General features: G+C 74.1%; 39 protein-coding genes, 6 tRNA genes and 1 riboswitch (1 of these 46 running past the window's edge). Of the genes, 28 read left to right on the top strand and 17 right to left on the bottom strand.

Features of this window, described 5'->3' with window-relative positions; all coding sequences use genetic code 11:
* On the top strand, nucleotides 1-61 hold the 3' end of the coding sequence (bldC, locus tag ABTY40_RS26750) for a developmental transcriptional regulator BldC (RefSeq protein WP_003949541.1). The gene continues 146 nt to the left of window position 1, outside the view; only the last 61 of its 207 coding nucleotides appear in the window; the start codon falls outside the window, past its left edge; it ends in the stop codon at nucleotides 59-61.
* Between the two features lie 569 nt (nucleotides 62-630).
* Here bldC and ABTY40_RS26745 read toward each other — a convergent pair.
* Nucleotides 631-704 (bottom strand) — tRNA-Asp (locus ABTY40_RS26745).
* 90 nt (nucleotides 705-794) lie between these two features.
* A complete protein-coding gene (hrpA, locus tag ABTY40_RS26740; protein ID WP_352061861.1) occupies nucleotides 795-4,775 on the bottom strand; it encodes an ATP-dependent RNA helicase HrpA in 3,981 nt (1,326 codons plus the stop codon).
* Nucleotides 4,776-4,899: 124 nt separating this feature from the next.
* On the opposite strand from hrpA, the gene ABTY40_RS26735 reads away from it, so the two are divergent.
* From ABTY40_RS26735 to ABTY40_RS26725, 3 genes are all read left to right on the top strand, one after another.
* Nucleotides 4,900-5,403 carry a hypothetical protein gene (locus ABTY40_RS26735; protein WP_352061860.1) on the top strand — a complete coding sequence of 168 codons (504 nt, stop codon included), beginning with the start codon at nucleotides 4,900-4,902 and terminating at the stop codon, nucleotides 5,401-5,403.
* Nucleotides 5,404-5,472: 69 nt separating this feature from the next.
* A complete protein-coding gene (locus ABTY40_RS26730; protein ID WP_352061859.1) occupies nucleotides 5,473-6,207 on the top strand; it encodes a DsbA family protein in 735 nt (244 codons plus the stop codon).
* Nucleotides 6,204-7,043 carry a cytochrome c biogenesis CcdA family protein gene (locus tag ABTY40_RS26725; protein WP_352061858.1) on the top strand — a complete coding sequence of 280 codons (840 nt, stop codon included), beginning with the start codon at nucleotides 6,204-6,206 and terminating at the stop codon, nucleotides 7,041-7,043. The genes ABTY40_RS26730 and ABTY40_RS26725 overlap by 4 nt, the downstream gene beginning before the upstream one ends.
* A 95-nt stretch (nucleotides 7,044-7,138) precedes the next feature.
* Here ABTY40_RS26725 and ABTY40_RS26720 read toward each other — a convergent pair.
* The 3 genes from ABTY40_RS26720 to ABTY40_RS26710 all read right to left on the bottom strand — a co-directional run bounded on the left by ABTY40_RS26720 (nucleotide 7,139) and on the right by ABTY40_RS26710 (nucleotide 7,424).
* Nucleotides 7,139-7,215: transfer RNA gene (locus ABTY40_RS26720), tRNA-Phe, on the bottom strand.
* 22 nt (nucleotides 7,216-7,237) lie between these two features.
* A tRNA-Asp gene (locus ABTY40_RS26715) sits at nucleotides 7,238-7,311 on the bottom strand.
* 40 nt (nucleotides 7,312-7,351) lie between these two features.
* Nucleotides 7,352-7,424 (bottom strand) — tRNA-Glu (locus ABTY40_RS26710).
* 128 nt (nucleotides 7,425-7,552) lie between these two features.
* Here ABTY40_RS26710 and ABTY40_RS26705 point away from each other — a divergent pair.
* The 6 genes from ABTY40_RS26705 (at nucleotide 7,553) to ABTY40_RS26680 (ending at nucleotide 18,426) form a co-directional block, all read left to right on the top strand.
* On the top strand, nucleotides 7,553-7,903 hold the full coding sequence (locus ABTY40_RS26705; RefSeq protein ID WP_309050248.1) for a metallopeptidase family protein: 351 nt from the start codon (nucleotides 7,553-7,555) through the stop codon (nucleotides 7,901-7,903).
* A gap of 280 nt (nucleotides 7,904-8,183) precedes the next feature.
* A complete protein-coding gene (locus tag ABTY40_RS26700; RefSeq protein WP_352061857.1) occupies nucleotides 8,184-8,837 on the top strand; it encodes a hypothetical protein in 654 nt (217 codons plus the stop codon).
* 202 nt (nucleotides 8,838-9,039) lie between these two features.
* Nucleotides 9,040-11,322, top strand: a complete 2,283-nt coding sequence (locus tag ABTY40_RS26695; RefSeq protein WP_352061856.1) for a DEAD/DEAH box helicase — start codon at nucleotides 9,040-9,042, stop codon at nucleotides 11,320-11,322.
* A 256-nt stretch (nucleotides 11,323-11,578) separates the two neighbouring features.
* Nucleotides 11,579-14,851 (top strand): FG-GAP-like repeat-containing protein, encoded by a 3,273-nt coding sequence (locus ABTY40_RS26690; RefSeq protein ID WP_352061855.1) that lies wholly within the window; start codon nucleotides 11,579-11,581, stop codon nucleotides 14,849-14,851.
* 280 nt (nucleotides 14,852-15,131) lie between these two features.
* A complete protein-coding gene (locus tag ABTY40_RS26685; protein WP_352061854.1) occupies nucleotides 15,132-18,227 on the top strand; it encodes an FG-GAP-like repeat-containing protein in 3,096 nt (1,031 codons plus the stop codon).
* 126 nt (nucleotides 18,228-18,353) lie between these two features.
* A tRNA-Lys gene (locus ABTY40_RS26680) sits at nucleotides 18,354-18,426 on the top strand.
* Between the two features lie 429 nt (nucleotides 18,427-18,855).
* Here ABTY40_RS26680 and ABTY40_RS26675 read toward each other — a convergent pair.
* The 4 genes from ABTY40_RS26675 to ABTY40_RS26660 are packed head-to-tail and all read right to left on the bottom strand — an operon-like array spanning nucleotide 18,856 to nucleotide 21,965.
* Nucleotides 18,856-19,467: a hypothetical protein gene (locus ABTY40_RS26675; protein WP_352061853.1), complete on the bottom strand. Its 612-nt coding sequence runs from the start codon at nucleotides 19,465-19,467 to the stop codon at nucleotides 18,856-18,858.
* Nucleotides 19,464-20,762 carry a hypothetical protein gene (locus ABTY40_RS26670; RefSeq protein WP_352061852.1) on the bottom strand — a complete coding sequence of 433 codons (1,299 nt, stop codon included), beginning with the start codon at nucleotides 20,760-20,762 and terminating at the stop codon, nucleotides 19,464-19,466. The genes ABTY40_RS26675 and ABTY40_RS26670 overlap by 4 nt, the downstream gene beginning before the upstream one ends.
* Nucleotides 20,759-21,556 carry an ATP-binding cassette domain-containing protein gene (locus ABTY40_RS26665; RefSeq protein WP_352061851.1) on the bottom strand — a complete coding sequence of 266 codons (798 nt, stop codon included), beginning with the start codon at nucleotides 21,554-21,556 and terminating at the stop codon, nucleotides 20,759-20,761. The genes ABTY40_RS26670 and ABTY40_RS26665 overlap by 4 nt, the downstream gene beginning before the upstream one ends.
* Nucleotides 21,557-21,566: 10 nt before the next feature.
* Nucleotides 21,567-21,965, bottom strand: coding sequence for a hypothetical protein (locus ABTY40_RS26660; RefSeq protein WP_352061850.1), 399 nt, complete (start codon nucleotides 21,963-21,965; stop codon nucleotides 21,567-21,569).
* A gap of 990 nt (nucleotides 21,966-22,955) precedes the next feature.
* Between ABTY40_RS26660 and ABTY40_RS26655 the strand changes: the two genes are divergently transcribed.
* From ABTY40_RS26655 to ABTY40_RS26645, 3 genes are all read left to right on the top strand, one after another.
* A complete protein-coding gene (locus ABTY40_RS26655; protein WP_352061849.1) occupies nucleotides 22,956-23,900 on the top strand; it encodes a hypothetical protein in 945 nt (314 codons plus the stop codon).
* A gap of 122 nt (nucleotides 23,901-24,022) precedes the next feature.
* Nucleotides 24,023-25,390, top strand: coding sequence for a diacylglycerol/lipid kinase family protein (locus ABTY40_RS26650; RefSeq protein ID WP_352061848.1), 1,368 nt, complete (start codon nucleotides 24,023-24,025; stop codon nucleotides 25,388-25,390).
* Entirely contained in the window at nucleotides 25,387-26,103 is a 717-nt protein-coding gene (locus ABTY40_RS26645) for a phosphatase PAP2 family protein (protein ID WP_352061847.1), read from the top strand. The genes ABTY40_RS26650 and ABTY40_RS26645 overlap by 4 nt, the downstream gene beginning before the upstream one ends.
* 83 nt (nucleotides 26,104-26,186) lie before the next feature.
* Here ABTY40_RS26645 and ABTY40_RS26640 read toward each other — a convergent pair whose 3' ends face one another.
* Nucleotides 26,187-27,125 carry a sigma-70 family RNA polymerase sigma factor gene (locus ABTY40_RS26640; RefSeq protein ID WP_352061846.1) on the bottom strand — a complete coding sequence of 313 codons (939 nt, stop codon included), beginning with the start codon at nucleotides 27,123-27,125 and terminating at the stop codon, nucleotides 26,187-26,189.
* A 216-nt stretch (nucleotides 27,126-27,341) separates the two neighbouring features.
* Here ABTY40_RS26640 and ABTY40_RS26635 point away from each other — a divergent pair, with 216 nt between their 5' ends.
* The 9 genes from ABTY40_RS26635 (at nucleotide 27,342) to ABTY40_RS26595 (ending at nucleotide 35,950) form a co-directional block, all read left to right on the top strand.
* A complete protein-coding gene (locus ABTY40_RS26635; protein WP_352061845.1) occupies nucleotides 27,342-27,824 on the top strand; it encodes a rhodanese-like domain-containing protein in 483 nt (160 codons plus the stop codon).
* 53 nt (nucleotides 27,825-27,877) lie between these two features.
* A tRNA-Met gene (locus ABTY40_RS26630) sits at nucleotides 27,878-27,951 on the top strand.
* A 123-nt stretch (nucleotides 27,952-28,074) separates the two neighbouring features.
* Nucleotides 28,075-28,815 carry a MerR family transcriptional regulator gene (locus tag ABTY40_RS26625; protein ID WP_352061844.1) on the top strand — a complete coding sequence of 247 codons (741 nt, stop codon included), beginning with the start codon at nucleotides 28,075-28,077 and terminating at the stop codon, nucleotides 28,813-28,815.
* 114 nt (nucleotides 28,816-28,929) lie between these two features.
* Nucleotides 28,930-29,436, top strand: a complete 507-nt coding sequence (locus ABTY40_RS26620; RefSeq protein ID WP_352061843.1) for a hypothetical protein — start codon at nucleotides 28,930-28,932, stop codon at nucleotides 29,434-29,436.
* Nucleotides 29,437-29,554: 118 nt separating this feature from the next.
* Nucleotides 29,555-30,724 carry a PLP-dependent cysteine synthase family protein gene (locus tag ABTY40_RS26615; RefSeq protein WP_352061842.1) on the top strand — a complete coding sequence of 390 codons (1,170 nt, stop codon included), beginning with the start codon at nucleotides 29,555-29,557 and terminating at the stop codon, nucleotides 30,722-30,724.
* On the top strand, nucleotides 30,721-32,025 hold the full coding sequence (locus ABTY40_RS26610; protein ID WP_352061841.1) for an MFS transporter: 1,305 nt from the start codon (nucleotides 30,721-30,723) through the stop codon (nucleotides 32,023-32,025). Before ABTY40_RS26615 ends, ABTY40_RS26610 begins: the two co-directional genes overlap by 4 nt.
* A 172-nt stretch (nucleotides 32,026-32,197) precedes the next feature.
* Entirely contained in the window at nucleotides 32,198-33,394 is a 1,197-nt protein-coding gene (locus tag ABTY40_RS26605) for a PP2C family protein-serine/threonine phosphatase (protein WP_502990683.1), read from the top strand.
* 201 nt (nucleotides 33,395-33,595) lie between these two features.
* Nucleotides 33,596-33,743: riboswitch (cyclic di-AMP (ydaO/yuaA leader) on the top strand.
* Nucleotides 33,744-33,754: 11 nt separating this feature from the next.
* Entirely contained in the window at nucleotides 33,755-34,903 is a 1,149-nt protein-coding gene (locus ABTY40_RS26600; RefSeq protein WP_352061840.1) for a M23 family metallopeptidase, read from the top strand.
* 99 nt (nucleotides 34,904-35,002) lie between these two features.
* Nucleotides 35,003-35,950: an aldo/keto reductase gene (locus ABTY40_RS26595; protein ID WP_352061839.1), complete on the top strand. Its 948-nt coding sequence runs from the start codon at nucleotides 35,003-35,005 to the stop codon at nucleotides 35,948-35,950.
* Nucleotides 35,951-35,981: 31 nt separating this feature from the next.
* On the opposite strand, the gene ABTY40_RS26590 is transcribed toward ABTY40_RS26595, so the two are convergent.
* The 4 genes from ABTY40_RS26590 to ABTY40_RS26575 all read right to left on the bottom strand — a co-directional run bounded on the left by ABTY40_RS26590 (nucleotide 35,982) and on the right by ABTY40_RS26575 (nucleotide 41,106).
* Nucleotides 35,982-37,337 (bottom strand): PrsW family intramembrane metalloprotease, encoded by a 1,356-nt coding sequence (locus ABTY40_RS26590; RefSeq protein ID WP_352061838.1) that lies wholly within the window; start codon nucleotides 37,335-37,337, stop codon nucleotides 35,982-35,984.
* A 170-nt stretch (nucleotides 37,338-37,507) separates the two neighbouring features.
* Entirely contained in the window at nucleotides 37,508-38,248 is a 741-nt protein-coding gene (gene trmB, locus ABTY40_RS26585) for a tRNA (guanosine(46)-N7)-methyltransferase TrmB (protein WP_352061884.1), read from the bottom strand.
* A 140-nt stretch (nucleotides 38,249-38,388) separates the two neighbouring features.
* The gene (gene lhgD / locus ABTY40_RS26580) at nucleotides 38,389-39,573 is read right to left on the bottom strand and encodes an L-2-hydroxyglutarate dehydrogenase (RefSeq protein WP_352061837.1); all 1,185 of its coding nucleotides are present in this window, start codon (nucleotides 39,571-39,573) and stop codon (nucleotides 38,389-38,391) included.
* A gap of 75 nt (nucleotides 39,574-39,648) precedes the next feature.
* Nucleotides 39,649-41,106 carry an NsdA family TPR-like regulatory protein gene (locus ABTY40_RS26575; RefSeq protein ID WP_352061836.1) on the bottom strand — a complete coding sequence of 486 codons (1,458 nt, stop codon included), beginning with the start codon at nucleotides 41,104-41,106 and terminating at the stop codon, nucleotides 39,649-39,651.
* Between the two features lie 539 nt (nucleotides 41,107-41,645).
* On the opposite strand from ABTY40_RS26575, the gene ABTY40_RS26570 reads away from it, so the two are divergent.
* From ABTY40_RS26570 to ABTY40_RS26560, 3 genes are all read left to right on the top strand, one after another.
* Nucleotides 41,646-43,910, top strand: coding sequence for an asparagine synthase-related protein (locus ABTY40_RS26570; RefSeq protein WP_502990685.1), 2,265 nt, complete (start codon nucleotides 41,646-41,648; stop codon nucleotides 43,908-43,910).
* A 110-nt stretch (nucleotides 43,911-44,020) separates the two neighbouring features.
* Nucleotides 44,021-44,629, top strand: coding sequence for a Uma2 family endonuclease (locus tag ABTY40_RS26565; RefSeq protein ID WP_352061834.1), 609 nt, complete (start codon nucleotides 44,021-44,023; stop codon nucleotides 44,627-44,629).
* Between the two features lie 67 nt (nucleotides 44,630-44,696).
* The gene (locus ABTY40_RS26560) at nucleotides 44,697-48,419 is read left to right on the top strand and encodes an AfsR/SARP family transcriptional regulator (RefSeq protein ID WP_352061833.1); all 3,723 of its coding nucleotides are present in this window, start codon (nucleotides 44,697-44,699) and stop codon (nucleotides 48,417-48,419) included.
* Here ABTY40_RS26560 and ABTY40_RS26555 read toward each other — a convergent pair.
* Complete coding sequence (locus ABTY40_RS26555) at nucleotides 48,406-50,679, bottom strand: sigma-70 family RNA polymerase sigma factor (protein WP_502990682.1); 2,274 nt, start codon at nucleotides 50,677-50,679, stop codon at nucleotides 48,406-48,408. The genes ABTY40_RS26560 and ABTY40_RS26555 overlap by 14 nt on opposite strands.
* A 227-nt stretch (nucleotides 50,680-50,906) precedes the next feature.
* Nucleotides 50,907-51,725 (bottom strand): TetR/AcrR family transcriptional regulator, encoded by an 819-nt coding sequence (locus ABTY40_RS26550; protein WP_352061883.1) that lies wholly within the window; start codon nucleotides 51,723-51,725, stop codon nucleotides 50,907-50,909.
* Between the two features lie 350 nt (nucleotides 51,726-52,075).
* Between ABTY40_RS26550 and ABTY40_RS26545 the strand changes: the two genes are divergently transcribed.
* Nucleotides 52,076-53,440 carry an NAD(P)/FAD-dependent oxidoreductase gene (locus tag ABTY40_RS26545; protein ID WP_352061831.1) on the top strand — a complete coding sequence of 455 codons (1,365 nt, stop codon included), beginning with the start codon at nucleotides 52,076-52,078 and terminating at the stop codon, nucleotides 53,438-53,440.
* A gap of 106 nt (nucleotides 53,441-53,546) precedes the next feature.
* Entirely contained in the window at nucleotides 53,547-55,196 is a 1,650-nt protein-coding gene (locus tag ABTY40_RS26540) for an ATP-binding SpoIIE family protein phosphatase (protein ID WP_352061830.1), read from the top strand.
* 187 nt (nucleotides 55,197-55,383) lie between these two features.
* On the opposite strand, the gene ABTY40_RS26535 is transcribed toward ABTY40_RS26540, so the two are convergent.
* Nucleotides 55,384-56,652 carry an MFS transporter gene (locus ABTY40_RS26535; RefSeq protein WP_352061829.1) on the bottom strand — a complete coding sequence of 423 codons (1,269 nt, stop codon included), beginning with the start codon at nucleotides 56,650-56,652 and terminating at the stop codon, nucleotides 55,384-55,386.
* A 154-nt stretch (nucleotides 56,653-56,806) separates the two neighbouring features.
* On the opposite strand from ABTY40_RS26535, the gene ABTY40_RS26530 reads away from it, so the two are divergent.
* A complete protein-coding gene (locus tag ABTY40_RS26530) occupies nucleotides 56,807-57,352 on the top strand; it encodes a MarR family winged helix-turn-helix transcriptional regulator (protein ID WP_345289735.1) in 546 nt (181 codons plus the stop codon).
* Nucleotides 57,353-57,671 lie beyond the last annotated feature (319 nt).

Genomic DNA, 57,671 nt, shown 5'->3' with positions numbered 1-57,671 from the left:
CCGCGAGGCCGAGGTTCGCGCGCTGCTGGCGGGCATTCCGCAGCAGCGCAGCGAGGCCTGAGGTTCGCGCAGCACTTGTAACACCCCGCAGTACCCCGTAACACCGGGCCCGGCCGGATCCCCCAATCCGGTCTCCCACCCCTAGCTCTGCCGGCGGTCACCTGCCCCAACAGGTCTCCGTCACCGATCGCGCTGGACTCCGCCGGGTCCGGCGCGATCTTTTTTGTGCCCCGTGCCGCGCGTCGCCCGCCCGTGCAATTGCACATATTAAATCCGGCCGGTGTAGGGAGGGTGTAAGTGAAGCGGTTTCTGAAACACTTTCAGTGACACCCGTCACAGGGGCCAACTCTTGCCAAGGGACAGCCTCCCACTCCTTGGACCGCCCCCAACCCGCCGTTGGTCACCGGCTGATGGGACTTTCGTCCCCGGCCGCCCCAAGCCCTCGGGGCTCCTCGCGGGACCGGGGCGGCGGCGCCCGGTCCAGGCCGGGCCGCACCGCCGTGCTCGTCCACGTACCCCCGCACCGCCCGCGTACGCTCGCGCCCGGCCGGTCCACCCGCGCACCGGTCCACCGGCACACCCGCGCACAACGAAAAGGCCCGCATCGTGTGATGCGGGCCTTTTCCGAGGCGATCCTGACGGGACTTGAACCCGCGACCTCCACCTTGACAGGGTGGCGAGCTAACCAACTGCTCCACAGGACCTCGTTGCGAGAACGACTGTACAGCAGTTCCGGGGGTCTGGTCGAACCGGGTGCCGGGGGCCGGCTTCCGGCACCCGGCCGGCCGGACCGGTCACGGGGCCGCGGCGTCGATCGCCTTCACGATGCGCTTGTCCGAGACGGGGTGGGCCGTCCCCAGTGCGTGGGCGAAGTAGCTCACCCGCAGCTCCTCGATCATCCAGCGGATGTCGGTCACCTCCGCCGGCACCGGGCGGCCCGGCGGGAGCTGTTCGAGCAGCCAGGCGTACTCGTCCAGCATCTCGTGGACCTTCTCCATCCGGGTGGTGTCCCGCTGGACCCCGGTCGGCATCTGCTGCAGCCGCCGGTCGACCGCCACCAGATAGCGCATGAGGTCCGGCAGCCGCTTCAGACCGGTACGGGTCACGAAGCCGGGCGGCATGAGCCAGGACAGCTGGTCCCGGACGTCCTTCAGGTTCGCGAGCAGCGCCGGGCTGTTCGTCGCCTTCAGGCGCCGCTCACAGGCCTGCCAGGCCGCGAGCACCTGCTGGACCTGGCCCACCGTGCGGACGGTCAGCTCCACGAGGTCGGCGCGGACCTTGTCGTACAGCTTCCGGAAGGACTCCTCGTCCCACGCCGGGCCGCCGTGGTCCGCGATCAGCCGGTCGGCCGCCGCCGTCGCGCAGTCCTCGAAGAGGGCCTGGATCGAGCCGTGCGGATTCGCCGACAGGGCCAGCTTCTGCTGGTTGGTCAGCTTGTCCGAAGCGAACTTCGCCGGATTCACCGGGATGTTCAGCATGATCAGCTTCCGGGTGCCCCGCCACATCGCCTGCGCCTGCTCGGCCTCCGTGTCGAAGAGGCGCACGGCCACGGAGTCGCCCTCGTCGACGAGCGCCGGGTACGCCTTGACCGGCTGGCCGGCCCGCCGGGTCTCGAAGACCTTGGTGAGGGTGCCGATCGTCCACTCCCGCAGCCCCGAGCGTTCCAGCGAGGGCCCCGAGCCGTCCGGGCCCGCCGTGGCCGCCGCGGCAGCCTTGGAGAGCGCCTGACGGGCCTTGGGGCGCAGCCGCAGCTTCAGCGCCTCCACGTCCTTGTCCTCGGCCAGCTTCCGGCGCCGCTCGTCGACGATCCGGAAGGTGATCTTGAGGTGGTCGGGGACCTTCGCCCAGTCGAAGTCCTCGGGGGTGAGCGGCACCCCGACCATCCGCTGGAGCTCACGGGCGAGCGCCGTCGTCAGCGGCTCCTGCACCGGGACGGTGGAATCCAGGAAGCGGGTCGCGAAGTTGGGCGCGGGCACGTAGTGGCGGCGGATCGGCTTCGGCAGCGAACGGATCAGCTCCGTGACGACCTCCTCGCGCAGCCCCGGAATCTGCCAGTCGAAGCCCTCGTCGGTGACCTGGTTGAGCACCTGGAGCGGGATGTGGACGGTCACGCCGTCCGCGTCCGCGCCCGGCTCGAACTGGTACGTCACCCGGAACTTCAGCGGCCCCTGCCGCCAGGAGTCCGGGTAGTCGTCCTTGGTGACCGCCCGCGCCTTCTCGTTGATGAGCATCTCGCGCTCGAAGTCGAGGAACTCCGGCTCCTCGCGGCGCTTGTGCTTCCACCACGAGTCGAAGTGCGCGCCCGAGACGACGTGTTCGGGCACCCGCTTGTCGTAGAAGTCGAAGAGGGTCTCGTCGTCGACGAGGATGTCCCGTCGCCGGGCCCGGTGTTCGAGCTCCTCGACCTCGGTCAGCAGCTTGCGGTTGTCCGCGAAGAACTTGTGGTGCGTGCGCCAGTCGCCCTCGACCAGCGCGTTGCGGATGAACAGCTCGCGGGAGACCTCCGGGTCGATCCGCCCGTAGTTCACCTTGCGGTCGGCGACGATCGGCACGCCGTACAGCGTCACCTTCTCGTACGCCATCACGGCCGCCTGGTCCTTCTCCCAGTGCGGCTCGCTGTACGTCCGCTTCACCAGGTGCTGGGCGAGCGGCTCGATCCACTCGGGCTCGATCCGCGCGTTGACCCGCGCCCACAGGCGGGAGGTCTCCACCAGCTCGGCGGACATGACGAAGCGCGGCGGCTTTTTGAAGAGGGCGGAGCCGGGGAAGATCGCGAACTTGGCGTTGCGGGCGCCCAGGTACTCGTTCCGGGTGCCCTCGCGCTTGGCGTCCCGGCCCTCCTTGCTCTCCTTCACGTCCTTGAGGCCGATGTGGGAGAGCAGACCGGCGAGCAGGGAGACGTGCACGGACTGTTCCGGCGCGTCAGTGTCCGCCGAGGGCTCCCCCAGGTGGATGCCCATCTGCTTGGCGACCGTGCGGAGCTGGGCGTAGATGTCCTGCCACTCGCGGATCCGCAGGAAGTTCAGATACTCCTGCTTGCACATGCGGCGGAAGGACGACGAGCCGCGTTCCTTCTGCTGCTCGCGGATGTACCGCCACAGGTTGAGGAAGGCGAGGAAGTCGCTGGTCTCGTCCTTGAAACGGGCGTGCTGCTGGTCGGCCTGGGCCTGCTTCTCGGCCGGCCGCTCGCGCGGGTCCTGGATGGAGAGCGCCGCCGCGATCACCATGACCTCGCGGACGCAGCCGTTCCGCTCCGCCTCCAGCACCATGCGGGCCAGACGCGGGTCGACGGGCAGCTGGGCGAGCTTCCGGCCGAGCGGGGTGAGCCGCTTCTTCGGGTCCTTCTCGGCCGGGTCGATCGCGCCGAGCTCCTGCAGGAGCTGCACGCCGTCCCGGATGTTGCGGTGGTCCGGCGGATCGATGAAGGGGAACTTCTCGATGTCGCCGAGGCCCGCCGCGGTCATCTGGAGGATGACGGAGGCCAGGTTCGTCCGGAGGATCTCGGCGTCCGTGAACTCCGGCCGGGAGAGGAAGTCGTCCTCCGAGTAGAGCCGGACGCAGATGCCGTCGGAGGTACGGCCGCAGCGGCCCTTGCGCTGGTTGGCGCTGGCCTGGCTGACCGGTTCGATCGGCAGGCGCTGCACCTTGGTCCGGTGCGAGTAGCGCGAGATGCGGGCCGTGCCCGGGTCGATCACGTACTTGATGCCGGGGACGGTGAGGGAGGTCTCGGCCACGTTGGTCGCGAGGACGATCCGCCGGCCGGTGTGGGCCTGGAAGACCCGGTGCTGCTCGGCGTGGGAGAGCCGGGCGTAGAGCGGCAGGACCTCGGTGTTCCGCAGGTTCTTCTTGATGAGGGCGTCGGCGGTGTCGCGGATCTCCCGCTCGCCGGAGAGGAAGACCAGGATGTCGCCCGGGCCCTCGGACTGGAGCTCGTCGACGGCGTCGCAGATCGCGGTGATCTGGTCCCGGTCCGCGTCCTCCGAGTCGTCCTCCAGGAGGGGCCGGTAGCGGACCTCCACCGGATAGGTACGGCCGGAGACCTCGACGATCGGGGCGTTGCCGAAGTGGCGGGAGAAACGCTCCGGGTCGATGGTCGCGGAGGTGATCACGACCTTCAGGTCCGGGCGCTTCGGCAGCAGCTGGGCCAGGTAGCCCAGGAGGAAGTCGATGTTGAGGGAGCGCTCGTGGGCCTCGTCGATGATGATCGTGTCGTAGGCGCGCAGCTCGCGGTCCGTCTGGATCTCGGCGAGCAGGATGCCGTCCGTCATCAGCTTGACGAAGGTCTCGTCGGGGTTCACCTGGTCGGTGAAGCGGACCTTCCAGCCGACGGCCCCGCCGAGCGGGGTCCTCAGCTCCTCGGCGACGCGCTCGGCGACCGTGCGGGCGGCGATCCGGCGCGGCTGCGTGTGGCCGATCATGCCCCGCACGCCCCGGCCGAGCTCCAGGCAGATCTTCGGGATCTGCGTGGTCTTGCCGGAGCCCGTCTCACCGGCGACGATCACGACCTGGTGGTCGCGTATCGCCTCCAGGATCTCGTCCTTCTTCTGGGAGACGGGCAGCTGTTCGGGATAGGTGACGGCGGGCACGAGGGCGGCGCGCGCGTCGACGCGCTCCTTGGCCTTGCCGGCCTCGGCGGCGATCTCGTCCAGGACGGCCGCGCGGGCCTCGGGCTTGCGGATGCGGCGGGCGCCTTCGAGACGGCGGCCGAGCCGGTGGGCGTCCCGCAGCGAGACCCCGGCCAGGACGGACTGGAGGGCGGCGAAGGAAGTAGACATACGGAATCCAGGATCGCACCTGCGGCCGAGAACCGGCGAACCGATTTCCGGGCCGCGTCCGGGGGCGTGTCCCGTACGCCTGCGTAATATTTCGGGCACACCGACCGGATCCGAGGGGTTTCGCATGTTCCGCACCGCCGTCCGCGCGCACCCCGCGTGCGCCGCCCCGGCGGTTCGGCGGCGGTCCCCGCTCGTGACACTCCTGCTCGGCCTGGTGCTGGGACTCCTGGTCTGCGCGGCCCCGGTGCCGTACGCGGTTCCCGGGACGGGGGCGGCCGTGGTGGCGTACGAGGATCCCGGGACGGCGGCGACCGCGGTGGAGTACGCGGTTGCCGGGCCGGAGATCTCCGCCCGGGCGCACGGGTCCGGCGAGGTGAGCGTTCCGGCCGCGGGCGGCCCCGTGCCGGGCTGCGGGCACCGGGACCCCGCCGAGGCCGGGGCCGGGGGCCCCGCCGTACCGCCACGGGCCCAGGGCTTCGCCGAACTGCTTCCCGCGCTCACCGCCGACCGCACCCCCGCCGCGGCAGCCTGGGGCACCGACCCGGAGGCGGGGCACCCTGCACCGGGCCGCGAGCCGCCGGAGCTCGTACCGCCGTCACCGGTGGAGCTGTCGGTCCTGAGGGTCTAGGGGGCCGGGCCCGCAGGCCCGCCCTCCCGCCTCCCTTCCCCTTTCTTCCTCCCTCAGGAGCGCTTCCGCATGTCCAGGTCCAAGACGATCACGATCGTGTCCGGGGTGGCCGTCGCCGCCGTGCTCGCCGGTTTCGCCTCGTACACCGCCACCAAGCCCGCCTCCCCCGGCGCCGCCGGCACCTCCTCGGTGGCCGAGGTGTCGGCCGGCCCGTCCGAGGGCGTCTATCCGGAGCTGGAGGCGTACGCCCGGCGCGACGCGTCCGACGGCCTCGCCCTCGGCCGGGCCGACGCGCCGGTCGTCCTCATCGAGTACGCCGACTTCAAGTGCGGCTACTGCGGCAAGTTCGCCCGCGACACCGAACCGGTCCTGGTGGAGAAGTACGTCCGCGACGGCACCCTGCGCATCGAGTGGCGCAACTTCCCGATCTTCGGCGAGGAGTCCGAGGCGGTGGCCCGCGCCGCCTGGGCGGCCGGGCGGCAGGGCCGGTTCTGGCAGTTCCACAAGGCCGCGTACGCCGAGGACGCCAAGCGGAAGGGCTTCGGCAAGGAGCGGCTGACCGCCCTCGCCGAGGAGGCGGGCGTCCCGGACCTGAACCGGTTCGCGCGGGACAGCGAGGGCGCGGAGGCCCGCGCGGCCGTGAAGAAGGACCAGGAGCAGGGCTACAGCCTCGGCGCCACCTCCACCCCGTCCTTCCTGATCAACGGCCGGCCGATCGCCGGCGCCCAGCCCCTCGAGACCTTCACCGAGGCCATCGAGGCGGCGGCGGCCGCGAAGGCGGCCTCGGCGAAGGGCCGGGGATGACCTCCGGCATCGGCTACTTCGCGGCCTTCCTCGGTGGTCTGCTCGCCCTGCTCAGCCCGTGCAGCGCCCTGCTCCTGCCCGCGTTCTTCGCGTACTCGGTCGAGACCCGGGCGAAGCTGGTCGCCCGCACCGGCATCCTCTACGCCGGTCTGGCCACCACCCTCGTCCCGCTCGGCGCGGCCGGATCCCTCGCGGGCCGGTTCTTCTACGGCCACCGGGACCTGCTGGTCGCGGCCGGCGGCTGGCTGATCATCGGGCTCGGCGTCCTCCAGATGCTCGGGCTCGGCTTCGCCTCCCGCCGGATCGCGGAGGCGAGCGGCCGGATCCGCCCGACCAGCGCCCTCTCGGCCTACGCCCTGGGCCTCGTCTACGGCCTCGCCGGCTTCTGCGCCGGCCCGATCCTCGGCAGCGTCCTGACGGTGGCGGCGCTGAGCGGCAGCCCCGTGTACGGCGGGCTTCTCCTGGCCGTGTACGCGCTGGGCATGGCGGTGCCGCTGTTCGTGCTGGCGCTGCTCTGGGAGCGGTACGACCTGGGGCGGCGGCGCTGGCTGCGCGGCCGCCCGGTCCGCCTCGGACCGCGCACGGTCCACTCGGCCTCGCTGCTCTCGGGACTGTTCTTCGTCGCCCTGGGGACGATGTTCCTGGTCTTCGACGGGACGACCGCCCTGCCGGGGCTGCTCTCGGTCGACGACTCGTTCGCGGTCGAGCGGCGGGTGGCGGAGCTGGGCCGGTCGGTGCCGGACTGGGCGCTGCTCCTGGCGGTGGTGGCCGTGGTGGCGGTGGTGCTCGCGGTGCGGGGCCGGCGCGGCGCCGGGGCGGAGCGCGAGGAGGCGTGAGCCGTACGGGGAGGGGCGCCCCTCCCCGTACGGGACCCCCGGCCAGGCGACCGGGGAACGAGAAAGGCCCCGCTCTCTCGAACGGGGCCTTCCGGTGGTGGCTGGGGCCGGGGTCGAACCGGCGACCTATCGCTTTTCAGGCGATCGCTCGTACCAACTGAGCTACCCAGCCACGAGGCCATTGCTGACCTCAGCGATCCTGACGGGACTTGAACCCGCGACCTCCACCTTGACAGGGTGGCGAGCTAACCAACTGCTCCACAGGACCTTGCTGTCTGTGCGAGACAAGTCTCGCACAGGGTGATGCGTGCCCCCAACGGGATTCGAACCCGTGCTACCGCCTTGAAAGGGCGGCGTCCTGGGCCACTAGACGATGAGGGCTAACGGCCCCACCTGGGCGCTTCTCAGCGCGTCGGGGACGTGAGAAGCATATGGGATGGCGGCCGGTATCGCCAAAACGGTTTCCCGGGGCCCGTGGGAACGGCCTCCTTCCGGGGGAGAATGAGCCCGTGCTGGAGATGACGCGCGAGGAGTTCGAGGAGCTTGTCGCCGAGGCCCTGGACCGGATTCCGCCGGAACTGACCCGGCTGATGGACAACGTGGCGGTGTTCGTCGAGGACGAGCCCCCGGCGGACGACCCCGAACTGCTCGGGCTCTACGAGGGGACGCCGCTGACCGAGCGGGGCGAGTGGTACGCCGGGGTGCTGCCGGACCGGATCACGATCTACCGGGGGCCGACGCTGCGGATGTGCGCGTCGCGCGAGGACGTGGTCGCCGAGACCGAGATCACGGTCGTCCACGAGATCGCCCACCACTTCGGCATCGACGACGAGCGGCTGCACGCGCTGGGCTACGGCTGACGGGGCCGGGCCGGCGGCCCCGGGGGCGTAACGGTTCGGCTCGCGGCCCGGGAGGCGTACCGGCGGCCGGGGGCGACAGGGGGCGGGCCCGCGCGTGCGGGGCGCGTTCCGGGCGCGTTCGGGGCGTGTCCCTTGCGGCGCCGGGGGAGTTGGGCAGGGCAACGCGTTCCGTTCCTGCCCGTTGTGTCCTGGAGGTCCCCCCGTGCGCACTTTGCCCACCCGTGTGAGATGGGCCGCCACCGCGTTGGCGGTCGCCGCCTGCGCCGGCCTGAGCGGCTGTATGAGTGTCGGTGAGGACGGGGCCAAGCCGTCGCCCGGTGCCTCCGGCTCCGAGCGGGGCGCGGCGGCCGAGGCCGAGGGCGGCGCGGGGGGCGCGGCCGGTGAGGACGGCGCCTGGGCGGGGCCGACCTCGCGGAGCGGACCCGACGCCGCGGGTGAGGTGACCGAGTCCCCGGTGCCCGGCGGTTCCGCCTCCGCCTCGGCCCCCGCGAAGCCCTCGCCCGGCGTGAGGAATCCCACGGACCGGACCCCGGTGCCGGGCGGCCCGGTGAAGCCCCTGCCCTCGGCGGGCGCCGGGCACGGCGGCCAGGACGGTGGCTCGGGCGGCTCCGGTGGCGGGACCGGCGGCAGCGGCGGGAGCGGAGGCACCGGAAGCGGTGGCGGTACGGGCGGGGGCGGCGGGGCCGGGAGCGGTGGCGGGACCGGCGGTACGGGCGGCGGGGCCACTCCGAGCCCGGAGCCGCCGGAGCCGACCCCCGAGCCGACGCCGGAGCCCACTCCCGAGCCGACCCCGGAGCCGACGCCCGAGCCGACCACCAACCCCAGCGACCCGCCGGCGCCGGGTCCGGACACCCAGATGGGTGCCATGTGGGCGGCGCGGGAGACCGGTGAACCGTCCGAGCCGACGGCATCACCGCAGGTCGGGCCGGTGTGACGCGCACCGGTTTGCCATGGGTGGGGGAGGGTGCGTATGGTGGTAGATCGTTTGATCCCATTTGCCCCCGGCGCCACTATCGATGAGCGCCGCGACTGGCGCGTACTCTCCCTTGCCGTGACTGACCGCATCGAGGCGGTCGTAGTGCGAAACACGGAGTTGACGGGCGCGTGCCGAGACTCCGGAAGGTTTCGCATTTCGCATGTCCATTTTCAGTTCTGACCACGCCGTCATGCCCGAGAACGACGAGATCGTCTCCGACGCGGCCGAGGCCGCCGAGACCGTCGACGTCGTCGAGGCCCTCGACGCCGCAGAGGCCGACCTGGCCGCCGACACCGCCGAGGCGGACGACGCCGACGAGGCCGACGCGACCCCCCAGATCACCTTCGGTGACCTGGGTCTGCCCGAGGGCGTCGTGCGCAAGCTCGCGCAGAACGGCGTGACCACCCCCTTCCCGATCCAGGCCGCGACCATCCCGGACGCCCTGGCCGGCAAGGACATCCTCGGCCGGGGCCGTACAGGCTCCGGCAAGACCCTCTCCTTCGGTCTGCCGCTGCTCGCCACCCTGGCCGGCGGCCACACCGACAAGAAGAAGCCCCGCGGCGTCATCCTCACCCCGACCCGTGAGCTGGCCATGCAGGTCGCCGACGCGCTCCAGCCGTACGGCGACGTCCTCGGCCTGAAGATGAAGGTCGTCTGCGGCGGCACGTCCATGGGCAACCAGATCTACGCCCTGGAGCGCGGTGTCGACGTCCTCGTCGCCACCCCGGGCCGTCTGCGCGACATCATCAACCGCGGCGCCTGCTCGCTGGAGGCCGTCCAGGTCGCCGTCCTCGACGAGGCCGACCAGATGGCCGACCTGGGCTTCCTGCCCGAGGTCACCGAGCTCCTCGACCAGGTCCCGGCCGGCGGCCAGCGCCTGCTCTTCTCCGCGACCATGGAGAACGAGATCGCGACCCTGGTCAAGCGCTACCTGACCGACCCGGTCGTCCACGAGGTCGACAGCGCCCAGGGCAACGTCACGACCATGACCCACCACGTCCTGGTCGTGAAGCCCAAGGACAAGGCGCCGGTCACCGCCGCGATCGCCGCCCGCAAGGGCCGCACCATCATCTTCGTCCGCACCCAGCTGGGCGCCGACCGCATCGCCGAGCAGCTGCGCGAGGCGGGCGTCAAGGCGGACGCGCTGCACGGCGGCATGACCCAGGGCGCGCGTACCCGCACGCTCGCCGACTTCAAGGACGGTTACGTCAACGCGCTCGTCGCCACCGACGTCGCCGCCCGCGGCATCCACGTCGACGGCATCGACCTGGTCCTGAACGTGGACCCGGCCGGCGACCACAAGGACTACCTGCACCGCTCGGGCCGTACCGCCCGCGCCGGCAAGTCCGGCGTGGTCGTGTCGCTGGCGCTGCCGCACCAGCGCCGCCAGATCTTCCGCCTGATGGAGGACGCGGGCGTCGACGCCTCGCGCCACATCGTCGGCGGGGCCGGCGCCTTCGACCCCGAGGTCGCCGAGATCACCGGCGCCCGTTCGCTGACCGAGGTCCAGGCCGACTCCGCGAACAACGCCGCCAAGCAGGCCGAGCGCGAGGTCGTGGACCTGACCAAGCAGCTGGAGCGCCTCCAGCGCCGGGCCGTCGAGCTGCGCGAGGAGGCCGACCGTCTGGTCGCCCGCGCCGCCCGCGAGCGCGGCGAGGACCCGGAGACCGCCATCGCCGAGGTGACCGAGGCCGCCGAGGCCGAGGTCGCGGCCGCCGCCGTGGCGGCGGAGCGCGAGGAGCGCCGGGACGAGCGCCGCGAGGAGCGTCCGCCCTTCCGCGACCGTGACGACCGGGGCGGCTACGAGCGCCGGGACCGTGACGACCGCGGTGGTTTCCGTCGGGACAACGACCGTCCCTCGGGTGGTTTCCGTCGGGACAACGACCGTCCGTCCGGTGGTTTCCGTCGGGACAACGACCGTCCCTCGGGTGGTTTCCGTCGGGACAACGACCGTCCCTCGGGTGGTTTCCGTCGGGACAACGACCGTCCCTCCGGTGGTTTCCGCCGCGACAACGACCGTCCCTCCGGCGGCTTCCGCCGCGACGACCGCCCCTCCGGCGGCTTCAACCGGGACGACCGTCGTGACGACCGCGGTGGCTTCCGCCGTGACGACCGCCCCTCCGGTGGTTTCCGCCGCGACAACGACCGTCCGTCGTTCCGCGACCGTGACGACCGTCCGTCCGGTGGCTTCCGCCGCGACGACCGCCGGGACAACGACCGTCCCTCGGGCGGCTTCCGCCGTGACGACCGCCCCTCCGGCGGCCACCGTGGCAGCGACCGTCCGTTCAACCGTGACCGCCGCGACGACCGCCCCGCGGGTGGCTTCCGCCGCGACGACCGCCCCTCGGGCCGCCGCGACGACCACCGCCCCTCCGGCTCCGGTTCCGGCTCCTTCGGCGCCGGCCGCCGCGACGACAAGCCGCGCTGGAAGCGCAACGGCTGATCCGGCCGGTCCGCGGGACACCGCGCGTCCCCGTGAGCGGGTGACGATCTGACGGGAAGGGCCCGTACGACACTTCGGTGGCGTACGGGCCCTTCGTCGTGCACGGGTTCGGAACACCCTCGCCGCGCCGGTCCCGGTGTTGGTAGGGTCACCCCGCTCAGGGGGGACGACCGAGACAGGGTTCTCCCGTCCGCGTGCCGCCGCAGAGGTGCTGCCGCGCCCTCCCTGACCCCATGTTTTCCGGGAGGGACCTTCCTTGATCCGTCAGGGCAACGACCGCGCGCGCGGTTCGGGCCGGCGCACCCGCGCAGGCCTCGTCCTCGCGCTCGCGACGATCACGGCGGCGACGTCCGCCGGGATCACGGCGCCGCCCGCGGTCGCCGACACGGCGCCGCAGACCACCGTGCTGCCGGCCGCGCCGCGCTTCTCGCCGCGCGCCACCTCGATCCTCACCGCCGGTGAGACCGGCTACCTGCTGGCGCAGGAGGGCGACGTCCGCCTCCAGTGGATCGACTACGCCACCGGGACCGCGACGCCGCTCGCGGTCACCCTGCCGGAGGCGCCGCGCTACGACTACGAGACCGGCTACTGGGACTACCGGCAGAAGCTGCCCATCGGGGGCGGCGGTCACTGGGGCAGGGGCTCCGACACGGTCGCCGTGTACTCCGCCACCCCGGCCCCGCGCGTGACCCTGCAGAAGGGCGCGGGCGCGGTCTTCGCGGAGATCGCGCTCCCGGAGGGCCAGACGTACCTGGGCACCTTCGGCGACACCGTGGTGACCCGGACCGGCGCGGCGGACGCGCCCACCGGCTTCCACCTGCTGCGGTCCGAGGGAGGGAAGGTGACGGACACGCCCGTCACCGGCCTGCCGGAGGGGACCGTGCCCACCGGTGTGGAGGACGGTGACGCGACCTCGCTCGTCCTCAGGTACCGGAACTCCGCAGGAGGCCCGGAGAGCTGGGCGCTCACCGACCTGGCGGACGGGGTGGCCGAGCCGCTCGTCGGACCGCAGGACGGCTCCGCGGACGTGGACGGCTTCCGCCTCGGCGCCGGAACGATCCTGCGGCTGCGCACCGGGCGGGACAAGGTCGACGTCCTGGACCGCACCGCGCCGGGGACCCTGATCCGCACGGTGGAGTCCGGCTTCCTCTCGAGCGACGTGACCTTCGCCGCCGTGGGCACGACCGTCCGCGCCGTCGACCGGCAGAACCCCGGGGACGACGAGTACCGGGGCACGCCCCTGTGGATCCTCCCGGGGGAGGACGAGGACGACCGGAAGCCCCCCGTCCTGGAACTGGCCGGGCAGCAGATCGTCGTGGCACCCGACGGGACCGCGCTGGTCGCCGGGACCGCGGCAGCCGAACCGCGGGGCGACGTCGACTGGGCCGTGCACCGGCTCGTACCGGCCTCCGGCGGGAGCGTGGAGACGCGCCGGCTCACCACCGTCGAGCCCATGCCCGCGAAGATCTACGGACTCTCCCTGGGCAGCGGCATCCTCACCCGGGGCGAGAACAGCACCTACTTCCAGCCGGCCGACTACTACGGCGTCTACCGCTCCACCTGGCTGTCCGCCAACGGGCAGCCTCAGCCGCTGCGGACCACCGTGGACGGGCTGCTGCAGGGCGAGGACGGCGACTGCTCCTCCTACACCGGCCGCTGCGTCGTGATGTGGGCGAGCGGCGACGGCTTCCACGGGCGGCGGAACGACTCGTACGACGATGCCACCGTGCTGTACGAGAACGGCAGGAGCACGGCCGGGGGGCCGAGCGTCACCAGCGGCATGTACAGCGGTGAACTGGTGGACCTCTCCGGCCGGTTCGGTTTGGTCGCCTCCGCCACCACAGTCCTGCGGGAGGAACCGTACGTCGTCGAGTTCCCGAAGTCGGGTGCCGGAACCGTCCGCGAGCGGCGCACCGACCTCACCGCCGCCCTGTGGGGCTCCACCCTCTGGAGCGTCGCCAAGGACAGCCCGAAGGTCACCTCGAAGTCGCTGGTGTCCGGCGCGGCGGGACCGTCCTTCACCACCCCCAACGAGTGCGCTCCGGCCACCCTCCAGGCCGCCGGCCGCTGGGTCTACTGGTCCTGCGACCAGGACGGCTGGACCCCGGGGACCGGTTCGGGCGTCTACGACCGGCAGACCGGGCGGACCATGACCCTGCCGGGCCGCAACATCCGCAACGTGCTGCTCGGGGACGGCTACGTCGTGCGGCAGGACCCGGAGGCGGGTCTGCGCCTGTACGACCTGCACGCCGGGCTTCCCGCCTCCGGCTCCGCCGCCGACGTGCCCCAGCGGACGCTGGCCACCGCGGCCGACCTCGGCCCGGACGCCCACGCCCGGCGGGACTGGACCGTCGACCGCTTCGGCGGCCACGTCGCGTACGCCGGCACCGACGAGCGGATCCGCGTCGTCACCACCGGGGTCCCCGCGCCGCCCGTCACCGTGATCGACTCCGCCGTCACCGGCGCCGCGCTGAACCTGGCCGCCTCCGACACCGGCTGGTCCGGCCGCTGGTGGACCTCCAAGCCCACGGGCGCCTGGAAGGTCACCGTGAAGGAGAACGCCACCGGCACGGTCGTCCACACGGCTTCCGGGCCCGAGGCTCGCGGCCGGATCGAAGCCGCCTGGACCGGGCGGAACGCCTCCGGCCAGGCCGCGCGGAACGGCGGCTACACCTGGACCCTCACCGCCCGGCCCGCCGACGGCATCGGCGCCGACCTCTCCCTGACCGGCGCGCTGACGGTGACCGGCGGCGCTCCCGCCGCCCGGCCCGCCTGGCACGACCTCACCGGCGACGGCAAGGGCGACCTGCTCGGCCTCACCCCGGGCGGCACGCTGACCGTGCGGCCGGGCACGGGCACCGGGACCGTGGGCACGGGACCGTCGGCGAGCGGCTGGGCCTCCTCCTCCCTGCTCGTCCCCTTCGGGGACCTGACCGGTGACGGGTGCGGCGACCTGCTGGTGCGGAACGCCTCCGGGGCCCTGACCCGCTACGACGGCGGCTGCGGCACCGCGTTCGCGCCCGGCGGCAAGCGGGCGGCCCTGGGCGGCGGCTGGCAGATCTACCACCACCTCTCCGCCCCCGGCGACCTGACGGGCGACGGGCGGACGGACCTGCTGGCGCGCACCCCCGCCGGTGAGCTGTGGATGTACGCCGACAACGGCGCCGGCGCGTTCAAGCCGAGGGTCCGGGTGGGCACCGGCTGGCAGATCTACGACACGGTCGTCGCGGCCGGCGACCTGAACGGCGACAGGACGGGCGACGTGCTCGCCCGGGACGGCGCCGGCGCCCTGTGGCGGTACTACGGGACGGGCCGCGGCACCTTCGGCCCGCGGGTCAGGATCGGCACCGGCTGGCAGACCTACAACACGGTCGTGGGCGTCGGGGACCTCAACGCCGACGGCAAGGCCGACCTGGTCGCCCGGGACGGCTCCGGCGCGCTGTGGCGGTACAACGGCACCGGCGCGGGCACCCTGTCCGCGCGGGTCAGGATCGGCACCGGCTGGCAGATGTACGCGCGGCTGGCCTGACCGGCGCTCCGCCGGACCGAGGCGCCTGACGCAGCGCGGCACTTGCGGATCGGGCGCCTCCTGGATCGAGGCGCCTGCCCGCCGGCGCGTCCCCAGGGTCCGTACGACACCTCGGTGGCGTACGGGCCCTGCCCGTCGAGCCGCCCTCGTACGCGGGTTCGACGGCGGCGGGATACGCTCACGTTCTCGACGGGAGCGCGGGCGCCGGCCAGGGGGCCCGGCGGAATACCGCCCCGCCCCGCCTTCTCGCACATCAGGTTTCCCGGGGAGGGACCCCTCTTTGACTCGTCACCCCCGCGCGCGGCGACCCCGCGCGCGCATCGCCGTCCTCGCCGCCGCGCTTCTGGCCTCGGGGATCGGCGCCGCGCCGTCCGTGAGCGCCTCGCCGATCGTGGGCATCGACCAGCTGGACATCGATCCCGACTGGCGGGCCGTACCGCGCGGCGAGGTCGTCACCGCCGTCTCCGCGGGCGGCTACGCCCACGCCACGGAGGACGGCGACCCTTTCAACGGCGACCGGCTCGTGTGGACGGACTTCGCGACCGGCACGAGCGTCCCGCTGGGCTACGAAGCCCACCCGCGCTTCGCCGAGGCCGGGATCGGCGGCCGCTACGTGTACGTCGAGCCCGCCCTCGGCGAGCACGCCGTCCGCGACCTGGGGACCGGCGCCCAGCGACCGTTCACCCCGCCGTCCGACGCGAGTTACGTGGGACTCCTCGGTGACTCCCTGCTCTTCCAGCGGAACACCGGCTTCTCTCTGCTGAGGGCCGCCGACCTCACCGGCCCTCAGACGCCGGTGACGGGCTGGCCCGCCGACGCCGATCTGAGCACGGCGCAGCTCGTGGCGGGCGACGACACCGTCGCCGTGATCCGTTACGCGCGCCAGGGGAGCGCTTACGACTTCACCGGGCTCGGCCTCGTCGAGCTCGCCACCGGCCGGGTGACCGCGATCGAGGACGCCTCCACCACGTACAGCAGTGACTCCACCGGCCCGGTGGTCCTCGGCCCCGACCGGATCGCCTGGGTGGACCGGTCGCGGACCGTGCACGTACGGGACCGCGCCCTTCCGACCGCCGCCGCCGAGCAGACCTTCGCCCTCCCCGCCGACCTGGACGCCACGGGCCGGATCGGCCTCGTCGGCGACTGGGTCCTCGCTCTCACGAAGCCCGGGGGCGCGGACCCGGTCCTGCGGCGGAAGCTCGTCGCCGTCCACCCGGACGGCCGGACGCTGACCCTCCTGGAGAAGGCCCAGGCCGAGCTCAACCAGGTCACGGGCCAGGACACGGCCGCCGCGGCCGTCGTCGGCGGCACCGGTCCGGCGGACTGGGCCCTCCAGAAGGTGGTGCGGGGCAAGGACGGCACGCCGATCCTGGAGAAGCTCGCCGCCCCCGTCGAGCCGGTCGCCGCCACGGTCGAGTCGATCGCGCTCGGTGCCGGCCGCCTCTCCTCGCTGGAGTGGGGCGGCTCGCGGGGCTCCGGCTTCTTCGAGCGGACGCTGCCGGTCGGTCCTCTCCACACCGGGCAGTCGAAGCCGGTCCCCCTGGGCGCGGAGCAGAAGCGCCTGGAGCGCAACAACCCGCTCTTCGCCAGCGGTGACGGCCGCACCGTCCACCTCGCGCACGAGGACTTCAAGCCCCTGGAGGTCGTCGCCCGGACCGCTTCCGGCCGGGTGACGCGGGCGCTCACCGGCGAGAACCACGGGCAGCTCGCCGACGTCTTCGGCCGGTGGGCGGTCTTCCAGGGCGGCAGCGGCCAGACGCTCGTCCTGAACCTGGACGCGCCGGCCGGCACCTCGCCCGTCGTCCGCAAGCAGGCGAGGACGGCGGCGGCCGTCTGGGGCGACACCCTCTTCACGGGTACGGCGGTCAACGGCGAGGTGGCCCGGACCGACCTGGCGACGGGCAAGGCGACCGGAACGTTCTCGACGGGGGCCGGCTGCCCGGCGACCGAGTTCCAGGTCTCGGCGGGCCGCTGGCTCTACTGGGCCTGCGGACAGACCGGTGCGCACGGCGTCCACGACCTGCGGACCGGTGCGCGGCTCGCGCTCGGACAGGGTGTGACCGGCGGCGGGCTCCTCGGCGACGGCTTCTACGTGTCCCGTGACGCCGCCTCGTACCTCCGGGTCACCGACTTCCACACCGGTACGGCCCGGACGCGGACGCTCGTCGACGCCTCGCCGGTCGCCGGCCCGCGCCGCGAGACGTGGACCGTCGACCGGTTCGGCGGGGCCGTCGCGTACCGCGGGGCGGACCAGCGCGTCCACGCCGTGTGGACCGGCGTGCCCGCCTCGGACCTCACCGCCGCCGCGGCGAGCGCCCCCGCGTCCGCGCGCTCGAAGGACGGCTGGAAAGCGTCCTGGACGCTCTCCAAGCCCGCCTCGATGTGGCGCCTGAACATCCGCGACCCGCACACCGGGACGGTCGTCCGCAGCTACGGCGGCGGCGAGACCCGGGGCCGGATCGACATCGCCTGGGACGGACGTACGGCCGCGGGCAAGACCGCCCCGAACGGCCCGTACGTCTGGGACCTGACCGCCAACACCGCCGACGGGCAGGGCCGGGACCTCGCCCTCTCCGGCGGCCTCACCGTCACCGGCGGCACCCCCGGCCGGCGCGATCTGGCCGGAAACGACCGGCAGGGCGACCTGCTGGTGATGGACACGGCCGGGCTCGTCTCGATGTACCGGGGCAACGCGTACGGCGGCCTGTCGTCCCGCATCGCCGGTACGGGCGCGAAGTTCCCCACCACCTCGGTCCTCGTGCCGTTCGGCGACGTGAACGCCGACGGCTGCGCCGACGTCCTCGCCCGCGTCGGGGACCAGCTGCGGTCCTACCGACCGGGCTGCGGGCAGGTCGTCTCCGCCTCCTCCCCGTACACCGCGCTCGGCTCCGGCTGGGGCGGCTTCGACGTCCTGACCTCGCCCGGCGACCTCAACGGCGACGGCTTCACCGACCTGATCGCCCGCCAGGCCTCCAACGGCGACCTGTACTTGTACGGGGGCACCGCGGACCACCGCCTGAAGCCGCGCGTGCGGATCGGCACCGGCTGGAAGCTCTACACCAAGCTGATCGGCGCCGGCGACCTCAACCGCGACGGCCGCGACGACCTGCTCGGCGTCGACACCGCGGGCGTCCTCTGGCGCTACTACGGCACCGCGACCGGCGGCCTCTCCCCGCGCGTCAAGCTCGGCGGCGGCTGGAACGGCTACTCGGCCCTGGTCGGCCTCGGCGACCTCTCCGGCGACGGCGTCACCGACCTCGTGGCCCGCGACACCGCCGGCCGCCTCTACAGCTACGAGGGCACCGGCTCCGGCGCCTTCGGCGGCCGCGTCCTCATCGGCACCGGCGGCTGGAACGGCTTCAAGGGCCTCTTCTGACCCCAGCCCCACCACCCGCCCCGCCCCGCCCCGCACCCCCGCGTCGCGGCGCGGGGCGGGGTGTGTCGGATACTCGATCTGTTCCGCGTACCTCTCGGGCTATGCTGCATGGGCGTGCTTGTCCACGGGCCGTTAGCTCAATTGGCAGAGCAGTGGACTTTTAATCCATTGGTTGTGGGTTCGAGTCCCACACGGCCTACCGAGAGCGGGGGAGGGGAAGCCCCCTGACCTGCGGTGGAGCGCCCCGACCGGTTTCGACCGGGCGGGGCGCTTCGTCGTTCCGGGGCCCGTGCGTGAGCGGACGGACCCGTCGGAGACGGACTGAGGTACAGGCGCCGGCCCCCCGGCGACAGGCGGGAGGCGACATCCGCCCACAGTGGCATGTCGAACTCCTCGTCGATCAGGTCCTCCTCGTCCCAGCCGGAGCCGGCCAGCCACTCGGCCAGACTGCCCGCGTCGACGAACCGGGCGCCAGTGAGTCCTGACGGCGACCCCGAGACGGCTCCAGCGACTCCCCGGCGTGCACGTCGATGCACCCCTCAGCCTCCACCTTCCCGAGTTCGAATCTCGTATCCTCCGCCGGCCCGAAGGGCCGGACCGCGAGAGCCGTCCGGCCCTTCGGCTGCTCCTAGGACTCCGCCCGGTCTTCGGGGCTGGGCGGCGGTGCGGGCAGGAGGAGGGCGGCCAGCCAGAAGAGGGACGCGAGGGTCAGGGCGCCGGGAGACGTCCCCGGGTGGATGGACCAGGCCCACCATTCCGGGGTGTTGTCCGCACTCACGCCGAGCAGGAGGGTCGGGCCGAAGGTGGCCAGGGGCAGGAGCCAGGCCAGGCCGCTGCCGAAGAAGCGGGCGCTGATCACCGCGAGTCCCAGGTAGCCGGCCGCGTTGCGGACCGAGACCGCGAAGACCTCGACGGGCAGGCCGAACGCCAGGGGCAGGGCCGACAGGACGGTGGCGAACAGGGTGAGTGCGACGAGTTGAAGGCGCCGGTAGAGGGACACGGGACGGGCCGACACGTGCTCCAAGTCGGCCATGGGGGTGTGGAGCGTGGTCCCCAGGACGACCGCGTACGCGACGGGAACGACCGCCGCCACGGGTACGGCGTAGTCGACCAGGTGGCGGAAGTCGGGGACGTCCACCCGCTCCCGGGTGAACACGGCCGTGGCTACGGCCACCACCGCCGCCGCGACGGCCGCCCACGGCAGGTTGCGGCTGCGGGCGTGCGCGAGAGCGGGGTTCACCGGGGCAGGGGTGGGACGGGGCGGCACGCGCCGATCTCGCGGGCGGCAGCGGTGAGCCACCGGTCCTGAGCGGCGGCAGGCGCCTTGAGGACCCCTTCGAGTGCGCTGGAGAACTCCTCGCCGTAATAGGGGGCGGCGAACTTGGCGCGCGAAGAGACCACAGCCTGGAACAGGAACGTGTCGGGGTACCCGCCGGCCGCCTTGAGAAGGTGGGGTTGGCACCCACTGGGCGGCTGGGGCAGGGACGCGTCGAGCATCGCCCCGGTGAGGGAGCGGGAGTCCATGACCGGCCGGTAGACCGGCAGCTCCGCGCTGTCGGGGCCCTCGGGCCGCAGGCCGGTCTCGTAGAAGCTGCGGTTGAACCCGGAGAGGGAGCCGAGCGCGCCGTCCACGGTCCGGACCGCCGCCCGGGCCTGCGGGAGCAGATGGCTGTCGGCCGGCCACAGGCACGCCTTCGTACGCCCCTGGGTGACACAGAGGGGTTCGGCGGGCTGCTCGGCACGGACGGCCCAGAACGGATCGGGTACCGGAGCCCGGAAGGTCAGCAGGGCGCCTCCGGCCACCGCCGCGACGATGGCCGGCACGATCAGGAGCGGGCCGGGAGAAGGCACCGCACGGCGCACGAGAGCGGGCACGGCCGGCAGAGCGAGGGCTGCGGCCGCGCACCACGCGGTCGCGATCAGCAGTCTGGTGGTGTGCGGCTGGAACGTGGCGTCCCAGTGCTCGTCTATTGCCGGGAACAGGGCGGCGAGCGGGAGCTCCGGGACCAAGGCGAAGAGCACGAACACCAGGTACCAGAGCACCCCCATGGCCGGAGCCGTGATCCGGGACGGGATCAGGGTGCCGGCGGCCACGCCCGCCGCGATCTGGAGTGCGGTCATCGCCAAGGCCAGCACCAGCGGGGTCCACACGGGTTCGGTTACGTCGCTGATACCGGCCGTGCGCTGGAAGGCCACGACAGTCATCAGGGCGTAGACCGCCAGCGACCAGATCCAGGCCGCACCCCACAGGAGCAGGGCCTGTGACCAGCCTCCGCGTGGCGTGGTGTCGGACCATGCGCTCGTGCGAGTGCGCCGGGCACGGCCGGCGGTCCACGCGGCCGCTGCGCTCATCAAGGAGCCCATGACGATCACGCCGAAGACCTGGACCTTGATGCTGGTCTGGCTCCACCAGCCGACCCAGTCGCTCGTGGCGGCATCCGCCGAGACGAGGTACCAGACCCCGGCCACTGCCGAGAGAAGGGCTACCTTGCCCGCCTCGCCGCGCCGCATCTCGTGAAGCAGCACGCGGATCATGTCCGTACCCCGTTCGCCTGCACCACGGCCAGGTAGCCGGATTCCACCGCGGGGCCGTCAGGTGCGCTGCCGTCGTGGTCGGGGTTCTGGGCGCACAGCTCGGCGGCGGTACCGGTAAAACGCATCCGGCCCTCCAGGAGCACGTGCACACGGTCGCAGACGTGGGCCACATCCTCGGCCAGGTGAGTACTCATCACCACCGCCGAGCGTTCCCCGAGGTCACGGATAAGGGACCTGAACCCCACCCTCTGCGCGGGGTCCAGACCGACCGTCGGCTCGTCCAGGAGCACCAGGGCCGGGCGGTTCACCACGGCCTGCGCGATTCCGGCCCGACGGAGCATGCCGCCGGACAACGCGCCCATGCGCCGGTCCGCGTACTTCTCGAGCTCCACCAGGCGCAGGGCCTCGCGCACACGCTCCTGCCGTTGTCCACCCGGCACCTTGCGCAGCCAGGCCGCGTACTCCACGAACTCCCGTACCGTGAAGCGCGGGTAATAGCCGAAGGACTGCGGCAGCACGCCGATGCGTTCCCGGACCTTGCACAGTCCGGCCCGGCCGCGTACAGGCTCGCCGAGCAGAGACACCGTCCCCTCGTGCGGTCGCCTGGCAGTGCTCAGCAAGGAGAGCAGGGTGGTCTTGCCCGCGCCGTTGGGGCCGAGCAGGGCGGTGGTACCGGAGCGGAACTCCGCGCGCACGCCGTCGAGGGCGACCACGGTCTTGTAACGGACCGTGGCGCCCTCGACGACCGCGACCGGCGTGGCGCCGGTCGCGGTGATGTCACTGTCGACAGACACAGTTTCCCGATTAGTTCTCTGCGGCCACGTAGCCGTAGGCACGGCTGCCCGAAACACCGGCCCACGTGGCCTTCGTGTAGTACTTGCCACCCGTGGTGGTGCCCCCGTAGGAACCGCACCCGTAGGCCGAAGAGTAGCCGCGGGAGGTGGAAGCGATCTGCGGGTCGGGCATGAGCGACTTGTCCTGGTACACGTAGCCGCTGAACGTCTTCAGGTCGGACGTGGGGACGTCGCCACACGCCCTGGCGTGACCGGAGCTCGGGCCGTTCCAGCGCTCGCCGTCTTCCTTCGACCCGGAGGTCGCAATCGAAAACGTCAGCCGACTGCCGCTGATCTCACCGGCAACGGCGATACCGGCCGGAAGAGCCAGAGCAGCGGCGATTCCGACGACTGCTATGCGCTTACGCATGAGCATCTTGGTGTTCCCCCTCGTTTGATCTTCGCAAACGTGAGGGACCGTAACCCGAGCCCGATCACCAACAACGTGACGCTGTTCACATTGCGCACGAGATGACCGAAAGTCGTAAGCGCAGCGCCTCCTGACCAGGGCAGACGGCTTCCGCAACGATCGATTGACGCAAAGAGGTCATCGGGGCATCCACGGACCCCGGTCTCAGTTCGGGAGAACACGGATAGCCCCGCCATTCGAGGTCCCATCGTCCCTCGGGTCCCCGCAGGCGGCTCGTGGGTGCCCAGCGGGCTCGTTCGGTGGAGCGGTCGAGCGGATCGATGAACCAGCCCCCCAGATCGAAGGAGTCGTCCGGATCCCGCAGGGACGTGCGCACCCACATGCCGGCCAGGAGCCGTTTCATGGACGGGCTGATCTCGGGTACGGCGGCGAGCTTGTCGTACTCGTCAGCAGTGAGCGACTCCTCACGTCAAGTCGCCGGCGCAGATTCGGCAGGCGTCGAGCGCGACCCCGACCTGCGGAAAGAGTGCCTCGCTCGGAGACGTACATCTGGGCACCGCTGGGAGGTGCCGCAGGCACCACAGGTGGTAGCCCAGACGCTCCTCGGCCCGCATCCCAGGGATGTGCGGGTCGGTCGAGCTGCCGACGAGGCGGAGGGCGACGGTGTCGCAGGCGGCGACGATCAGTACGAGGTGATCGAATCGGGGGGAAATGACAGGGCCGTACGCGCCGATCTGCCCGACCCGCCAGCGCAGTCGAGGTGCGGTCAGCGTTCCGTGGTTGAAGCAGGCAAGAGCCAACAGAGCTCGTAGTTCGGTCTGTTCGGGGAGCAGTGGTCCAGACCCAGCCCGCCGGAGCGATCGATTCCCGGGAGAGCGGTGGCCAGCGGTGGGTCGCGTCCGTGTTCGCACATGGGAGCCGGCTCAGGAGAGTCGCGGAGCGGGCGCGCCGGCCACCCACCCCGGCGGGACGGCCCGTCTCGTCACGGGCGTGTCGATCGCGCGCATCGTCTTCATGCAGGCCATGGCGTGGCAGGGGCTGTTCGGCACGCAGACCGCCGAGGCGCGTCGGACCCTCGACCGCGTCGGCCGGAGCCTCGTCACCGTCGGCATCCGCGGGGAGGCATCCGCCTCCGCCGTGGCCGCCTTCCTCGCCGGCGCGCCCGGCACGCGAGCCGTCCTGCTGACCCCGCCCGGCGACCGGGGCATCACCTCGACCCTGCACGGCGACTGCGCCGCCCTGACCGCTCTGCGCCTGCCCTGTCCCGCCCCTGAGGCGCGCCTCGACGACCCGCCGGCGGACCCGAAGCTGCGCGAGCTGCTCCGGTGGACCCCCCGCCCCGACACGGCGCTCGTCATCCGCCGGACCGACCCCCGGGCGCTGGCGGAACGCGCCGCCTCCGACGACGGCGGCGCGACCCTCGCCGTCCTGCGGCCCGACGGTGAACCCCTCTCCGTACCCGCCCTCAAGCGGTGGTCGCACCAGGTGTTCCCGCGCGGCGCGGTCGTCCGCGCGCCGGGGGAGGACCAGCTCACCGCGGGCGTCCCCAACCGTGACCAGGGCCGCTGGAGCGCCCTGTTCGGCATGGCCGGCATCACGGTGCTCGCCCTCACCACGGGCCTCGCCGCCCTGGCGGAGTTCCTGCGCCAGGGCCGCGCCCTCGCCCCCCTTTCCGTCCTCACCGGTGGGCTGCGTGTCTTCCGTACGAGCGCGGCCTGGTCGGTCCTCGCGCCGCTCGCCGTCGCCGGGGCCGTGGGGACCGCCGTCGCCGCCGCGCTCGCGGCTCCGGTGGCCGCGCACGGCGAGTCCTCCGTCACCGGTGAGCTGATCGCGGCGACCATCGGCGTGGTATTCGTGGTCGGTGCGTTCCTGTGGGTCTGGGCCTCCCGTGTCGCCGTCCGGCAGGCCCGGAGGTGGCGTCCCGGCGGGGAGTGACGCCCACGCGCTCCAGGTACGTCCGGGGGGCCGCACGGACGGCCACGGGTGAGGGCCGGGAGCGGTCCCCTCCGCATGGTGGTGCGGGGGCGTGGGCGAACCTGGAGGGTGGAGGTGGGCGGGTGAGTACGGTGACGGCGAGCGGTCCCGGTGATCCGGCGGGGACGGCCCGGAGGCTGGCCCGGTGCGCGCTGGCGGCCGCGGGCGGTGCCGTGGTGGTGCTGCTGACGGCGCTGGGCAGCGGGGGGTTCCTGATACTGCTGAGCGGGCTGGCGGGGCTCGCCGCCGCGGCCGTCGGGCTGTGGTGGTTCGTCGCGCACCGCGGCCTCCTGCGGCTGCTGGGGGCGGTGCTCGCGGTCGGCTCGCCCGCCGCCGTCCTCGCCCTGTACGTCCTCGGCGGCGTGTGGGTGGTCGCCCTCGCCTCCCTCGCCCTGTGGGCCGTGGCCCTCGGCTGCGCCCGGTCCGCGCTGCGCCGGCCCGGCGAGGGGCCGAGGACCGTCCGGGGCGTCCCCGCGCGGCGGCCCCTGCGGCCGGTGCTCATCATGAACCCGAAGTCGGGCGGCGGGAAGGTCGGCCGGTTCGGGCTCGTGGAGCGGGCGGAGAAGCTCGGCGCCCGCGTGATCCTGATCGACCCGGAGCGGGAGAACGACGTCGAGGCGCTGGCCCGCGGCGCCGTCGCCGAAGGGGCCGACCTGCTCGGCGTGGCCGGTGGGGACGGTACCCAGGCGCTGGTGGCCGCCGTGGCCGCCGAGCACGACCTGCCGTTCCTGGTGATCTCGGCGGGCACCCGCAACCACTTCGCCCTGGACCTGGGGCTCGACCGCACCGACCCCGCGGCCTGCCTGGACGCCCTGACCGACGGCGAGGAACTCCGCGTCGACCTGGGCTCCGTCTCCGGCCGGCCCTTCGTGAACACGGTCTCCTTCGGCGTGTACGCGGACGTCGTCCAGCACCCGGAGTACCGGGACGCCAAGGCGGGCACCGCGATCGAGCTGCTTCCCGACCTCCTCCAGGGCGGGGCGGGCGCCCGGCTCGACGCGCGGGCCGACGGCAAGCGGCTCCCGGCGCAGCAGGCGCTCCTCGTCAGCAACAACCCCTACGCCACCCCCGATCCGTTCGCGCCGGGCGCCGCCCAGCGGCCGCGGCTCGACGGTGGCCGGCTCGGGGTCATCGGCATCCGGGTGGAAGGCGCGGTCCAGGCCGCCGAACTCGCCGTCCGGGGCACCCAGTCGGAGGCCCTGAACGTCCTGACGGCCCGGCGGGTCGAGGTCACCACGAACGGCACCGGCACCGGCAGCATCGCCGTCGCCGTGGACGGGGAGGCGCTGAACCTCCCGACACCTGTGGTGTGCGTGCTGCGTCCCCGCGCTCTGCGGGTACGCGTACCGCGCGACCGGCCGGGGACCACGCCCCCGCCGCCGCCCCTGGACTGGCGGCGGATCCTCCGGCTCGCGCTCGGCAACCGACCCTCGGCAAGGAGCGGCGCATGACGGACCCGAAGACCCACGGCCACGGCGACGGCGGTCAGGACCGCGATCCCGGTTCGGGGTACGGCGGGCAGGACCCCGATCCCGGCTCCGGGTACGGAGGGGCACGGCGGAAGGAGCCGCAGGGCTGGGCCGGGACCGCGCGGGCGGTCCTGCAGGATCTGCGGGCCGTGGACGGCGCCGTGTACGCGGCCGTGGCCGGGACCTCCACCCCGACGCTCGACACGGCGCTGCGCCGGCTCTCCACCGCCGCCGACCACTCCAAGATCTCCTTCACGGTCGCCGCGCTCCTCGCCCTCGCCCCCGGCCGGCCCCGCCGGGCCGCCCTCGTGGGCGCGGGTGCCGTCGCCGTCGCCTCCGCCTCGGCCAACCTGCTGGGCAAGCGTCTCGTCCGCAGGCCCCGCCCCGACCGCGAGGCGGCCCGGGTGGTGGCCGGCCGGCACGTGCCCATGCCCGACTCCGCCTCGTTCCCCTCCGGGCACACCGCTTCGGCGGTCGCCTTCGCCACGGCCGTGGGCGCCACGCTCCCCCCGGCGGCGGCGCCGCTCTGGGCCCTCGCGACGGCGGTGGCGTACTCCCGCGTCCACACGGGCGTCCACTACCCGGGCGATGTCGCAGCGGGCGCCGTCCTGGGCGTCGCCAGCGCCGCCGCCTCCCTCACGGCGGCCGCCTCCTGGACGGCGGCCCGGGGCGCGGGAGGAACCGGCCCCCGCTGACGGGCCGCGGCGCGACCACCGCCGGAGCCGGAGCCGTACGGGCCCGTCCCGCGGCCCGGCTCCCGACCCCCGGCCCCGCCCGCTCAGCTCGCGCGTGCCAGGTCCTCCTCCGTGAAGGGGAGCGCGGCGAGGCGGGCCGGGTCGGCGAGGACCTGGAGGGCTACGACGCGGTCGCCGGCGATCGTGAAGGAGAGCATCGAGCCGGGACGCCCGTCGACGACCGACAGGAAGCCGGGCGCGCCGTTGACGACGACCGGCAGGACCGCGTGGCGGAACTTCGAGTACGTGACGGCCTGGGCCATGACGGCCTCGGCGCCCCGCACCAGCCGGGAGGCCGCGAGGCTCCCGCTGTCGGCCCGCAGCACCACGTCCGGGTCGAGGACGGCGAGCAGGCCCTCGAAGTCACCGGCGTTCGCGGCGGCCCGGAAGGCGTCGGCGATCTCCCGCTGGCGGCGGGCGTCCGGCCCCGGCCCGGGGGAGGCGTCCCGCACGCGGCGGCGGGCCCGGCTGGCGAGCTGGCGGGTGGCGGCCGGGCTGCGGTCCACGATCGGCGCGATCTCGTCGAAGGAGACGGCGAACATGTCGTGCAGCACGAACGCGAGCCGCTCCGCCGGTGACAGGGTCTCCAGGACGATCAGGAGCGCGAGGCCGACGGACTCGGTGAGTTCCGCCGCGCGCTCCGGGTCGGTGGTGTCGGCGGCCCGCACCACGGGGTCGGGGACGTAGAACTCGAGCGGGTCCTCGCGGCGCGAGCCGCGCGAGCGCAGCATGTCCAGGCAGACGCGGCCGACGACCGTCGTGAGCCAGCCGCTGAGGTTGGTGACCCCGCTCACATCGCTGCGGCTGAGCTTGAACCAGGTCTCCTGCACGGCGTCCTCGGCCTCGCTCAGCGAGCCCAGCATCCGGTACGCCACCGCCCGCAGGTGCCGCCGGTCGGCCTCGAACCGCAGGGCCAGCGCCTCCTCGTCCCCGTGTCCGCGGGCGTACCGGCCGTCCGCCGCCGTACCCGTGCGCTCATCCATGTCCCGGACTCCCCCTCCGTGTCCCGTCATGCGTCATGACGGATCGAAACGCGTGGATGTGACACGGCCCGGAGAGGGTGGCCAGGACCCCTGACAGGTCCGTTCCGTGAGATCCACGCCGCTGCGCGCAGAACGCCCGGGAATCCCCGGCCGAAGCCGCCCACCGCCGGGAAACGCTTCTTCAGCACCGTACTCAGCATCCGTAGATTGATCACCATGACGACGACAACGCCGCAGGTCAACCCCGTTCTCCGCACCCCGCCGGCCGCCCCGGCCGCCGCGGTCGCCCACTTCTCCGCAAGCCTCGCCTTCCACGCGGACGTCTCCGACGTGGCCGCCGTGCTCGCCGCCGGCGGCGACCCCGGCTTCGTCCTCCTGGACTCCCGCTCGACCGCCTCCTGGGACCAGGGGCACGTCCCCGGCGCGATCCACCTGCCGACCGCGCTCATCCCCGAGCAGGCCGAGCAGCTGCTCGACAAGGCCGTCCCCGTCGTCACGTACTGCTGGGGCCCCGGCTGCAACGGCGCCACGCGTGCCGCGCTCGCCCTCGCGCAGCTCGGTTTCCAGGTGAAGGAGATGCTCGGCGGCTTCGAGTACTGGGTGCGGGAGGGCTTCCCGTACGAGACCTGGGAGGGGCCCGCGCGGCAGGCCCCGGACACCCTCACGGCACCGGCGGAAGCCGCCGACTGCGGGTGCTGACGGAAACCGATTTCCGTGTTCGCTCCTCCATGCCGTAGTGTGGTGTTCACCGACGCGGGGTGGAGCAGCTCGGTAGCTCGCTGGGCTCATAACCCAGAGGTCGCAGGTTCAAATCCTGTCCCCGCTACTCAGTAGCCCGAAGGCCCGGATCCGGAAACGGATCCGGGCCTTCGGCGTTCCCCCGCCCTCCCCGGAAACCTCCCGAGCGGCGTTTGACCTTTACGCAACGTCAAGTTCTAGCGTTTCCGTCATGGAGTGGTCGATCCAGGAGATCGCCAGGAAGGCCGGTACCACCAGCCGTACGCTCCGCCACTACGGCGAGCTGGGGCTGCTGGAACCGAGCCGGATCGGCGCGAACGGTTACCGGTACTACGACCAGGCGTCGCTCGTGCGGCTGCAGCGCATCCTGCTCCTGAGGGAGCTGGGCCTGTCCCTGCCCGCGATCGCCGAGGTCCTCGAAGGGCAGCGGGACACCTCCGCCGCCCTCCGTACCCACCTGCGCCTCCTGGAGCAGGAACGGGAACGCGTCGGCCGGCAGATCGAGGCCGTGCGGACCACTCTCCACAAGACCGAGAGAGGAGAGGAACTGATGGCGGAGGAAGTCTTCGACGGCTTCGACCACACGCGGTACGAGGTAGAGGTCACCGAACGCTGGGGCCGGGACGCGTACGAGCGGGGGGACCGCTGGTGGCGGTCGCTGAGCGACGCGGAGAAGAAGGCGTTCATGGACGAGCAGAAGGACATCGCGCGCGGCTTCGCGGCGGCGGCGCGGGCCGGGCTCGCCCCGGACTCCGAGGAGGCGCAGGCACTCGCCCGGCGGCACTGCGACTGGCTGTCGGCCACGACGGCACCGAGCAAGGAGTACGTGATCGGCCTCGGCCAGATGTACGTCGACGACCCGCGCTTCACGGCCAACTACGACCGGCACGGCGAGGGCACGGCGATCCTGGTGCGGGACGCGCTGAAGGTCTTCGCCGAGCGCAACCTGTAGCGACCGTCCCGAAGTAAACGGTGGCCAAAACGAGGCCCGCCCCTTTGCGTGCCGCCGAGCGCGGCCCGTAGCCTCGCGCGCACCATGAGTGACGGGACCGGGGTGGCGGATCGCGTGGCGCACACGCGGGAACAGGCAGGACGGCGGGCGCCCGCCCTCCTGCTGCTGCTCACGGTGCTCGCCCTCTTCGCCGGGATCTGCCACGGCGCGCACGGGCACGCGCTCCCGGCCTCTCTTCCCGCCCCTCTCCCGGCCCCCCTCGCCGCCCCCGCGGCCGCCGGACCCGGTGCCCGGACCGCCGCTCCCTTCGCGGCTCCGGCCCACTCCGGGACCTCCGCCCACTCCGGAACGCCCGCCCCCTCCGCGTCCCCCGTGCCCGGGTCACCCACGCACGGCTGTCACGAGGGCGGCGACGGCGGCCTGCCCCACGACGTCCACCTGCCGGCGGCGCAGACACCCGCCGCTCCCCAGCTCACCGCCCCGGACACGGCCGGAGCGCCGCTCGTCGCGCACGACGCGCTGTTCCCGGCCGACCCGCACGCCCGCCGCGTACGGGACCGGGCGGGTCCCGGGCCCGAGCCCGGACACCTGCTCATCGCCCTCGGAGTGAACCGGAACTGAGCCCTGCCGCCGTACGACCACCGGGGCGCCCCCTCGGGTCGCCCCGGGGCGCCACGCGTACGGCCCCGGACACGGCAAGGCTTCCTTCCGGCGTACTCACTCCAAGGACGTACCCCCCATGACCCTGCCCCTGTACCCGCCGCCCGGCATCGCCGGTCAGACCGTCGGCAACACGCCCGTCCTGTGGACGGACGACGGCTACTGGGCCAAGCTCGAAGGCTTCAATTTCGGCGGCATCAAGGACCGCGCCGCCCTCCACATGGTCGAACAGGCCCGCCGGCGCGGGCAGCTGCGCCCCGGCGCGCCCGTCGTCGAGTCGACCTCCGGCACCCTCGGTCTCGGACTCGCCCTCGCGGGCGTCCTCCACGGCCACCCCGTGCACGTCGTCACCGACCCCGGCCTCGAACCGATCGTCGAGCGGATGCTCGTCGCCCACGGGGCCCGCGTCCACGTCGTGCCCGAGCCCAGTGCGCACGGCGGCTGGCAGCAGGCCCGGAAGGACCGGGTCGCCGAACTGCTCGCCGACCTCGACGGGGCCTGGTGCCCCGACCAGTACGGGAACCCCGACAACCCCGGCGCCTACACCGGGCTCGCCGCCGAGCTCTCCGACCAGCTCGACCGGATCGACGTGCTGGTCTGCGCGGTCGGCACCGGCGGCCATTCGGCCGGCATCGCCCGCGCGCTGCGCGCCACCAGCAGCCCGGCCCTGGAACTGGTCGGCGTCGACTCCGTGAACTCCACCGTCTTCGGCCTTCCGGCCGGGGAACGGCTCATGCGGGGCCTCGGCTCCTCCATCCACCCGGCGAACGTGGACCACGCGGCCTTCGACGAGGTCCACTGGGTCGGCCCGGCCGAGACCGTGCGGTCGGCCCGCCGCCTGGCCGCGCGCCAGTTCGCGACCGGCGGCTGGAGCGTGGGCGCGGTCGCGCTGGTGGCGGCGTGGCTCGCCCGGACCCGGCCGCGCGGGACCCGGATCGCGGCCGTCTTCCCGGACGGGCCGCAGCGGTACTTCGACACCGTCTTCAACGACGAGTTCTGCGCGGCGCACGGCCTCCTCGACGGCCCGGTGCGCGAGGAGCCGGCGCCGTTCGTGAGCGCCGAGCGCGTCGACGGCTGGACGCGCAGGGTCCTGGACCGGGGTGCGCGGCCCGCCGGCGGCACCGACCGGGCCGGCGGCCCCGGCACCGGGCGGGCCACCGGTCTGCCCGGTCTGCCCGGACACCCTGGTTTCCCCGGCTTCCCCGGTTTTTCCGGCGACCGGGCCGGCCGGACGGGACGGATCCGTTGAGTACCACGGCCGCGCCGCCCAAGGGCGGCATCTGGAAGCAGAGCCGTACCTTCGAACCGGCCGTCCGGCTGCTGTTCCTCAACCAGCTCACCATCAACCTCGGCTTCTACATGCTCATGCCGTTCCTGGCCGCGCACCTCGCGGACGGGCTCGGCATGGCGGCCTGGGCGGTGGGGCTGATCCTCGGCGCCCGCAACCTCTCCCAGCAGGGCATGTTCCTGATCGGCGGCGCGCTCGCCGACCGGCTCGGCTTCAAGCCGCTGATCGTGGCCGGCTGCGCCCTGCGGACCGCCGGCTTCGGCGCGCTCGCCTTCGCCCAGTCGCTGCCGGTGCTGCTCGCCGCCTCGCTCGCCACGGGCCTCGCGGGCGCCCTCTTCAACCCGGCCGTACGGGCCTTCCTCGCCGCCGAGGCGGGGGAGGCGCGGAGGGTGGAGGCCTTCGCCCTCTTCAACGCGTACTACCAGGCGGGCATCCTGCTCGGGCCGCTGGCAGGGGTGGCGCTCACCGGGGTGTCGTTCCGGCTGACCTGTGGGGTGGCGGCCGTCCTCTTCGCCGGGCTGACCCTGGTGCAGCTCCGGCACCTGCCCGTACGGGGCCGGGAGGCGGACCGCGCCGGCGGCGACGGCGGCCGGGGCCAGTTCCGTACGGTCCTCGCGCACCGCACCTTCTGGCTGTTCTCGCTCGCCATGACCGGCTCGTACGTGCTGTCCTTCCAGGTCTATCTGGCCCTGCCGCTCGCGGCCGGGGGTACGGGTCTCACCACCGCCCTGTTCGTGGTGTCCGCGCTGGTGGCGCTCGCCGGGCAGCTGCGCATCACGGCCTGGTGCACGGCGCGGCTGCCGCGCGAGCGCTGTCTCGTGCTGGGCCTCGCCCTGATGGGCGCCGCCTTCCTGCTCCCGGCGGCGTTCGGGCGGGGGGTGGTGGGGCTGCTGCTGTGCGCGGCGGTCCTGGCCGTGGCGAACGCGGTGCTCTACCCGTACGAGATGGACACCGTCGTCGCCCTGTCCCGGGGGCGCTGGGTGGCCACCCACTACGGGCTCTACAACACCGTGTGCGGGATCGGCATCACCCTGGGGAACCTGGGGACGGGCGTCCTGCTCGACGTCACCGGCTGGTCGGTGGTGCCGTGGCTGGCGCTGTGCGCGGTGGGGGTGCTGTGCGCGGGGGCGGTCGCGCTCCTGGCCCGCGGCGGCCGGCTCGCGGCGCCCCCGCCCGAGCCACCGGTGCCGTCCGTGCCGCCCGTGACGTCGAACCCGCCGAAGTCGCCGAAGGCCTCGGAGCCCGATCCCGGCACCGCCTGACCGGCCGGCCACGCCGGCCCCGGGCCCCAGGGCACCCCGAGTCACCCGGCTCCCCCCGCTCGCCCGGATCCCCCGGTCGGCCGTCCGGGAGTCGCCGCCCGGCGCGGGCGCGGGGACCCTGGGAGGGCGCGGTACGGGCCGCGGCCGGTACCGACCGGGCAGGAGAGCACAGGTGGGGCACCCTCTGGGAGCGACGGGTGACGGGCGGCGGGACGACGAGCCCCGCCGCCCGTACCGCGGTGCCAGACGCTTCCTCCGGGCGCTGCCCCCGCTGGTCATCGCGGGCGGTGTGGTCTTCGACCTGTCGACCCCGCCGCAGTTCACGGCCGCGCCGATGTTCTCGGCGGCCCCGCTGATCGCCGCGCCCTTCTTCTCCACCCTGACGACCCTGCTCACCGGCATCGCCGCCGTCCTCGCCTGCCTCGGCCTGCACGCCTACAACGGCACCCTCACCGAGGTCTCCTCCCTCACCGAGGCCCTCACCGTCGTGACCGTCTCGGCGCTCGGCCTGCTGATCAACCGGGTCGTCCGGATCAGCGGGGAACGGCTCGCCTCCGCCCGCGTCATCGCGGAGACGGCGCAGAAGGCGGTGCTGCCGACCCCGGCCGAGCGGATCGGCGGACTCCACTGCGCGGCGCGCTACGAGGCGGCGCAGGCGGACGCGTTCATCGGCGGTGACCTCTTCGCCGTACAGGACACCCCGCACGGGGTGCGGCTGGTCGTCGGGGACGTACGGGGGAAGGGCCTGGAGGCGGTCGAGGCGGTGGCCGTGGTGATCGGCGCGTTCCGGGAGGCGGCCGAGCAGGAGCGGACCCTGGAGGGGGTGGCGCAGCGACTCGAGCGGGCCCTGGCCCGGGAGGGCACCCGGCGGCACGGCCTCGACGCCTTCGAGGGGTTCACGACGGCGGTCCTGGCGGAGGTCCCGCCGGGCGCCGGTGTCGTACGGATCGTGAACCGGGGGCATCCGCCTCCGCTGCTGCTGCGCGCGAACGGCGGCCTGGAGACGCTGGAGCCGGGCGAGGCGGCCCTGCCGCTCGGCATGGGCGAACTGGCGGCCTGGCCGGACCGGGCCGACGAGCGGGCGTACCCGCCGGGCGCCACCCTCCTCCTCTACACCGACGGGCTCTCGGAGGCGCGGAACGCGCAGGGTGTCTTCTACGATCCGGCGGAGCGGCTGGCCGGGCGGATCTTCCCGGGGCCGGAGGAACTCCTCGACGCGCTCGTCGACGACGTACGGCGGCACACGGGCGGCGGGGCGACGGACGACATGGCGCTCCTCGCGGTGAGCAGGCCAACGTCGGGGCAGCCGGAGCGGCGCCGGACGATGCCGGTGGTGCCGCCCGGTGGAGGGCGTCGTCACCAGCCGTAGCCAAGAGGTCTCCCAGCGATAACAATTGACGTACCGTCAGTTTTGGTGTCGGCCAGGCTTCCGTTTTGAGAGGGGGTCAACTCGGGCGAATCCCTGCCAATTCAATGAACGATCACCGGGGACGGCTTGGAATCGGACCCTCGTCTCTATTAACGTTCGATAACGCAGCGCGGTCGTCCCAGTCGTCGCAAGAGGCGACACCGTGCGCACGCGCCGAATCCCGAAAGGGAACCGGGGAACCACCACTTGGGGTGAATCGGGCCCCTCGCACCTCGTGCGAAACCGCCCGTAGGAGACCTTCCTGCTCCGAACCCGTCAGCTAACCCGGTAGGCGAGAAGGAAGGAAAGGAGCGCGCCTCCGTGGCGTCCAACCCCCCCGCACCCGAAGCCCCGTTCGACCCCTTCGGCGGCGCGGGTGCCGCCGGCTCCACCGGGGAGTGGAACCCGACCGAGGGAACCCTCCGCGCCGAGAGCCGCTCCGGCGGCCGTCACCGCGTCGTCAAGCAGCGCTCCAACTTCGCCCGTTCTTCCACCGTCCTCGGCGTCGGCGTCATCGCGGCCGTCGGCGCGGGCGGCCTCGCCACCGCGCAGGACAGGCCGCCGGTCGCCATATCGCTCCCGGACCTTCCGGACCTCAACCTGCCGGACGCCCACGACCTGCCCGGCGTCGGCGACCTGCTCCCCGACGAGGCGCCCGAGCCGGTCAGCGCCGAGCGCACCAACCCGAACCCGCTCACCGCCGCCGCGTACACCACCGTCGCCGACCGGAGCACCACGGCGGCCGGCGCCGCGAGCGCCGCCACCGGCACGGCCGGGCCCACGGCCGGTGCCGCCGACGCGGGCGAGGCGCTGCGCGCCCGCATCCTCCAGCAGGCCGAGCAGCAGCAGACCTCCGCCGACGCCGCCGAGCGGGAGGCGGCGGAGCGCGCCGCCGCCGAGAGGGCCGCCGCCGACGCCCGCGCCGCCGCGGAGAAGGCGGCCGCCGAGGCCGAGGCGAAGGCCAAGGCGGAAGCGGAGGCGAAGGCCAGGGCGGAGGCCGAGGCCAAGGCCGAGGCGGAGCGGATCGCGGCGGAGAAGGCCGAGGCCGAGCGCCTGGCGAAGCTCGCCGCCAGCTACTCGATGCCCCTCTCCTCGTACACCCTGACCTCCACCTACATGCAGTCCGGTTCGATGTGGTCCTCCGGCTACCACACCGGCCTGGACTTCGCGGCGCCCACCGGCACTCCGCTCAAGGCCGTCCACGGTGGCACCATCACCTCGGCCGGCTGGTCCGGCTCCTACGGCTACCGGATCGTGCTGCAGCTGGCCGACGGCACCGAGATCTGGTACTGCCACCTCTCCTCCATGACCGTCGCGGCGGGCCAGACCGTCGGCACCGGCGAGACCATCGGCCGCGTCGGCGCCACCGGCAACGTCACCGGCCCCCACCTCCACCTGGAGGTCCACACGCCCGGCGGCGACGGCATCGACCCGGCGGAGTGGCTCCGCTCCAAGGGCCTGTCCCTCTGACAGCACGAGGACCGTCTACCTCGGAAATCCCGGAACATGCCCCGTGGACGCCCCCGGGTTCCCGGAATAGCCGCGGCGGAGGGAGCGGTTGACCGACTCATGACCACCCTCCGCCCGCTGGGCACCTCCGACCTGCACGTCTTCCCGCTCGCCCTCGGGGGCAACGTCTTCGGCTGGAGCGCCGACGAGGCGCAGTCCTTCGCCGTGCTCGACGCCTACACCGCCGCCGGCGGCAACTTCGTCGACACCGCCGACGTCTACTCCGCCTGGGCCGAGGGCAACGAGGGCGGCGAGTCCGAGACGGTCATCGGCCGCTGGCTCGCCGCGCGCGGCAACCGCTCCGAGGTCGTCGTCGCCACCAAGGCCGGCGCCCACCCCCGGTTCAAGGGGCTCTCCGCCGCCACGATCAAGGGGGCCGCCGAGGAGTCGCTGCGCCGCCTCGGCACCGACTACATCGACCTGTACTACACCCACTTCGACGACGAGTCCGTGCCCGTCGAGGAGATCGTCACCGCGCTCGACCAGCTGGTGAAGGACGGCAAGGTACGGGCCGTCGCCGCCTCCAACATCTCCCCGGAGCGGCTGCGGGCCTCGCTCGACTTCGCGGAGGCCGAGGGCCTCGCCCGGTACGCCGTCCTGCAGCCGCACTACAACCTGGTGTCGCGCGAGACATACGAGGGCCCGCTCCTGGAGACCGCCGAGCGCGCGGGCCTCGCCGCCGTCCCGTACTACGGCCTCGCCTCCGGTTTCCTCACCGGCAAGTACCGTCCCGGCGCCACCGTCGACAGCGTCCGCGCCACCGGAGCCGCCCGCCACCTGGAGACCGAGCGCGGCCGGGCCGTCCTCTCCGCCCTCGACACGGTCGCCGAGGCCCACGGGGCCGAGCCCGCCACCGTGGCCCTCGCCTGGCTGGCCTCCCGTCCCACCGTCGCCGCGCCGATCGCCTCGGCCCGCACGGTCGAGCAGCTGCCGGCCCTGGTCGCGGTCGCCGGCCTCTCGCTCACGGACGAGGAGCTGGCCCTCCTGACGGAGGCCTCCGCCCGCTGAACCCCTGGCTCGCCCGCCGTCCGCGCCGTGATCAGCTCCGGTACGGGTTGAAGTCGCCGTAGTCGAGGTACTGCGGCGGCGCCCAGGTCAGGCCGGTGGCCCGCGCCGCGTACGTGAGCGCGGGGGAGGCGAGCGGGCGGCGCTGCCACAGGTGGTGCAGCAGCTCCTGCTCCCGCGCCGCGAAGTCCGGGCCCGCCACGCCGCGCCGGGCCCGGTCCCGCAGGAACGCGAGGGTCGTCGCGAACGACTCGTACTCGCCCACGGCCCGCGCCGCCCCGGGTCCGTACGCGCGGGCGGCGTAGGCGCGGGCCATCTGGCGGGCGCGCAGCGAGGAGAGCGCCGGTGGCTCGGCGGGGGCGAGCCAGCCGGCCGCCGCGTACGCCGGGAGCACCCGCGAGATCGTGCGCAGTTCGCGCTGCCGGCTCCACACGGCGAGCCAGGTCAGCAGCCCGAAGGCCGGGACCATGAAGACCGCGTACACGGCGTAGAAGGCGAGCGGGCCGCCGAAGGTGGCCGAGCCGTTCCACAGGGCGTGGACGCCCATGGCGAGGAGCAGTCCGGCGAGCGGCAGCAGCACCTTGCGCGGCCGCCTGCCGCGCGGGGCGAGCGCGGCGAAGCCGAAGCCGAGGCCGGTCAGGACCGTGAACAGCGGGTGGGCGAACGGCGACATGACGACCCGGACGAAGAAGGTCGCGGCGGTCACCGAGCCGAGGCCGGAGGTGCCGAACTCCTGGTCCTCGCCGAAGGCGTTGCCCAGATAGAGGATGTTCTCGGTGAAGGCGAAACCGGTGGCGGTGAACCCGGCGGCCACCACCCCGTCGACCGGTCCGCCGAAGTCCCTTCTGCGGAAGAGGAACAGGAGCAGGATCGCGGCGGCCTTCGCGCTCTCCTCCACCACCGGCGCGATGACGGTGGCGCCCAGGTTGTCCGCCGCGTCCGGGTCGGCGGTGGCGGTCGCTATCCAGCGGACCGCGAAGGAGTTGGCCAGGATCGCGACGAGCGCGGCGGCGAAGGCGCCCCAGGCGAAGGCGAACAGCAGGTTCTTCCACGGTCCCGGCTCCACCCGGTCGAGCCAGCGGAAGGCGGCCATGAGCAGCGGTACGGGGAGCACGGCGAGGCCCAGGCCGACCAGGAAGCCCTCGGTGCCGGTCTGTTCGCGGACCAGCGCCAGGATGACCAGGGCGCAGAGCGCCAGCACGGTGATCACGGCGACGGCCCGGACCAGCCGGCTGCGCCAGAACGCGCGGCGCGGCCGGTAGCGCCACTGGGAGCGGTCCGCGGCGGCCGGGAAGGCGGGGTCCCCGGGGGCGCGGTGCGGGACGGGCGCGGCGGCTTCCCCGGAGGCGGGGGGTCCGGGCGCGGGGGCTTCGGCGGGCGACTGGGACACGTCGACGACCCTAACGAGGGCCGCCGACAGCGGCGACGGGGTTACGGGCCAGGCCGGCCCGTCCGGTCCGGGCCCGGCGTGTGCCGGCCGGCCCGCCTGTCGGCCTGTCCGCGCCTGGCTGCCCGGGCGGGGCCCGACTGCCTGGCCCGGCCGTCACCGCCCGGGGGCCGCTACCGGTCGTCCCGGGCCCGCGGCTTCCGCGCGAAGAGGAGGTCGTGGACGACGTGGCCCTTGTCCAGGCCCTGTCCCTCGAAGCGGGTGAGCGGGCGGAAGGAGGGCCGGGGTGCGTAACCGCCGTCGGGCCGGGTGTTCTCGAAGTCCGGGTGGGCGGAGAGGACCTCCAGCATCTGCTCGGCGTACGGCTCCCAGTCGGTGGCGCAGTGCAGCACCCCGCCGGGCCGGAGCCGGGTCGCGAGAAGGGTGAGGAAGTCGGGCTGGATCAGGCGTCGCTTGTGGTGCCGCTTCTTGGGCCAGGGATCCGGGAAGTAGACGCGGCAGCCGTCGAGGGAGTCCTCGGTGAGCATCTCGCGGAGCAGGATGATCGCGTCGCCGTTGGCCACGCGGACGTTGGTGAGGCCGTTGCGGTCGGCGAGGCCGAGCAGGTTGCCCTGGCCGGGGGTGTGCACGTCGACGGCGAGGATGCCGGTGCCGGGGTCGGCGGCGGCCATCTGCGCGGTCGCCTCGCCCATGCCGAAGCCGATCTCCAGGACGACCGGCAGCCCGCCGAACATCCCGTCGAGATCCAGGACCCGCTTGCCGTCGATGTCGAGGCCCCAGTCGGGCCACCGCTTCAGCATCGCCTCCGCCTGCCCGGCGGTCACCCGGCTGCGGCGGGGCTGGAAGCTCCGGATCCGCCGCTCGAAGTGCGCGCCGGCGGGGTCGGGCGAGGGCCCTTCTCCGGGCGCGAACATCCGGCTGCCGCGGCGTGCGATGTTCTGCTGACTGACGTTCTCTGGCTGCTCACCCACAATGCGCCAATCCTACGGCGCCCCCGCCGGCCCGGCACGACGCCGCCGACCCGCCGGTCCCGGGGGCGGTCGGCGGTGCGGTCCTACAGGTGCGCCAGGGCCCGGGCGGCGATGTCGCGGCCGATCGGCAGGGACGCGGTCGCCGCCGGGGAAGGCGCGTTGAGCACGTGGACCGTGCGGGGCGCCTCCCTGATCAGGAAGTCGTCCACCAGGGTCCCGTCCCGCAGTACCGCCTGCGCCCGTACCCCCGCGGCGGCGGGCCGCAGGCCGGACTCCTCCACGACCGGCAGCATCCGCCGCACCGCCTCGGTGAACGCCCGCTTCGACAGGGAGCGCCGCAGCTCACCCGCCCCGTATCTCCAGTGCTCCCGCGCGATCGCCCAGGAGCCCGGCCAGGCCAGCGTCCCGACCAGTTCGCGAGGGCGGACGACGGACCAGCCGTACCCTTCCCGGGCGAGCGCCGGGACCGCGTTCGGCCCGACGTGGACGCCGCCGTCGATGCCCCGGGTCAGGTGCACGCCGAGGAAGGGGAAGGCCGGGTCGGGGACCGGGTAGACGAGGCCGCGCACCAGCGAGGGGTCGGCCAGCTCGTAGTACTCCCCCCGGAAGGGGACGATCCGCATGCCCGGGTCGTCGCCCGCGAGCCGGGCGACCTCGTCGCAGTGGAGTCCCGCGCAGTTCACGAGGACCCTGGCGCGGACGATCCGCCCGTCCGCCGTCCGCACGGCCACGCCCCACGCGCGCCGGTCGACGGCCACCGCCTCCGCCCCGTACAGGATCCGCGCCCCGGAGGCCTCGGCGAGCCGGGCGGCGACGGCCCCGTAGTCGCAGATGCCGGTCGTGCCGACCTGGATGGCGGCGATGCCGCGCACCCGCGGCTCGTACTCCGTGATCTGCGCCGGGCCCAGTTCCCGCACCGGGATGCCGTTCTCCCGGCCGCGCTGCACGAGCGCGTGCAGCCGGGGCAGCTCCTCGCGGGAGGTGGCGACGACCAGCTTCCCCGTCACCTCGTGCGGAATGCCCCACTCCGCGCAGAATTTGATCATCTCGGCCGCGCCCCGCACCGCGTACCGCGCCTTCAGCGAGCCGGGACGGTAGTAGAGGCCGCTGTGGATCACCCCGCTGTTGCGGCCCGTCTGGTGGCGCGCGGGGGCGTGCTCCTTCTCCAGGACCGTGACGCGGGTGCCGGGCGCGCGGCGCGTCAGCGCGTACGCCGTCGACAGGCCGACGATCCCCCCGCCGACCACCAGCACGTCACAGTCAAACACCAGCGCCACCTCCCACCCCGATAGTGCACTGGCCCACTGACAAAGCCGCTAAACGCCCACGGGGTGGGACGCGTGTCACGCCGGGGCGACGAGCAGCGGCCGGGCGCGCTCCCTGAGCTCCTTCACGCGCGGCTCGTGCCCGTACGGCTCCAGGCGGTGCAGCAGGTCCCGTACGTACTCGGTGGTCCGGGCCGACGAGATCCGCCCGGCCACCTCCACCGCGCGCGTGCCGGCGGCGCAGGCCGCGTCCAGGTTGCCGGACTCCAGCTCGGCCACCGCCGACACCACCAGCCGCAGCCCGTGCGACCGGACGTACTCCTCGGTGGGCCGGGACAGCGCCTGCGCGGTGAAGCGGCGCACCTCGTGCGGCATCCTCAGGTCTCGGTAGCACTCGGCCGCGTCCGCGCAGAACCGGTCGTACGAGTAGAAGCCGAGCCACGTCGGATCGGCGTCGCCCCGCCGGGAGCGCTCCAGCCAGCCCTCGGCGGAGGACAGCGCGGCGGCGGCGGCCCCCCCGTCACCGGCCTTGGCGTGGGCCCGCGCCTCCACGAGCCGGAAGAAGGACATGGTGCGGGCGGTGGCGAGCCCCCGATTGCGTTCGAGGGCGGCCTGCGCGAGGTCGACGCCCTCGTCGGCGAAGCCCCGGTAGGTGGCCTGCAGGGACATGGAGGCGAGGACGTAGCCGCCGAGGGGCACGTCGGCGGCGGCCCGCGCGAGCCGGAGCGCCTGGATGTAGTAGCGCTGGGCGGCCTCCTGCTGGCCGGTGTCGAAGGCCATCCAGCCGGCCAGCCGGGTCAGCTCGGCGGTCGCCCCGAAAAGGGCCCGGCCGACCTCGTCGGAGTACGAGCCGAGGAGCAGGGGCGCGGCGTCCACGCGTAAGCACTCCGGCACCATGGAGGAGCGCCAGTCGCCGCCCCCGTACTTGGAGTCCCAGCGGCGCGCGTCCTCGGCCGCCTCGCGCAGCTTGGCCACGTCGCTGTGGCCCACGCGCACGTGGTCCGCGCCGTCCGCCGGGGCCGCGCCTCCCGTGCCGCCGGCCGCCGGGGGCCGGGGGAGCTCGCGCTCCACCGACGGATCGGCGGGGGTTATCAGCCAGCGGGAGGCGGGCGTCGCATAGGCGCTGACGGCGAAGGAGCCCGCCAGGGACTGCCAGATGCCGCCCCCGCCGGTCCGCCGGCCGGCCAGGTCCAGCCGGTACAGGTCGGTGGCCGAGCGGACCGCCTCGCCGACGTCGCGCGGGAAGGCGAGACCCACCTCGGGCGCCGGGTCGGCGTCGGCGAGCCCGATCTCGTGCAGCGGGACGGGCCGGCCCAGCTTCTGGGCTATGGCGGCGGCGATCAGATGCGGGGCGGCGCCCTGCGGCACCATGCCCTTCGACACCCACCGGGCCACCGAGGTCTTGTCGTAACGAAGGGTCAGACCCCGCTGCGCGCCGAGGTCGTTGACCCGCCGGGCGAGGCCGGCGTTGCTGATTCCCGCGAGGGCGAGAACCGTGCCGAGCTTTTCGTTCGGCCCGCGTTGCTCCCTGGACATGCGCCACCCCTCGACACCCAGACGGCCGCCACGACGCCGGACATGGGCGTGCGGCATTCGTGAACACAGCGTAGTTCGCCGCATCCCTACCGTTAAGGGTCGGTGTTCCGTATGGCGAGATTGTTGTGTGACGGATCGGCGGGCGGCCGGCGGCGGTCGGGGGCATGCTCCGCCCGTGTGGCCGTGCGCCCGGCCGTGCGCTCTCGTCCGGCCCCGGGGGGAGCGCTTCCATGAGGAACGCGTGGGTCGGCCCGTCCGGCCGGGACAGGAGTCCCGGCGCCGCGGGCCGGGGGACGCCGCCGCCCCATTCCCCGCGGGCGGCGGACGGCACCGGGGGGCGGGAGCGCCTCCCGGACCGCCGCTCTGTGCCGGACACCCGCGAAACATCCGGGGACGGTCGAGAATCGGCCGAATGACGCCGCCGCCAACTGGCCCATGCCAGGGGCGCATTCGGCTTTCGCGCGCGTGCGCCCGCACCCCGCCCCGTGCGCCGTTGTCGTGGCAGCATGTCTCCCACCGAAACGGATGTGGAGGCGCCGATGCGATGGCTGGTGGGCTGGAGCAGTGTCGCCGCGAGCTTCGCAACGGCGGCGGGAGCCCGCGCCGGGGCGGCCGGCGGCACGTACGGCACCGGCTCGCCGGGTGGTGGATACGGCTCGGCGTACGCCGGGGGCTCAGGTTCCGGTTCCGCGTACGACGGCTCGGCGTACGTCCCCGGCCCCGGCTCCGGCTCCGCGTACGACCCCGGGTACGGCGGCCCGGCGGCCGAGGGGCGCACGGTGCAGCCGGTGGGCGCACAGCTCCTGTGGGGCGATCCCGACCCGCTGTGGGCGGTGGGCGACTGGCGCCCCGACGAGATCCGCGTCGTCGCCCTCGACGACCACACCCGCCTCGCCGTGCTCGGCTGCTGCGCCGCAGGCGACGAGGAACTCCGCCTCGGCCTCCTCACCGCCCGCGGCGGTGCCCTGCGCCACCTCACCGCCTGGCCCGGCAGCTACACCGCCGTCGTCCGCGCCGGCCGCCGCATCACCGTCACCGGCGACCTCGCGGGCGCCCGGCCCGTCTTCCACACCCCGTGGGCCGGCGGCACCGCCTACGCCACCGCCGCCCTGCCGCTCGCCGACCTGATCGAGGCCCAGCTCGACATCGGCCACCTCGCGGCCCTGCTCGCCTGCCCCGAGACGCCGGAGGCGCTGCGCGACTCCACCCCGTACGAAGGGGTGCGGCGCGTCCCACCGGGCCACGCCCTCATCCTGCGTGAGGGCTCGCGCGAGATCGCCGGGTACGAGCGGGTCGCCTCGCTCGCGGTCGCCGCGCCCGAGACCGACCCGCGCCAGGCCGTCGAGTCCGTACGGGACGCCCTCGTCGAGTCCGTACGGGCCCGGCTCACCGCCCCCCGGCACGCCCCCGAGGCCCCCCTGCCCGACCCCGGCCCCGTCCCCGGCATGGGACCGGCCGACCGGCGCGCCGCCCGCGGCACGGGCCCCGCGCCCGGCATCGGCGCCGACCTGTCCGGCGGCAGCGCCTCCGGCACGCTGGCCCTCCTCGCCGCCGGCCTGCCCGGCGTCCCCGGCACGATCGCCGGCCAGGGCACGGGCGCGGGGGAGCGGCTGCTCGCCGTCACCTTCAACGACCTGGCGACCCGGCCGGGGCCCGGCAGGACCGCCGAACTGGAGCGGGCCCGCGCCCTCGCCGCCGACCCGCGCCTGCACCACGTGGTCGTCGCGGCCGGCGAGGAGGCCCTTCCGTACGCCTCGCTCGACGGCCCCCTCACCGACGAACCGGGTCCCGCGCTGGTCTCCGCCGAACGCCACCGCAGACGCCTCGCGGGCGGCAGCGCCGACCACTTCACCGGCATGGGCGCCAAGCAGGTCCTGGACGCGCACCCGGCGCGCCTCGCCGACCTCCTGATGGACCGCAGGCGGCGTTCCCTGGTGCGGCCCGTGACCGCCCTCGCCAAGGCGAGCCGGCCCTCGGCGGGCGCGCTCCTGGTGCCGCTCACCGTCTACCGCGCGGCCCGCCGCCTGGCCCGTACGCCCTACCGGACCGGCCTGGAGGCGGCGGCCCGCCGGGTCCTGGAGGCCAATCGCACCGCCCCCGACGACTTCGGCCCCTTGGAGGCCTCCCTGTCCGCCCTGGCCTGGTCGCGGCCAGGACCGGCGGCACGCTGGCTGACGGGGGAGGCCCTCGCCGAAGTATCGGTTCGCCTGCACCGGGCGGCGACCCTGCCCACCTCCGTCCAGCGCCCCGGAGAGGCACGCGCGCGTGCCGCCCTCGCCCGCGCCGCCGCCGACCACCGGGTCCTCGAGCAGGCGGCGGAGATCCGCGGCCAGCGCCTGCACGCCCCCTTCCTCGACAACCAGGTCGTACGGGCCTGCCGCGACCTCCCCGAATCGCTGCGGGTCCAGCCGGACGCCCGGGCCGGGGTCTTGCGCACGGTCCTCGCGGGGGCGGGCATCCACGACCTTCCGCCCGGCTGGGGCGCCCCCCACCCGGCCGTCCCGGCCGCCGCCGCCCGCGCCGGACTGCGCGCGGCGCTGCCCCAGCTCCTGGCCCTCTTCGACGCCCCGCTCCTCGCCGACGCCGGCCTGATCGAGGCGCGCGTGGTCCGCGACGCGCTGCGCTCCGCCGCCGACGGCGCGCCCGTCCCCCTCGACGGCCTCGCCGACCTCATCTCCACCGAACTGTGGCTCCGCCGCCTCCTCGTCCGCCGCGGCTCCTGCTGGACCGACACCACGGCCCCCCGCCCGCCCCGCGCGGTCCCGGGCCCGCTGATCCCCGCCTCGCGCTCGCTGTCCGCCTGAGGGGCGGGCCCGGTGAAACGTTCAGCACACTCTGCGAGTGAATGTCATCCGTTTCCGTCCCGGGCGAGGCCCTACGCTGAAAATCTCGCACCGAGCGAAGGAGGTCCGTCATGGCGATGCCGGTTCCGGAGGACGTGTTCCCCGAGGAGCTGCCCGACCGTGAGGGTGCGAGTGTGCGGGAGACCTTCGAGCTGTTCAGTGCGGCCGCCCCCAAGGGCTGGCGCGTGGAGCTGATCGAAGGGGAGATCTACGTGGTACCTCCGGCCAATGGTGAACACGAGGAGATCGTGTCGGAACTGACCGGTCAGGTCCGTGACCATGACAAGAGGCTCGGCCGGTACACGGGCATCGGCCTCACCCTCCCCGGAGCCACGGATCCGGTACGGGTGATCCCCGACCTCGTCGTCGCCCCCCGGGGCAGCTTCGACGACCCGCACGCGTGGCACGCCCCCGACCCCGTGCTCCTCGTCTCCGAGGTCACCTCCGCCGCCACGGCCGGCCGCGACCGCCTCCAGAAGATCCGGGCCTACGCCCGGGCCGGCATCCCCGTCTACCTGCTCATCGACCGCGAGGCGGACGAGGCCGTCGTCTGCTCGGAACCCGTCGGCGACGACTACGCCCACAAGGCCACCCACAAGCTGGGGACGGCGGTCCCGCTCCCCGCGCCCCTCGGCTTCACCCTGGACTCCGCCGCCTTCCGCGGGGCCGCGGCCGAGTGACCCCGGGGGCGCCCCGCTCCCGGTAAACCCCGAGGCGCCCGCCCCGCCCACCGGCCACAATGACCCGGTGCGGTATCTCATCCTCGGCACCACCGAGGCCCTCGGCCCCGACGGCACCCCCCACCGCCTCGGCGGTGCCCGGCTCCGGGCGCTCCTCGCCGCACTCGCGCTGCGTGGCGGCCGGCCCGCCTCCGTCGCCGAACTCGTGGACGAGGTCTACGGCGACGAACCGCCGCGCGACGCCCCCGCCGCCCTCCAGGCCCTCGCCGGCCGGCTGCGCCGCGTCCTCGGCCGTGAAGCGGTCCTGTCGCTGCCGGGCCCCGGCTACCGGCTCGCCGCCCGGCCCGAGGACATCGACCTGTACGTCTTCCGCCGCCGGGCCGCGGAGGCGGCCGCCCGGCTCGACGCCGGGGACCCGGAGACCGCCGCCACACTGTTCCGGGACGCGCTCGCCCTCTTCCGCGGCCCCGCCCTCGCCGACCTGCCGGGACCCGCGGGCCTGCGCCCCGAGGCCCAGCGGCTCGCCGCCCTCCGCCGGCGCGTCGAGGCCGACCTGCGGCGCGGCGCCCCCGGACTCGTACCGGAGCTGACCGAACTCACCGCCACGTACCCGTACGACGAGGGCTTCCACGCCCAGCTCATCCGCGCCCTGCGTGCCGAGGGCCGCCCCGCCGACGCCCTCGCGGCCTTCGCCTCCGCCCGCCGCACCCTCGCGGACTCCCTCGGCACGGACCCCGGCCCGGCCCTGACGGCCCTCCACCGCGAACTGCTGACGGGCGGCGCGGGGGCGGGGCACGGCACGCCGGCCCCGGCCTTCCCTCCGCACCCCGCCGCTGATCCGGCGCTCCCGGCCGGCGCCGGGTCTCCGCCTGGGGGCCGTCCTCCGTTCCCGGCCGCCGCCGGGTCTCCGCCTCGGGCCCATGCCCTGGCCCCGGCCCCGATCCCGGCAGCCGCCGAGGCGGGCCGGGAGAGCGTGGCGGCCCCGGAGATCCAGGCGCCCCCGGCCGTCGCGGGTGCCAGGGGTGCGCCCACCCCGGGCGCGGCGGCGCCGGCGGACGCGGGGAGCTCCGACCTCCGGGCCTTTGGTCCCGCGTGCGCGGCGGTGCCGGGGGAGGAGACGGCCGCCGCCGTCCCGGCCTTTGGTCCCGCCCGTGCGGTGGCGCCGGTGGACGCGACGACCGCCGACACGCAGGCCCCGACACCGGCCGAAGCTCCGGTGCGCACCGCCCCCGCCGCAGAGCCCACGTCCGCCCCCGTGGCCCCCGCCGCCCCGGCGGTTCCGCAGGCCCCCCACCCCGCCACCGGCAACATCCGGCCCCGCCTCACCTCCTTCGTCGGGCGGGAGCCCGACCTCGCGGCTCTGCGGGAGGACCTGGCCCGCTCGCGGCTCGTCACGCTCACCGGCCCCGGAGGGTCGGGCAAGACGCGGCTCGCGGAGGAGGCCGCGCGGCGGGCCGCGGGGGCCGATGCCTGGATCGCGGAGCTCGCGCCGCTCGACGACCCCGACGCCCTCCCCGGCGCCGTCCTCTCCGCGCTCCGGCTCCGCGAGACGAGCCTCATCGGACGGGACGGCGCGGCGCCGCCCCAGAACGACCCGACCGCCCACCTGGTCGAACACCTCTCCGCGCGCCCCTTCCTCCTCGTCCTCGACAACTGCGAGCACGTGATCGGCGCGGCCGCCGCGCTCGCCGAGACCCTCCTCACGCACTGCCCCCGGCTCCGCGTCCTCGCCACCAGCCGCGAACCCCTCGGCGTGCCCGGCGAGACCGTCCGCCCGGTCGACCCGCTCCCGCCCGACCCGGCGCACCGCCTCTTCACCGAGCGCGCCCGCGCCGTACGCCCGTCGTTCGACCCCGGCCGGGAGACGGCGGCCGTCGCCGAGATATGCCGCCGGCTCGACGGGCTGCCGCTCGCCATCGAACTGGCCGCCGCCCGGCTCCGGCTCCTCACGCCCCGGCAGATCGCCGACCGCCTGGACGACCGGTTCCGTCTGCTCACCTCCGGCGCCCGCACCGTGCTGCCGCGCCAGCAGACCCTCCGCGCGGTCGTGGACTGGTCCTGGGACCTCCTCGACCCGGCCGAACGGGCCCTGCTCCGCCAGGTGTCCGTCTTCGCCGGCGGCTGGGACCTGGCCGCCGCCGAGGCCCTGGCACAGGACGTGGCCGGCACGCTCGGCGCGCTCGTCGACAAGTCGCTGGTCGTCGCCACCCCCACCGACGCGGGCGAGATGCGCTACCGGCTCCTGGAGACCATCCACGAGTACGCCGCGGAGCGGGCCGCCGAGACGCCGGAACTCCTGGCCGCGGCCGAGGCCGCCCACACCGCCCACGTCACCGCCCTGGTCGAGGAGGCCGAGCCGAAGCTCCGCTCCCGCGAGCAGCTGCCGTGGATCGACCGGATCGAACGCGACCTCGACAACATCCGCGCCGCCCTCCACCGCACCCTCGTCACCGACCCCGACGAACCGGCCGCGCTCCGCCTCGTCTTCGCCATGGGCTGGTTCTGGTGGCTGCGCAACTACCGTGCCGAGGCGCAGGCCTGGGTGGCGCGCGCGGTCGCGCTGGGCGACGACCCGGAGGCCCCCGCCGACCCGCGCCACTGGCCGCGCATGCGCCTGCGCATGCTGCAGTTCTTCCTCGCGGTGGAGACGGAGGACACCACGGGCACCTTCCAGGATCCTCAGACGGCCGCGCTCGTCCGCCGTGTGCGGGCCGCGTTCGGGGACCGGCCGGGCCCCGAGGCCGCGCGCTTCCCCGGTCTGCTCTGGCCGTTCACCGCGTACCTCACCGAGGAACCGGCCGCGATCAAGGACCTGCTCGACACCGCCGTGGACAACTGCCGCCGCCACGGCGGGGACTGGGAGGTCGGCGTCAGCCTCATGTTCCGCACGCACATGGTCATCGACATGCCCGGTGACCTGCCCGGTGTGGACGAGGCCCTGGTCGAGCTCCGCGCGCTCGCCCGGCGCGTCGGTGACCGCTGGATGGCGGCGCAGATCGCGAGCGCCGCGGGCGAGGCCCACACGATGCGGGGCCGGCACGAGGAGGCGGGTGAGGCGTACGCGGAGGCGCTCGCCCTCGCCCGTGAGGTCGGCGCCCACGCCGAAGCCCCGTTCCTCCTCGGCCGCCTGGCCGAGCTGGCGTACCGGGCCGGTGACCTCGACGCCACCGAGGCGGGCCTGGACGAGGCCTCCCGCGAGGCCGAGCGCTACCGCGTGCGCGGCACGCAGACGTACATCTGCTTCCTCCGCGCCTCCCTCGCCCTCCACCGGGGCGATGTCACGGAGGCCCGCGCCCAGCTGGAGGAGGCGGACCGGACCTTCGCGATCGGCACGCCGCCGCCGCACTTCGAGGCGGTGATGGCCGGACTCGCCGCCCGGGTCGAGGCGTACGAGGGGAAGGGCGCCGTCGCCGTCGCCAGGGCCGCGCGGGCCCTGCGCTCCGCCCGGGACCTGCGGTGCGCGGACTTCATCACCACGGGCATGGGGGACGGGCTGGCCGTCGCCCTCGCGGAGGCGGGTGAGGCCGCTCTCGCCGTACGGGTCCTGGCCGCCGTGGACCACTGGCGGCAGGGGACGCCCCGCTCGTTCCCGGAACTCCAGGACGCGGAACGGGTGATGGCCCGGGCCCGGGACCGGCTGGGCGCCTCCGCCGTGGCGGCCGCCCGTACGGCGGGGACGGGACTCGGTGTGGACGAGGTGCTGGAGCTGGTCGAACCGTTCGCCCCGGCCGTCGACTCCGTCGACTCCGTCGTTCCCGACGGGCCGGTGGGGCCGGTCAGGAGCAGCTGATCCGGGACATCGCCCAGTCGGCGACGGCGACCCGGCCGAAGGGCGTGTGGTCCTCCACGACGAGCCGGAGGGTGGAGCGGCCGGTGAGGTCGACGTGCACGGGCTGCGGCGGGTCGCCGGGCCTGACCACGTCGGAACGCCAGAGCCGCTCGTCGTCCCCGTACACGGAGAAACGGACGCCACCGACCCCGAGCGGGGCACTCAGATCGTCGATGCCGACCGTCGCGTCGTAACCGGTGCACTGCCGGTTGAGCCGGATGACCAGGGAGGACGGTGCCTGGACGCTGACGCCGTGCGCGTAGGGGGTGCCGCCGATCGAGAGCCCGCCCCGCTGCCACATCCAGGTGCTGTCGGTGAGGGACACCTCGGGCTCCGTGCCGTCGCCGAAGGTCGCGTACTCCAGCTCGCTGACCTGGTAGACGGCGGGCGGGGACGGCTTCGGGGAAGGTTTCTCCGACGTGGGTGCGGGCGTCGGGGTCGGGGTCGGCGTGGGAGTGGGGGACGGCGTGGGTGTCGGCGTCGGTTTCGGTGTCGGCGTCGGGGTGGGAGTCGGCGTGGGGGTCGGCTTCGGGGCCGGGGTGGGTGTCGGCGTGGGGGTCGGGGTCGGGGCCGGGGCCTCGGCGGGTACGAGCGGAGGCGGCGGCACCGGTTTCGGCTTCACCGGGGGCGGCGGCTCGGTCGGCGCGGCGGGGGTGGTGACCGGCGGCGGGGGCTTGGGCGCCGCCACCGGTTCCGGGTCCCCGGCCATGGCCCACACGAGCCCGGCGGCGGCGGCGACGGCCACGGCGGCGGCGATGCCGGCCTTCGCGGGCGCCCCCAGCCCCTCGGCGGCGGCCCCGCCGGCGGCCGCGCCGCCCGAGGTGCCGTTGGCCGCGGCCGCCGCTCCGGCACCGGCCGCGCCGACGGCGCCGCCCGCGACGACCCCGGCGGCCTTGAGCGAGTACCCGGCCGCGAACCAGCCGATGACGGCGACCGGCAGCAGCGCGGGGATCCCGGCGTTGACGTGCGCGAGTTCACCGGCGGCGAGCCGGCACTTGGCGCACTCGTCCAGGTGCTTGCGCAGTCCCCGCTCGGCCCGCATCCGCAGGCCGCCGCGGGCGTAGGCGCCGAGCCGGTCCGCGTACCGGGCACAGTCGCCGCCCTCGGTGAGGGCCTGACTGACGTGGGCCTGGAGGTAGGCCTGCTTGAGCCCTTCGCGGGCGCGGCTGGCGAGGACGGCGGTGGCGTTGGCGGTCAGTCCGAACAGCGGGGCGACGTCGCTGGGCGACTCCTCCTCGACGGTGGTGTGCCAGAGCACCGCCTGCCAGCGCTCGGGCAGGGACCGGAAGGCCTGCATGGCGAGCGACTGCTCGGCCTCGTGCATGGCCTTCACCTCGGCGCCCAGGTCCATCGTGTCCTGGTCGGAGACCTCGGAGGAGCGTGCGGCCTCGGCGGCGAAGACGGCGAAGTCGTCGACGAGGTGCTCGCGCTTCCGCGACCTGACCCAGGTGGCGGCGACGCGGCGGACCGTGGTCATCAGGTAGGCGCGCACGGCCTGTTCGGGCCCGGCCCCGCCCCGTACCGCCTGGAGGGTGCGGGCGAAGACCTCGGCGGTGAGGTCGTCGGCGGTGTGCGCGTCCCGGCAACAGGTCCTGGCGTAACGCCGGACGGCCTCGGAATGCCGGCGGAACAGCTCCTCGTACGCGGTGTCGTCGCCCTCCCGCATGCGCCGGACGAGATCGGCGTCGGACGGCGGCAGCTCCCGGGGCGGCGGCAGCACGGAGTCGTACGCCCCGTCGGCGCCCGGCTCCTCCGGCCTGTCCGCGAACACACCGGCGGACCCGGCTTCCGCGGTCCCCGCGATGCCCGTGAACGCGCCGGTGGTGCCCGGCCCCGTGAACCGGCCCGGCTCCGCGCCGGCGACCCCCGGTGTGCCCCACCCGGACGGCGCCGCCCCGGGAGTCGCCCCCGCGACGCCCCCGGCTCCGGCACCTTCGGCAGCCGCGGCTCCGGGCCCGGCTGCGACGGTTCCCGTCCCGGCTCCGGCGGGCCCCGCCCCCGTCCCCGCTTCCGCGCCCCCGACGGGCATCGTGCCCTCGCGCTGCGGGGGGACGCTCGCGCCGGCCGGTACCGGGCCGTCGCCTGCGGACGTGGTCGGCTGTGCCGGAACGGCGGGCAGTCCCGTCGGGCCGCCCTGGCTCGGTACGTGCCCGGAAGGCAGGCCTCCGGTTTCCGTGGCGCCGCCGCTGTCCAGTGGATCGTCCCGACTGTCACCGCTCATGGCGGAAGCCCCCGTAAGCACGCTCGGATCCGAACACCGGCCAAGCCTGCCACAGAGCGCGGGCACGCCGAAGCGCCGCGTCCACTTACCACTCGTCCGGGGCGACTTCCTGGATCCGGGCGTGACCGCTCACACGTTCGTGGCATGCTCGTTGGTCCGCCCGGACCAGGAAAGACGCGCTCCGCCGCTCGCACCGCCCCGTGGGGCAGGCCCTCCCGGGCCCGTCCCTACCGGGAGCGGAGTCCTTCGAGCAGGATGTCGAGGAGACGGGCCGAGGCCGCCGCCTGCTGGGCCGCGTCCGGCAGTGCCGGAGCGGCGGTGGCTATCACCAGGAGCACATCGGCCACCGTCACGTCCTTGCGCAGTTCCCCCGCCGCCCGGGCCCGCTCGACCAGCCGGCCGACGACCTCCAGCAGCTCCGCGGCGCCCGCGTCGTCCCGCTCGTCCGCGGGCACCCCGCGCGGCGCGACCACCCGCGCGTCGGCCTGCTCGGCCACCACGGCACGCTGGGACGGCACCCGGGCCCCGTCGTCCGCGACCGCGCCCGGCTCGGCGTCCGCGCCGGTGACGGCCGGGGCCACGCCCTCGTCCACGCCGACCCGCAGCACCTGCGGCGGCAGCAGCCGCCCGGCACCCGAGGCCACCGAGGTCCGCAGGAACCTCGAGAGCGCCGACCACGGCTCGTCCTCCTGGCCCAGCGCGGCCCGCGCCTGCTCCGTCAGCCGGGAGGTCTCCTCCTCGGCTATGCGCCGCACCAGCACGTCCTTGCTGGGGAAGCGGCGGTAGACCGTGCCGACCCCCACCCGGGCACGCCGCGCCACGTCCTCCATCGGCGCCCCGTACCCCAGCTCGCCGAACACCTCGCGCGCCGCGCGCAGGACGTGCTCCAGATTCCGCTGGGCGTCCACCCGCAGCGGCGCGGACCGTCCGCCGGACACCGGTGGGGCGCCCGCCCCGTTGCCGTTGCGCAGCTCGGCGACGGCCGTACCCTGCTCGTCGCCGGCCGTGCCGACGACGCTCTGCCAGCGTGCTTCCTGCATGTGCATAAGCGTTCCCCCGCTCATGATGTCTCCCCCCGGAGACTCCCCGCCCTGACACGGGGCCCGGCCCGCGAGCGCAGCGGTCACGCGCTCAGCTCCGGAACCCCGATGAAGTACGAACATAGTTGAGTCGGGGTCAATTCAGAAGGGGGAGTTCCGCACGGTCCGCCCCCCGATCGGAGCAAGGACCGGAACTCACCCGATTCCGGCCCCGTTTCCCGCCCGCCACCCTTGCCCTGACCTGCGGGGTTGTTCGCGCGAGCCGGACGTGCGCCACCCCGCGCCTCCGTACCCCTCCGGTCACACAATCCGTCGAGCCTGTGGACAAACCCCGGTCGGCGTTGCGTCATGGGACAGTGACCGAACCTGCGCGCATTCTCGTGGTCGGCGGTGGCTACGTCGGCATGTACACCGCGCTGCGCCTCCAGCGGCAGCTCGGTGCCGAACTCAGAGCCGGTACCGCCGAGATCGTGGTGGTCACCCCCGATCCGTACATGACGTACCAGCCGTTCCTGCCCGAGGCGGCGGCCGGATCGATCTCCCCGCGCCACGTCGTCGTCCCCCTGCGCCGGGTGCTGCCGCGCTGCCGCGTCCTGATCGGCGAGGTCCGCTCCGTCGACCACGCCGCCCGGACCGCCACCCTCTCCACCCTCGCCACCGAGGAGGAGGGCACCGGCGACACCCGGCTCACCTACGACGAGCTGGTCATCGCCCCCGGCTCCGTCTCCCGCACCCTCCCGGTCCCCGGCCTCGCCGACCACGGCATCGGCTTCAAGACCGTGGAGGAGGCCATCGGCCTGCGCAACCACGTCATCGAGCAGATGGACATCGCCTCCTCCACCCGCGACCCCGCGCTCCGCGACGCCGCCCTCACCTTCGTCTTCGTCGGCGGCGGCTACGCGGGCGTGGAGGCGCTCGCCGAGCTGGAGGACATGGCCCGCTACGCCGCCCGCCACTACCACAACGTCAAGCCCGAGGACCTGAAGTGGGTCCTCGTCGAGGCCACCGACCGCATCCTCCCCGAGGTCGGCGAGGACATGGGCCGCTACGCCGTGCGCGAGCTGCGCGGCCGGAACGTCGACGTACGGCTGCGGACCCGGCTCGAGTCCTGCGAGAACCGCGTCGCCGTCCTCAGCGACGGCACCCGCCTGCCCACCCGGACCGTCGTCTGGACCGCCGGGGTGAAACCCGCGCCCGTCCTCGCCGCCACCGACCTGCCCCTCGACGAGCGGGGCCGCATCCGCTGCACCGCCCGGCTCACCGTCGACGGAATCGAACACGCCTGGGCCGCCGGCGACGCCGCCGCCGTCCCCGACGTCACCGCCCGCGAACCCGGCACGACCTGCGCCCCCAACGCGCAGCACGCCGTCCGCCAGGCCAAGGTCCTCGCCGAGAACCTCGCCGCCTCCCTGCGGGGCGGGCCGCTCAAGGAGTACGCGCACGCGTACGCCGGCTCCGTCGCCTCCCTCGGCCTCCACAAGGGCGTCGCCCACGTCTACGGACGCAAGCTCAAGGGCTACCCGGCCTGGCTCATGCACCGCGCCTATCACCTCAGCCGGGTCCCCACCTTCAACCGGAAGGCCCGCGTCCTGGCCGAGTGGACCCTCTCAGGGCTGTTCAAACGGGAGATCGTCTCCCTCGGATCCCTGGAACATCCCCGGGCCGAATTCGAACTGGCCGCCTCACCACCGCCCGGTCCCGACGACAAGCCGTCGGCCTGACATCACTGTCAGTGCACTCCTCCACACTGGACGTGTGACCATAGGTGGATCCACACCTGCACAGCGTGACTCCGCACGGCACCCACACCACGAGGCGAACAGATCCGTGAACTTCACCCGTTGGAGCGCCCGGCTCCCCGGCACGCAGCGCCGCGCGGCGCGGGGGACCGAACGCTCCGTGCCCGCCGCCCGCGGTGAGTACGGCCGGCAGCCGGAGCAGACCGCCGAGGACGGCGCCGCCGGACGAGCCGACGTGCCCGCCCTGGAGGAGTTCTCCGTCCGCGACCTGATCGGCCGGCTCCCCGGGCTCGTCGCGCTCGTGCACGGCCCCGACCACCGCATCGCGTACGTGAACGAGGCCTACGCGGCCGCCTTCGGCCCCCGTCCGGCGGGCGCCACCGTCGCCGCCGCCTGCCCGGAGGCGGAGGAGCTCGGCCTGCTGCCGCTCATGGACCAGGTGCTCCGCAGCGGCACACCCCGTACGGTCAAGTCCCGGCGCACCCAGGACGGCGGCTCGTACACGGTGACCTGCCTGCCCGTCGACAGCCCGCGCACCGGCGGCGCGGTCCTCGTCCACGCCGCCGACGTCACCGACCACGCCGACGCCGCCGAGCGGCTCCGCGCCAGCGAGCGCCGCCACCGCGAGACCGCCGTCACCCTCCAGCGGTCCCTGCTGCCGCAGGAGCTGGAGCAGCCCGACGACCTGCGGATCGCCGCCACCTACCAGCCCGGCGGCACCGACGCGGCCGTCGGCGGCGACTGGTACGACGTCATCACCCTCGGCGCCGGCCGCACCGCGCTCGTCATCGGCGACGTCATGGGCCGGGGGGTGCGCGCCGCCGCCGTCATGGGCCAGCTCCGCACCGCCGTCCGCGCCTACGCGCGCCTGGACCTGCCTCCGCACGAGGTGCTGCAGCTCCTCGACGGCCTCGCCGCCGAGATCGACGCCAGCCAGATCGCCACCTGCGTGTACGCCGTCCACGACCCCAACGAGGGCAAGCTCGTCTACGCCTCCGCCGGCCACCTCCCGATCCTCGTACGGGACGAGGACGGCACCGTCCGCCGCGCCGAGGACCCCACCGGCCCGCCGCTCGGCACCGGCGGCTGGCTGCACGCCTCGGGCTCCATCGCCCTGCCGCCGGGTTCCACCGCCGTCCTCTACACGGACGGCCTGGTGGAGCGCCGCCGCGAGGACATCGACGAGGGCGTGGCCGCGCTGGCGCGCGCCCTCTCGGGAGCGAGCGGCACCCCGCAGGTCGTCTGCGACCGGCTGCTGCGCTCCCTCGGCGTCACCGCCGAGCACGACGACGACGTGGCGGTCCTCGTGGTCCAGCACCCGTCGCGCGAGGGCGCGGACGCCGAACTGTTCCACAACGCGGCCCTGGAGCTCCTCGGCGGTGTCGAGGCCGCTCCCCGCGCGCGTGCCTTCGCCTCCGGTGTCCTGGCGAGCTGGCGGTTCCCGGTCGAGCTGCGCGACCTCGGCGTCCTCGCCACCAGCGAACTGGTGGCGAACTCCCTCCAGCACGGCACCCCGCCCATGCGGCTGCGCCTCCGCCGCACGGACCGCCGCCTGATCATCGAGGTGACGGACGGCGACGACCACCTGCCGCGCCGCCGCCGGGCGGAAACGGAGGACGAGGCGGGTCGCGGTATCTCGATCATCGCGACGATCGCCTCGTCCTGGGGGAGCCGCCGCACCCCGGGCGGCGGCAAAGCCGTGTGGTGCGAGTTCGCCCTCCCGTCCCGCGTGGGCTAGGGCCTGTCTTCCGGATCTTGCCGGGCTCGCGCCGTCTGGCACCGCGCCTCGCCGCGTTGTCGTCGGTCGCCGATGCTCCGCATGGACTCCCTCCTCCGCCTTGCGATCCACGGCACCAGGCGCCGCTCCCTGATCCGGCCTGATCCGAAAGAAAGACCCTAGACCCCTTCTTTGGGGTCGTGCCGGATCAGACCGCGGTGGTCTCCCGCTCCGGCCGGTGCCGCGCGATCACCTTCGACGGCTTCGCGGCGAGCGACGGCTGGTTCTGCTCGGGGGTGAGCTGCCGGCCGAGCCGGACCGCCAGGAAGGTGATGCCCAGCGAGAAGAGAACGAAGGTCACGATGTACGGGCCGTGGAGCGCCGCTCCCATCGGACCGCCCACGGCGGGACCGACGGCCAGCGCCAGCTGCTTCACCAGGGCGAAGGCCGAGTTGTACTGCCCGACCATCGCCTCCGGCGCCAGATCGGCCACCAGCGGTGCCACGGTCGGCGACAGCATCGCCTCACCGAGCCCGAAGAGGGCGTACGTGGAGACGAAGGCCGCCGTCGCCATGGCCTGGCTGCCGTGCCCGAGCCCCGCGTACCCGGCGAAGATCCAGGCCACGGTCCAGATGAGTCCCACGGCCGCGATGACGCGGGTGCGCTTGCGGCGCTCGACGAACTTCAGGACCAGGAACTGCGCCACCACGATGACCGCGGTGTTGGCGGCCAGGGCGATGCCCAGGGTCGACGGCTGGATGCCCGCGGCCTCGGTGCCGTAGGCGGCGAGACCCGACTCGAACTGTCCGTAGCAGGCGAAGAAGAGGACGAAGCCGAGGACGCACAGCTGCACCATCGCCTTGTGGCGGAGGAGCGCCCGCAGTCCGCCGCCCGCACCGCCCTCGGCGGGCCGGGTGTCGCGCAGCGCCGGGGAGCCCGGCATCCGGACGGTGCCCACGACCGCGGCGAGGACGAGGAACATCGCCGCCTCGATCGAGAACAGCAGCAGGAAGCTGCCCGGGCGGCTCTCGTCCACGAGCTGGCCGCCGATGAGCCCACCGACACCGAGGCCCAGGTTCTGCAGGAAGAACTGCAGGGCGAAGGCCCGGGTGCGGCCGGCCGGCGCCGAGCACCAGACGATCATCGTCGCCAGGGCCGGCTGGAGCACGGCCGTACCGGCACCGAGCAGCGCCGCCGCCGCAACGGCCGCCGGCACGCTCGACGCGAGCCCCATGGCCACGGCACCCACGGCCGCGACCACGGAGGCGCCGAGCAGCACCGGCACGGGGCCGCGCCGGTCGACGGCCCGGCCGCTGAAGGGGAGGACGACGAGGGCGGCCATGGCGAAGACGGCCAGGACGATGCCCGCCGTCGTCGCGCCCAGATCCCGCACCTGTGCGACGTACACATAGAGGTACGGCACGGTGAAGCCGAGTCCGAACGCGCTCAGCGCGCTGCCTGCCTGAATACGGCGCATCGCGGCGCCCCTCACCTTGGTCACACTCACCCACTTCGGTCGGAGGTTCAGAGGTGTATCCCTGAACCCTCAAGACTTCAATACTAAAGTTCGATGCTTAACTGTACACATGGAAGGACTTCAACGCCAACGACTGCCGTGGGATACTCCCCGCATGTCCGACACCGCTCCGCAGGAGCCGAGCCTCGACGAGCAGATCGCCGCCTATCAGCGCGAGTTCCGCGATCTTGATCCCCAGGTGGAGAAGGTCGTCTCCGCCCTCGGCCGGCTGAACCGCCGCATGAACGTGGCGTACGGCCGCCAGCTCGCCGACCTCGGCATCAGCAATGCCGAGTGGGAGGTCCTGAAGACCCTGGTCCTCGCCGGCGAGCCCTACCGCCTGGGCCCGGGCGAGCTGGCCAAGCGCCTCGGGCTCACCCCGGCCGCGATGACCCACCGCATCGACCGCATGGCGGGCGAAGGCCTGGTCACCCGCGACCGCGACGAGAACAACCGGGTGCGCGTGATCGTCGAGCTGACGGACGAGGGCCGCTCGAAGTGGCTGGAGGCCATGCGCATGGCCACCGACTTCGAGGAGGACCTCCTGCAGGACCTCACCCCCGAGGAGCGCGGCGTCCTGGGTGACGTCCTGATCCGCCTCCTCCGCCGCGTGGAGCTCACCCAGCCCGACGCCGGCGGCCGGTTGACGGATCTGGACTGACCGGCCCGCGCGGCCCACCAGGCGGGGGTTGACACGCCCCGCCCGCATACGTAGTGTTCTCCGAGTTGTCACGGAGCCGGAACGGTTCTTCGACAGCCACTCCCGCCGCTGACGCGGCACCTCACCTCAGCACGATCTCCCTCTCGGGACGATTTTCGGCATGCCGAAATTCATTTCGAATGACTCGATTATGAGTCGCCGGGGAAATCCGCTAGAGTTTGAGCCGTCGGAACGGCCCAACAGCCGGAAAGACAACCCCTTCTGACGGGGAATCGGACGCCGAAAGGATCTGATAGAGTCGGAAACGCCGGAAGGGCCC

The sequence above is a fragment of the Streptomyces sp. NPDC126503 genome (genome assembly GCF_040302405.1).
GTDB classification, from domain to species: domain Bacteria; phylum Actinomycetota; class Actinomycetes; order Streptomycetales; family Streptomycetaceae; genus Streptomyces; species Streptomyces gulbargensis.
The sequence above is the reverse complement of the archived record's forward strand: the minus strand, read 5'-3'. Positions and strand labels throughout refer to the sequence as shown.

Bases quoted from the DNA above. Each gene is read 5' to 3' on its own strand.
- hrpA (WP_352061861.1), bottom strand. From the start codon at position 4,775: ATGTCTACTTCCTTCGCCGCCCTCCAGTCCGTCCTGGCCGGGGTCTCG.
- ABTY40_RS26735 (WP_352061860.1), top strand. From the start codon at position 4,900: ATGTTCCGCACCGCCGTCCGCGCGCACCCCGCGTGCGCCGCCCCGGCG.
- ABTY40_RS26730 (WP_352061859.1), top strand. From the start codon at position 5,473: ATGTCCAGGTCCAAGACGATCACGATCGTGTCCGGGGTGGCCGTCGCC.
- ABTY40_RS26725 (WP_352061858.1), top strand. From the start codon at position 6,204: ATGACCTCCGGCATCGGCTACTTCGCGGCCTTCCTCGGTGGTCTGCTC.
- ABTY40_RS26700 (WP_352061857.1), top strand. From the start codon at position 8,184: ATGAGTGTCGGTGAGGACGGGGCCAAGCCGTCGCCCGGTGCCTCCGGC.
- ABTY40_RS26695 (WP_352061856.1), top strand. From the start codon at position 9,040: ATGTCCATTTTCAGTTCTGACCACGCCGTCATGCCCGAGAACGACGAG.
- ABTY40_RS26670 (WP_352061852.1), bottom strand. From the start codon at position 20,762: ATGATCCGCGTGCTGCTTCACGAGATGCGGCGCGGCGAGGCGGGCAAG.
- ABTY40_RS26660 (WP_352061850.1), bottom strand. From the start codon at position 21,965: ATGCGTAAGCGCATAGCAGTCGTCGGAATCGCCGCTGCTCTGGCTCTT.
- ABTY40_RS26645 (WP_352061847.1), top strand. From the start codon at position 25,387: ATGACGGACCCGAAGACCCACGGCCACGGCGACGGCGGTCAGGACCGC.
- ABTY40_RS26640 (WP_352061846.1), bottom strand. From the start codon at position 27,125: ATGGATGAGCGCACGGGTACGGCGGCGGACGGCCGGTACGCCCGCGGA.
- ABTY40_RS26635 (WP_352061845.1), top strand. From the start codon at position 27,342: ATGACGACGACAACGCCGCAGGTCAACCCCGTTCTCCGCACCCCGCCG.
- ABTY40_RS26625 (WP_352061844.1), top strand. From the start codon at position 28,075: ATGGAGTGGTCGATCCAGGAGATCGCCAGGAAGGCCGGTACCACCAGC.
- ABTY40_RS26615 (WP_352061842.1), top strand. From the start codon at position 29,555: ATGACCCTGCCCCTGTACCCGCCGCCCGGCATCGCCGGTCAGACCGTC.
- ABTY40_RS26595 (WP_352061839.1), top strand. From the start codon at position 35,003: ATGACCACCCTCCGCCCGCTGGGCACCTCCGACCTGCACGTCTTCCCG.
- trmB (WP_352061884.1), bottom strand. From the start codon at position 38,248: ATGTTCGCGCCCGGAGAAGGGCCCTCGCCCGACCCCGCCGGCGCGCAC.
- ABTY40_RS26575 (WP_352061836.1), bottom strand. From the start codon at position 41,106: ATGTCCAGGGAGCAACGCGGGCCGAACGAAAAGCTCGGCACGGTTCTC.
- ABTY40_RS26570 (WP_502990685.1), top strand. From the start codon at position 41,646: ATGCGATGGCTGGTGGGCTGGAGCAGTGTCGCCGCGAGCTTCGCAACG.
- ABTY40_RS26565 (WP_352061834.1), top strand. From the start codon at position 44,021: ATGGCGATGCCGGTTCCGGAGGACGTGTTCCCCGAGGAGCTGCCCGAC.
- ABTY40_RS26555 (WP_502990682.1), bottom strand. From the start codon at position 50,679: ATGAGCGGTGACAGTCGGGACGATCCACTGGACAGCGGCGGCGCCACG.
- ABTY40_RS26550 (WP_352061883.1), bottom strand. From the start codon at position 51,725: ATGCACATGCAGGAAGCACGCTGGCAGAGCGTCGTCGGCACGGCCGGC.
- ABTY40_RS26535 (WP_352061829.1), bottom strand. From the start codon at position 56,652: ATGCGCCGTATTCAGGCAGGCAGCGCGCTGAGCGCGTTCGGACTCGGC.
- ABTY40_RS26530 (WP_345289735.1), top strand. From the start codon at position 56,807: ATGTCCGACACCGCTCCGCAGGAGCCGAGCCTCGACGAGCAGATCGCC.